Origin of the sequence: Streptomyces sp. NPDC005017, assembly GCF_042873115.1 — a bacterium.
GTDB lineage: Bacteria > Actinomycetota > Actinomycetes > Streptomycetales > Streptomycetaceae > Streptomyces.
Map to the genome: position 1 here is coordinate 56,779 of NZ_JBIALD010000019.1, position 55,177 is coordinate 111,955.

Here is a 55,177-nt window from a genome sequence, read left to right on the forward strand (position 1 = left end):
TCAGGTCGTCGAGGCAGGCGATCGGCGCGTGCGGCACGACCCTGCCGTCCGGCGTCTCGGTGAACACCTCGCTGGACAGCACGCGGCCGTCGACGCCGTTGACCTCGCGTACGGAGGTCACCATGCGCTGGAGCCGGCCGCCCGTCTGGAAGTCGTTGCGGCGCTGGATGAACACCACGAAGTTCACCGCGCCCGCGATCAGCATCTGGCTGGCCTCGATGGGCAGCCGTTCCGAGGCCTGGAGCGCGTAGGTCGAGATGCGGTTGAACACCTCGCTGGAGCTGTTGGCGTGGATCGTGGACAGCGAGCCGTCGTTGCCCTGGGACATCGCGTTCAGCATGGTGACGATCTCGTCGCCGAGCACCTCGCCGACGATGACCCGCGAGGGGTTCATCCGCAGGGAGCGGCGGACCAGTTCGGCCATGGTGATGGCGCCCTGGCCCTCGGAGTTGGGCAGCCGCTCCTCGAACGCCACGACGTTCGGGTGGAGTTCGGTGAACGTGTCGAGGCCGAGCTCCAGGGCTCGCTCGACGGTGATGAGGCGTTCGTGGGGCGGGATCTCGTTGGCGAGGGCCCTCAGCAGGGTCGTCTTGCCGGCGTTGGTGGCGCCCGCGATCATGATGTTCTTGCGGGCGCGCACCGCGCAGGCGAGGAAGTGGCCGATCTCCGGGGAGACCGTGCCGTTGCCGACGAGGTCGGAGATGAAGACCTTGCCCAGGCGCGCGCGGCGGATGGACAGCGCGGGCCGGCGGGCGACGTCCATGACGGCCGACAGCCGTGAGCCGTCGGGCAGCCGCAGGTCGAGCTGGGGGTTGGCGGAGTCGAAGGGCCGGGAGGACAGACCGCTGTAGGCGCCCAGCACCTGGATCAGCTCGACGAGTTCCTCGTCGGTCTCGGCGACCGGTTCGCCGCGCACCTCGCGGCCGTCGGCGTATCCGACGAAGACCTGGTCGCAGCCGTTGATGTCGATGTTCTCGACCTCGGGGTCGTCCAGCAGCGGCTGGAGCCGGCCGACGCCGAACAGCGCGGCGTGCACGGCGGCCGCGTACTGCTCCTCGGTCTCGGCGTCCAGCGGCGTACGCCCGGCGTTGATCTCCTGGCGGGCGTACTCCTCCAGTATCTGGGCTATGACCGCGCGGGCGTAGTGCCGTTCGTCCTCGCCGGACATCGGGGTGACACTGCTGACCTGGTCCTGTCGCCGCTGCTCGGCGATACGGTCACCGGCGTCCTGGCGGAACCGCTTGACCAGCTGGTGGTCGACAGCGGTCATCGGCCGGCTCCCTGCGGGGCCTGTCCGGGCATCGTCCAGGCGGCGCCGTACTGCTGGTAGAGGTCCGCGGTGACCTTGCGCGCCGAGCGGATGAGCAGCGACTTGTCGAGACGGCCGCGACGGCGCCCGGCGAGCTGGTCGGCGCCCGCCGCGTCGTCGGCGATGGTGCCGACCACCCGGGCGCCGGTCTGCGCGTGCACGAGCATGTCGTTGACCTGGCCCGCGATCTTGGCCGCGCTGCCCGGGTCGGCGATCAGCACCACGCCGATCATGGGCATCCCGAGGCTCGCGGCGCCGCGCGCACCGCCGTGCAGCTTCGCGGACAGCGCGGCGGCCCGGTCGCGCACCCGGGCGATGGCCTCGGGTTCGGTACGGGAGACCAGCAGCACCAGCGCGGCGTGCGGGAACAGTTCCACGGCGGGGGTGTCGCCGCTGATGCGCCCGCAGTCGGCGATGACGTCGGCGGGCGCGTCGGGCGAGTCACCGAGCGAGGCGAAGGCGCGGCCCAGGGTCGGCCACAGTCCGGTGAGACCGGCGGCCTGCTCGGCGATACCGAGTCCGACGAGCACGTCGAGACCACCGCTCAACGGCTGTACGTGGTCCCAGAGCTGGTCCGGCACCAGGCCGCGCCGCGCGGTGGCGGCGATGGACAGCATGCCGGTGTTCGGGTTGAGCGGCCCGCCGTGCGCGGCGGCCGACCGGTACACCAGGTCACCGCCCGCCGGGTCGGTCTCGGCGAGCAGGACGCGACGCGGCCAGACCGCCGCGAGGGCGACGGCCGCGGTGGTGACGCCGGGCGAACCCTTGTCGGCGGCGAGAGCGATGAGCGCCATGGCTTGCGGTGCCCTGCCTTCTAGTTGCCGGGGACGTGCACGACGGCGACGGCGCCGGCGGACGCGGCCCGCGTGACGGCGGCGGCGTCGGCCTCATCCACGAGCAGCGTCAGGGAGAGGCTGCCGGTCGTCACGGTGGAGTCGCTCTTGGTCGCCGTGGTGGCGATCTTCGCGTCGTCGGTCAGAAGCCCACCGGACGACGTCGGACCGGAGGAGGCGCCGGCGCCGGACGAACCGCCCTCGGCGGCGTCCACGTTGTAGACGGCCACGGTGTCACCGGCGTTGATGTCCCCCGGGTACTGGCCCTCCTTCAGGGCCACGCCCACGGCGGCCTTGCCCGCCGGCAGGCTCTCGCCCTCGGTGAACATCTGCCCCATCACGACCGTGCCCTCGTAGATGGTGGACTTGGCCTTCAGCTTCTTGAGGCTGTCGAGCTGTTCCCAGCGGATGTAGTTGATGCCGTCGTCGGCGGCGACCATCACGGACGACACGTCGGAGTCGGAGACGGACTCACCGGCCTGGATGTCGGCGGTGACCTTCACGACCTCGATCCGGTCGCCCGCGCGCAGCACCAGCATCGTCGCGCCGAGCGCGCCGACCAGGATCAGCAGCACGGCGAGTGCGGCCAGTGCGGGTTTGCGCTCGCGAGGCGGAGTGGGAAGCCGGTCACCGACCGACGGCTGAGCCGGAACGGCGGTACGACCGGCGCCCGCCCCCGCACGCTCTTGGATCTTCACGCGACTGCTCCCCGTACACCCAAGACACTGACTGCCAAATACTCTGCGTTTCCGGACACTTCACCAGCGACCGCCTGGAGTCACCCTCACCGGATGAGCCGGACGTACTGCGCGACCTGGCCGAATAGCCAGCGCTGGGGTGAGTGTCAAGCCATGGCACCGTATCAGCCGCCCATACGCCCCTCAAGGCGCGTCCGGGACCTAGGGGTTCACCCGGCCCACCCTTATCCCTCTGCAATTCCGCCGCGCCCGCCCCCTTTCGCACGGGGCCTTCCGGCACTCCTCGTGCTGTGCGTCAGCGAAGCTGTTGCCGTATCCGCACCGTCCTCGCACAGGGCTGTGACGGAGCGGACGCGGGGTTCGTCACGGCGCGACCATCAGGCCTGCACGAATCGCTCACGAAGGGATGGACGCCGGCAGAGGGGGATTCACCGCTTTCAGCGACGCGGTACGGCAGGGCACTTGGACAACCCGCCTCACGGGGGACGTCGTTTCGCACAAGGGAAAGGCGTGAGTAGAGCGCCCGCGTGCGGTCGGGGCGCGGAACGCGGTTCGGATTGGGCGGAGTTGAGCGCATGTCGCCCGGTCGGGATCGCTGTCCGAGGCGCGATCGACGGGCATCTCTCGGGCAGGCTCGCGCTCCTGTTCGCAACAGCTACCGGTGTCGCTGACGTGGCTGTGACTGTGGCTGCAGCAGTGGCAGTGGGCCGTGACTGTGGCTGTAGCTGCGGCTGTAGCTGCACCTGTGACTGTGGCCGTACGCACAAGCTCGCCCCCACCCGAAGGAGCCCCCATGAAGCGCGTCGCCCTGACCGCAGCCTCCGTGCTGTCCCTCACGGCCGTACTGACCGCCTGCGGCGGGAGCGACTCGGACGCGAAGCCCGAGAGGCTGAGCGCCGCCGATGAGGTCAGCCGACGTACTCCCGGTTCCACCGGCTCTGCCGCACGCCGCCCCAGGTGCCCATCGCCACGGCGGCCAGAAAGAGACCGGCGATCAGCCCTCCGTACGAGGTGGCGTCGGCATCCCCGGTGGGGCCTGCGACGCCCTCGGGGTCGTAGCGCACCCGCAGCCTGTCCCCCTTCGCGATCGGGTCGTCGCAGCCGTCGCCCTCGGAGAGGGAGGGCGAGACCTCCCGCCCGTCGGCCGTACGCAGGTCGCAGTGATCGGTCCCGGCCTTCTCCACCCGCACGACCTCGACGTCGGCCCACCTGCCCCGTGCCTCCAGGGCGACCTGGTCACCGGCTTCCTTACCGACCACACCCAGCGCCACCCCCGCGACGACCGGCACGACAAGCTGCCATGCCACCTTCCGCCGCCCGCGCGGAACCCTCCGCAGCAGCAGAAGCGGCACCAGCACGGACGCCAGTGGCAGCACGACCCAGGCCACGAGTACGGCGACCGCACGCAGCGGGCCGGGCAGCGGGACCACCGGTGCGAGCCAGGCCAATCCCAGCGAACCGCAGGCGCACACGAGACTGAACAGCAGCCACCGAGTCACCTCCCGACGCAGCCAGGCCTCGTCACCCCGGCCGGTGCGCGCAGTGGCCTCCGCAGCGGCGCTACCGGTCATTCGTCTCCCCACCCGTGAAGCGAACGGAACAGTGCTTTCCGGATGCACAGGCTAGAGCGGATGCGGCTGGCGCACACGTGGCGGAGTACTGTCGCACGCCTGAACGCGGCTCGGAGACAAGCGCCACTCGGGGGACCCGAACGCCCGGAATTGCCCCTGCTTTCAGAATAGTTCGCGCTGGCGAAACCGGGAAGCGCACCGATACCGTCTGTGCTCTTGACTGAACTTCTGTCTCACGGGGAGCTCACTGTGAAGCGCCGCACTTTGCCCGTTGCTGTCGCGCTCGCCACCGCCTCGGCCCTGCTGCTGACCGCATGCGGCGGCGAGGACGACAAGGCCGGCGACAACGACAAGATCGCCGGAGCCGACCAGGAATCCGGGAAGCCCACCAAGTCCCCGGAGCCGTCCGACGCTCCGGCGGGGGGCAAGTCCGACGGGGTGGACGTGTCCCTGCCTGCGGACATGAAGCTGGTGTTCGACTGGGACGCGCCGAAGAACGCCGACGAGGCGGCCGCGACGGAAGACGCCGCGAACTTCCTCCGCGCCATCTATCGGGGCGTCGACAAGCGCACGACCAAGGACGCGGCCCTGACCGCCTACTCCACCGGCGAGGCGCTCCACTACGGAGAGGTGCAGATCAACGAGTGGCTGAAGGGCGGCTGGACCGGTACCGGCACTCGACGTCACTACGACCTCACCACGAGGTCCGGGCCGAACGGCACATCCGTCGAGGTCGCCTTCTGCGCCGACACCGGCAAGTTCTACGGCAAGGACGTCAAGACCGGGAAGGTCCTCAAGTCCGACCCCAGCCCCAACGACTTCGGCCACTACAAGATCGTGATGGTCAAGTTCCCTACCAGTGACACGCTGTGGCAGGCGACCAAGGTGTTCGTCGAGACGGAGGCGGCGCAGTGCCAGTGAACCGATCTCGGCGTATGAGCCCTGGCTCCCGCACCGCGGCTGCCCTGACCCTGGCCCTGAGCGCCCTCGTCCTGACAGCGAACACCGCCGCGGCGGATCCGGTGGACTACGGCAAGGGCGGAAGCACCGAACAGACCGGCGGCGGCGACGGCAACGGCATCTACGCCGCCGCCCGCATCCAGTACTCCGGAGCCGTGAACAAGGGCGGCGGCAGCGGGAACGTGACGTCCGCCGACGTCAACTGGACGCCCCCGCCCTGCTGGTACGCCCCCTTCCTCGGCGCCAAGGACTTCAAGAAGCTGATGTCCAAGGACATCGAGAGCCAGATGAACACCCCGGGCATCGGCGGCACCGCCGGCGCGGCGCTCAGTGAGCTGAAGCGCCACTACGAGAACAACTACGGCTGGACCGACACCCCCGGCTACAAGGACTACAACGTCGAGAACGACGGCAAGGGGATGTTCTGGGCCGCCGTCGAGAACCCCGACGAGCCCGACATCCTCAAGCGCAGCTCGTGCAACGACCTGCCCTTCTGGGTCGAGAACGGTGAGGCTCCGCCGCCGCAGCACGAGGAGGCGATCACCCCGGAGATCCTCGCGGCCCTCGCCTACCAGCACATGCAGCTGCCCGACACGAAGGTCACCCTCGCCCCCGAGGGCACGACCAAGGTGAACCTGCCGACGTGGGCATGGCTCGACAAGGCGGTCTTCGACGAGGTCCAGGCGACGGCGGCGCTCAACGTCCCCGGCTTCAACATCCAGGCGACGACGACCGCCAAGCCGGTCGCCCTGAAGCTGGAGCCCGGCACGAAGGACGCCGACACCTACCCGGCCTCCGGCGAGTGCGCCATCAACGCCGACGATTCCATCGGCGAGCCCTACGCCAAGGGCAAGGCCGACGAGACCCCGCCCTGTGGCCTCCGCTACCTCCGCTCCTCCGGCAACGGCACCTACAAGCTCCGGGCCACCATCACCTGGGAGATCGCCTGGACCGGCACCGGCGGCGCGGGCGGTGACCTGCCCAACGGCACCTTCGGCGCCGAGCAGGACGTCGTGGTGCAGGAGATCCAGTCGGTGAACCGCTGATCAGGAAGTTGCACCATGTCGGATTTGACTGTCGATTTTGACCTGCTGAAGGAGTCAGCGCGACAGCTCGGTGAAATCCAAAAAGAGTTCAAGGATCTGGAGGATTGGAGGGACGACATCACATCCGTGGTGGGCGCACCCCAGATCAAGGACGCCATGAAGGATTTCACCGACAACTGGGACAAAAACCGCAAGCGCCTGCTCGAGTCGCTCGAAACCGTCGGAAAGATGGTGGAGGGAACCCGAGAAGCCTTCAAAGGCCTGGACGACGACCTTGCGCAGGCCAACAAGAAGAAGTAGCCACACCGAGAATGGCTCGTTCGCCGAGCCACGGGGGATCCCATGGCACGACCCAAGGACTGGCAGCCGCTATGTGAGAGCGACCCTGTACCGGGCGATCCCGAGGGGATTCGCGATCAGGTCGATCACATGAAGCTGATCGCCCACTACCTGCGTACACAGGCGGCAGCGCTCAACGCCATGGCCGATGCCGACAATCTCAAGGGCAAGTACGCCGAGAAGCTCGGCGAGGATGCCCGCGGCCTGGGCCGCAAGCTCGACGAGGCCGAGGACCGGTACCGCGAGGTCAAGGGCCACTTGTCCAGTTGGGCCGGCGAACTCGAGGAATTCCAGAGGAAGGCGGACAAGGCTCTTCAGGACGCCAAAGAGGCTCAGCGAACCATCGACAGCCACGAGGGCAAGCCGGAAGAGAAGTCGAGCGACGGCAAGAAGAAGGACGGGGACGACAGCACGTCCCCCGAAGAGGACCCCGCCCTCAAACAGGCCAAGGAGGATCTGGAGGACGCTCGCAGGCGCCTCGGCACCACAACCGGTGACTATCAGGAACGCGCTGACCACTTCGCGGGCAAGATTCGGGCGTCCATCGACGACGATATGAAGGACAGCTTCTGGAACGACATCAAAGCCTGGGTCGCTGACGCGGACTGGCTCGGCGATCTGGCTGAAGCCCTCAGCTGGGCTGCGACCATCGTGGGGATTGCGGCAATGTTCTTCCCCTTCCTCGGTTTTCTCGCGCTCGCCCTGACCGTTGCGGTGGCGGTGATCCACCTCGCCCAGGCACTCACCGGCAACGGATCCTGGTTCGATGTGATCATGGACATCGGCGCCTTGAAGATGGCGCGCAACGGAATCCGGGCAGCTAAGGCCGTCAAGGCCCTCCAACAGAGTTCCCGTAAGACCGCGGCCGGGCTGGCGAAGGACAAGGCCGCATCGCGAGCCGCCCAGGGAAATGCAAGTGCCCGCAAAACGGCAGCCCGGTCCGAAAGACAGCGGGGCGGCACGTCCAGCAAGAACCGGCAGAAGGCCCGTGGGCGTCGGCTGCGAATGGAGGCCGAGAACCGTGCGATGGGCAAGCAGGCGTCCAACGAGGTCCGCGATTCCGCACTGCCTCAGATCACGGCGCGGGACACGAGGGATGCGCTGGGCGATAAGGCGCTCGCCCGGCAGATGAAGGACATCAAGAAGTGGCGAGACGAGTACCCTGACAACCCCACACTCGCCAGCAATGCCGCTCAGGCGGAGCACCACAAGGGTGTCGTCCGGGGGTCCTGGACTGTCGCTACCGGGCTGGATACGGCCGACAAGGGCGGGGACGCCCTCAGCGGCGGCGAGTACAGCCGGATGAAGGACCGTATGACGGCACCCGTAGGATCACAATGGTGAAGGATCGCTCACTCATGCCCTCTGCCGACGAGTCCGGGGAAGCCGCCCGGACCGCTGTTCGAGAACACCGGCTGCTATACGGAGTGGCAGCCATCAAGGTGATCTTCGTGCTGGCCTTGCTTCGCATGCTGGCAGGTCCGTTCACCAAGGACTTCTTCGACGAAGAACTGCTTCCCATGCCGACCTGGGAATGGTCGTTGGCTTCCCTCACCCCTCTTGCTCTGATCTACGCGGCGCGGCGCCCACGGGACTGGGCGTTCCTGGCACCTGAGCGTGCGTACTTCAAAACTTTCCTTGTCTTCTACTTTCTTTGGGCCCTCGCCTTCGCCGTCGTACAGGGCGAATGGGTTCTTTGGATCGCCGTAGCCGCAGGGCTGACTGGATTCGCCGGCATGCATCGACTGAATAGCAGGGAGTCGGCCGATGCCCACTGAGCAGACCGACCGGACTCGGGCGACCGGCTACCGCATGCTTCTCCCCGAAGAATGGGCACAGGTTCCCCTGCGACAGGGCACTGAGGCGGCGGTCTCGGCCATCCTGGACGATGCCTACAGTCGGATTCCCAAGGACGCCCCGGCGGACAAGATCGGTCCCTACAAACGCGAACTCGCCCGCCGTTTCCACGGGGCTGTGGCGGCAGCCCAGGAAACCCAGGCTCTGGACATGTACCTGCCGGTCAAGCCTATGGGGGACGGCAACTTCAACCTGGGTGCGTCCATCATGGTGACGGAAACGCTCCTGCCCGGTCACGGACGAGGGGCAGCGGCAGAGCCGGCCGAGGTCGCCGTGCGGCTTCTGGCCAAGGACGGCGTCGAGGGAGCCGACCTCAGTTCCGGTGAGATCGACGGTGCGCTGGCCGTACGTCGAGAGCATGTGGCCGGCGCCGATCAGAGCCGTGGAGTCGAACTCGGCTCCCGACGTGTCGAGTACGTCATGTCTGTACCCGGCGACCCCGACCGCTGGTTCGTGGCCGCCTTCTCCACGATCGGTGCCGGTGGCCCTCGGGACGATCTGGCCGAGGCCCTGGTCGAATGGTTCGACGCGGTGATGGCGAACTTCCGTTGGAGGTACGAGTGACCGAAGAGTTCTGGCCCATCATCGACATCGAGTACGTCGATGCCTACCCATGGGTCATCATCCCGCCGCAGTCAGGCCCCTCCGCCCCCTTCGAGGCGTGGGATGACATCCGCACCTGGTGTCGCGAGTGCGCCGAGGACATGTGGGCCGACCGTGAGCTCGACCCAGGCCCGAACGGAGTGGACTTCGTCGGCGAAACGCTGGCTCGTTGCGCTGAGGCATTCAGCCCTCCGGGCTCGGACCATTGGCTCTTCCTGCATCTCGATCACCCCACCGACCTCCCGCTGCCGGTCTGTGCGGCGATCGGCCCGGCGAACGGGCCTCGCGAAGAGACACTTCGCGCGCTCACCATGGCGGAGGACTCGGACGCCGTGGAACCTCCGGTCGTCAAGGCTTTCCACTCCAAGTGGCTCGGCGAAGGCATGACGACGTTCCGCTACGTCACGCAGGAGACATCCCCGCACGTGCTCGCATGTGTCCGCTACGCATGGCGGGTCGAGGAACACGGGGCGGACGTAGTGATCTGGACCGCCACCGAGGACATCGCCCGAATCATGGCCGCTGCCGACGATCTGGAAGGGCTCGCGAAGTCGTTGGCCGTCTTCGTGCCGTGATAGCTCCCGCGAACAGCAGCCCCACAGGCCGTCGGGCAGTGACCGATCGGGGCCGAGTCGGACGTCCGAGTGACTGGCCCGGCCAGCCTCGGCCCAACCTCGCCCAGCGGACGCATTGTTACCGATTTTCGGCAATACATTCACAATTACGGTCGCCCTGCGGCCAGTTCAATCTGGCCAAGCCACCGACCCCACCGATACCGTCGGTCCCCTGACTGAACTGATGTCTCACGGGGAGTCCATTGTGAAGCGCCGCACTTTGCCCGTTGCTGTCGCGTTCGCGGTGTCGGCTGCGCTGCTGCTGACCGCGTGCGGTGAGGGCGACGAGGCCAAGGGGAACGAGGAGATCGCGGGGGCGGGGAAGGGCGCCGGGGCGTCGGCGTCGCCCAGTGCGAGTGCCTCCGGGCCGGCCGATCGGCCGAAGATCACCTTTCCCGATGGCGTGGAGAACCGATTCGAGGGCTGGAAGACCGGCGACCCCGCCCAGGACGCCGTGCTGTCCGACGTGACCCAGACGGTGAACGCCGTCGACGACGCGATCCTCCGCGGCGACGCGGACTCCGCGGCCGTGGCGTACTACCGACAGGGCAACGCCCTTGTCAGCGCCCAGAAGTGGATCCAGGCCTGGCTCGACGAGGACCTCACCTTCACCGGCGTCACGCGCTACTTCAAGCCGAACGTGAAGGTGGCCGACGAGGACACCGCGGCCGTCGTCTACTGCGCGGACGAGAGCAAGGCGTACAACAAGGACCGCAAGACCGGAGTGGTGGACAAGGCGCCCTCCGACGAGAGCCCCTATGTCACCTACAGCACGCAGCTGAAGAGGAACGACAAGGGGGTCTGGCAGACCACTGAGGTCGTGTCGAAGCGGGGGGACAAGACATGCGCGGCCTGAACCACGGAGTCTCCCTCGCGGGTGCGCTCGTCCTGGCACTCGGCGCGCTGGCGGGTACCGCCGAGGCCAAGGGCCCGGGCAAGTCCGAGTCCGAGATAGAGACCAGTGGCAACAGGTCGGGAACCACTCTGGTCTCCAAGATCTCGTACTCGGGCTCTGCCCGAAGCACCGGCGGAGGCACGAACCGGGTCACCCCCGTCGGCGACTGGACCCCGCCCGCGTGCTGGTACGAGCCGCGCTCGGCGGCGGAGTTCTCGAAGTACGTCGAGGACATGTACACGGAGACGATCAGCGTTCCCGGCCAGCACAGTTACGCGAAGGCCGCCGTCGGCATGTTCCGCGACACGTACAAGAACGGCGAGTACAAGAACTACAACCTCGACATGAAGGACGAGGGCAACTGGTGGGTCGCCGTCCGTGACGAGGACCGGTGGGCCGAGCCCGAGGCCCAGCTCTGCGACGAGCTGCCTTTCTGGGTGGAGAACGGCGACGCGCCTCCGGTGCAGAACTCCGTGACTCCCGAGGTCCTCGCAGAGCTCGCCTACAACCGCGTCCAACTGCCCGCCGCAGAAGTCACCCTCGCCCCCACCCAATCCACCAAGGTCAACCTCCCCACCTGGGCCTGGCTCGACAAGGCGCGGTTCAGGGACGTCTCCGTCACGGCCTCGCTGGACGTCGGCGGGCTGAACATCCAGGCGACCACGACCGCGAGGCCCGTCGCGTTGCGGCTGGAGCCGGGGACGGCGGACGCGGAGACGTATCCGGGGTCCGGGGAGTGCGCGATCGCCGAGGACGGGTCGATCGGGGAGCCGTACGCGAAGGGGAAGGCGGAACGGACACCGCCCTGTGGCATCAAGTACCTGCGCTCCTCGGGCGGCGGCGGCTTCCGGATGCGGGCCACCGTGACGTGGGAGATCACGTGGACGGGGACGGGCGGGGCCGGTGGGGGGCTGCCCGACGGAACCTTCGGGAACGACCAGGTCGTCGTCGTACAGGAGATCCAGTCGGTCAACCGATGACCGCCGCCCGCCCGAGAGTCCCTCGGGATCCGCGAGACCCACGAGACCCACGAGAAGGAGCGCCGGCATGACAGATCTCGGGGTGGACTACGACTACCTCTACACGATCAAGAGGGATCTGAAGACCGTACGGAACGAGTTCAAGGGGTGCTCGGCCCATCAGGAAGGGATGAAGGACGAGTACGGCTCGTTCCTGGTGGGCGGTGCGATGGAGGCGTTCACCGACAACTGGGACGACCATCGCAAGGAACTCCTGGAGAACATCGAGAAGGTGGGAAGTCTGGTGGAGCAGTCCATTCAGGCCTTCGAGACGCTCGACAAGGAACTCGCCGAGTCCACCAAGAAAAAGAAGAAGTAGAGGAATCCGGCTGTGGCTGTGCGCCCTACCGACTGGTCTCCGATAGCCGAGACCGACCCCGTACCCGGCGACCCGGAGGCCGTCCGCGACGAGGCCACCAGGCTCAAGACGATCGCCGAGACCCTGGAGCGGCAGGTCGAGAAGCTGCGCCGACTCGGCAAGGACGACAACATCAAGGGCAAGTACGCCGAGACCCTGCGCGAGGAGGCCGACAAACTGGCCGGGCGCTTCGAGAAGACGAAGGGGCGCTACAAGAAGGTCTCGGGCCATCTGAGCACGTGGGCCGACGAGTTGGAGTACGCGCAGGACGAGTCGAAGCGGGCGCTCGACAAGGCGAAGGCCGACGAGAAGAACGAGGACGTCGTCGACGACGCCAAGAAGCAGCTCATCAAGGCGATCAACCACCGCAACACTCATGGTCAGTTGGCCAACCGGCGTATTCGTGACGCCATCGACGACGACGTCGAGGACAGCCTGTGGGACGACACGATCGGCTGGGTGAAGGACCACGCGGAGGGCTTCAAACTCTTCCTGGACGTGCTGAGCTGGATCGGCACGATCGCCGCGATCGTGGCCATCTTCATACCGGGCCTGAACTTGCTTGTCCTGGGCCTCGGTCTGGCCGTCGTGCTGGGCCGGTTCCTGCTCGTGAAGGCCGGTAAATCCACCTGGATGGATCTCGCGTTCGACGCCTTCGGCCTGCTCACGATGGGCGCGGGCGGGCTCGCCCTCAAGGGCCTGCGGGGCGCCGCCACCGCCACCCGGACGGCCTCGACGGTGAACCGTACGGCGAAGCTCAAGAACGCCCTCGCGGCGACCAAGTCGATGCGCAACCAGCTCGCCAACCGGCTGGCGAGTGCGACGGACGACGCCGCGGCCGCGGCCGTCCGGGCGGAGATGACGGCCCTGCGCAAGGGCATCGCCGGCCGCGTGGGCAAGGTCTCCCAGGAGCTCACGCCGCCCAGCAAACTGTCCAAGGCCCTGCACCTCGGCGACGACGAACTCGCCGCGCTCGGGCAGAACATCCGCTCCAACGTCAGCCGGTTCGGCGACGGCGTGCCCGCCGCCACGAAGATCGGCGGCGGGGCCGCGTACGGTACGGCACTCGCCGCGACGTACGCCGGTGCCGCCGTGGACTGGGGCGACAAAATGCTCGGCGACAATGACACGTTGAATGCCGTCAGTGACGGCCTGGGTATTCCGCAGAAGCCAAGTGCCGATTGGTACAATGATTTCAAAAGCAGTCATGGAGTGACCCAGGCTTCATCCGCCTGGGATTGAGCGGGGATTCATCACCCGGCACGGGGAGAAATGACGGGGAATTTCGGAAGGATCGGACTGTGACGGCACAAACGGATATCGGCGCGGATGTCGCCCCGGGGTCAGGGAACTTGATCAGAGTCCTGCGGGCGGTCATCATCACCCCGCTCGTCGTCCTGGCCGTCGTCATCGTCGGCGCGGTCCTGATCTCCTCCGGCGCTCTGCCCGAAAGCCTCCGGCCGTTCCTGCGCGTGCCCGGCCAAGTCCTTCCGCTGCTGGCCGTACTGGCCCTCTCGGCCGGTGTCGTCATCGTCCGTCGGCGCGGTGCCTGGGGTCCCGGGATGACGTTCCACTTCGTCGTGGGCGGACTCGTCCAGCTGGCCCCGCTGCTGCTTCTGCTGCACTACCGCCCGGCGGTCCTGGCCGTACCGCTGCTGCCCGGTCTGATCGTCCTCGCCTACGCGGCCGCCGAACGGAGAGACCGAGCAGATGCCGCCGAATGAGACGGTCAGAACGACCGGTTACACGCTCATCCTGCCTCCCGGCTGGGCGAAGATCCCTCTTCGGGACGGAACGGCCCAAGCGGTCAAGGAGATCGTCGACGAAGCCGCCCGGCGGCTCTCGGCGGACGTACCGAAGGACAGGCTCGTCGAGGCCCGCATGGAGCTGCACCGGCAGCTGGGCGGCGTGGTCAAGGACGCCCAGAAGCGCGACGGTCTCGACCTCTACCTTCCGGTGGAGCCCCTGCACGGCCACATCACCTCGGCCTCGTTCGTCGTCGCCAAGCTGAACACGCCCCTGAGGGACGGTGTGACCAGCCAGGACGTCATGACGCGCCTGGTGGCCGACTTCGACTTCACCGAGCCGGTCGAGGTGCACGACACCGCGGGCGTACGCGGTGAGCGGGTGCTGCCCGCGAACCCGGACAAGGGCGTCGAGGTCGGGTCCCGGCACGTCGACTACGTCCTGCCCGTGCCGTCGGGCGACGCCCCCACGTCCTCCTGGATCGTCGTCGGCTTCAGCACGATCGGCGACGGGGAGCCCGCGGGGGATTTCGCCGACATCCTCGTCGAGCTGTTCGACGCCCTCATGACGACCTTCCGCTGGAGGACCGAGTGAACATCCAGTTCGCCCTCGACACGGACAGCGACCCCACCGTCTGGCTGGGCCTGCCGCTCCTGGACGGCCGCGGTGCCGGGCGGGAACGCCGTAAGTGGGCGCGGCGGGCGGCCGAGGTGGTGTGGGGCCTGGCGGAGGAGGGCCCGGCGGGCAAGGACGAGGTGAAGGTCCTCGCCCGTCAGCTGGAGGCCACGGCCGAACTGCTGCCGCAGACCCTGCCCGTGCACCAGGCCTTCGTCTATCTCCCCGACCCTCGGCGCGACTTCCTCACCTTCGTCGTCCACATCGACGTCAGCGAGGGCGAGACCGAGTCCACCCTCGCCCAGCTCGTCCAGAAGGACACCCCGGGCGCTCTCCAGGATCCGGAAGTCGTCGACTTCGACACGGAGTTGGGGCGCGGCATGCGTTCCGTGCGCTACTTCGTCTCCGCCAAGGCCGGCGAGATCTGCTGCTCGGTGAACTACGCCTGGCGCGTGGAGCCCCTGGGCATCGACGTCGTCCTGCGTTCCATCAGCGACAACGTCGGCTGGATCACCGCGAACGTCGAGGAGTTCGACGCCTTCGCGCACAGCCTGAGCGTGCTGGCGCCGGAGGCCTGACGCCGCCCTGGCGACAGTCCTCTCCAAGACGGACCATCCCCGCGAACCGGCAAGGAGTTTCGTGACGTGCCCCATCGAGACGGGCAGCGAGTGAAGCCGGACAGCCTCGGTGTACGCCCCGAAGCGGAGGCATGGTGCACGATCGGCACAGTGCCCCGGCCCCCTGAGGACGTGCTCCAGGCCGCCGGCAACCCCCGGCTCCGCCCGGCCCGCCCCCGCCTCCTGGAAATCCTGGGCATGGTGCTCGCCGCGCCCTTCCTGGCCGTCCTGTTCCTGCTGAAGCCTCTGCACGAAGCGGAGGAGGCGCTCAAGCGATTCCTCGACACCAAGGAGGAGAAGGAACGGCGGCGAGCCAGGCGGGACGAGGAATCACGCCGGGACGCCCTCCTCACCCGACGAGGTCTCGACCAGGTCTTCGACGGGAACTGGCAGGGCAACGCCGGGCGGTTGCTGCTGCTTTGGTTCGAGCAGTCCACGCACCCCGAACGGCTCGTCCTCGCGACACAGGACGGAATCGTCCTGGCGGCTCCACCGCGACGTGTCGCCGTCGGGCGGAGAAGGCGCATGCAGATCGTCTGCCGGATTCCCGCCGACATAGCCGCCCTGACCGACCCCCTGTCGGGCGAGTTCGCGACGACGTGCCTGCTCATCAGCTTCCGCGACGGATCATGGCTTCGTCTCGACACGGCGGAGCCACGCAGCGAGCTCCACATGCACCTGCTCCGTCAGCCACGGCTCGAGAGCTGACCGCCCCGCGCGAAGCAACCGCCGTGGCCCGCCGCGCCCAGGCGGGTACGGCCGGACTCGCTTGCCCATCAAGTCCAGTGAAGCGTGCCGGCCACCATCATGCAGCTCCACCCGGACTGAGTGGGACAACGCGAAAGGTCTGCGACGCCTCGTCGGCCAATGCTGTGATGCGCTCGCTCAGAGCCACCCTCTCCCAGGTCACCGTGACGACGATGAGGCTCTGCATGTCAGGCGGAAAGAAGACGTACCTGATGAACTCGGTCAGCTTCCGGCCGAAGCCGAACATGCGCTTGACCTCGAGCATCGCCTGCACCCGAACGGCCGGACCGGCGTCCAGTTCGAGGTGGGTGATCTCGGGATCGACGGTGACTTTGGCATTGGCCCATTCCAGGAGCAACGGGGTGACCTCCTCCCGGCCGGGACGGACTACGCCCTCGTCCCCGTACGAGTCGACCACGAGGTTGGCCAGTGCCTCGCCTGCCTCGGAGTAGTACGCCGCCGCCAGGGTGGGTACGTCCTCGTTGAGGTCGACCGCCCGCTCGGCCATGTCGTCGAGAACCGCACTCTTCTCGATCTCCAGAGCAAGCGGGTTGAGCCCGTTCACCACCTCCGTGGCCATTGCCCTGGCCTCGGCCTTCGTCCCTTCTCTCAGCGTCAGGTCGATCCAGCCGGGTTGGAAGTCGAAGGCGCATTCGAAGGTCTCGACCAAGGGGGCGGGGTCGTCAGGTGAAGGCATGCGCATTCCTTTCACGCGAGCGTGGTTGCCTCCACGCTCAGCGTCTCCGCGAGCGCCTGGGACTCTTCCTCCATGAGCGCCGAGATGCCGGGAGCGGTCCAGGAGACGAGCATCATGAGCGCGCTGCGGGTACCAGGCGGCAGGACGCCGTAGGTGAGCGTCTCCACGAGAATTCCGGGACTGCCGGGCGGTGGATGACCGGCGGCGAAGTTCTGGCGGACACGGACGGCCTCGCCGGCCGGAAGCTCGGTGTGGGTGATCTGTGGTGGGCCGAAGTCGTCGGCGCTGAAGGTCTTGGCCAGCCACTCGAGCGTGATGACGGGGGCCGCGTCATCAGGGTGGATCAAGTCCAGCTCCATGGTCGCCAGGGCGGTGTCGAAGCCGTCCGGGTAGAGCAGAAAGGCCTGGAGCGGATCACGCTGGCGACTGTCGTCCAGCCGGGCCCGCAAGTCCTTGCGAACTGATCGTTGGTCGACCTCGAATCCCACTGCCCTGCTGCCCTCGGCCAGCCGGGAGGCCGTGGCCTTGGCCCAGGACCGGTCGTCCTCCGGCACCCCGATCGGCAGGCGCACCCAGTGCGGTGAAGTGGCGACTCCGTAGGTCAGACCGGATGTCATGCGGTCACCGCCTCCACACCAGTGAACCGGCGACGGCGTCGAAGAGCCCGACCATGGCATCGGCGATATGCACCAGGGGCGTGGAGAAGGACAGCAGCAGATGTGCCTCGCGGCCCGGCACAGAGACCTGGTAGCTCAAGGTGACCGAGGGCAGGACACCCTCGTCGGTCTCCGGTTGCGAAACGGGATCGACTCCGTCGGGGTCGACCCGGACCCTCACTGCCGTGCCGGCCGCCAGGTCCACGACCGATGCGGTACGTCCGAGTTCGTCGGCGAGGGTCTCCGGGGAGGGAAGCGGCACCGGCACCAGGGTGATCAGCAGGGAGGCCGGAATCGTCAGGGCCCCGGCCTGCTGAAGGCTGATGTATAGCTCAATTCCTCCTTCGTCATAGGCCTTGGCCGCCTGGCGCCGGAGGCTCTCCTGGAGCCGGCGCCTCAGGTTCGGTGCGTCGTCCACCCCGGCGAACCGCCTGTTCACCAAGGCCTTCATGGACCGCTCACGGTTCTCGGGCTCAAGGCGGATCCGGAACCAGCCGTCGGGCAGGAGTAATTGATAGTCGTACGGGGGGATGTTCACGGTCGGGGCGTGTTCCGCGCTCATCGGAGCTCCTGCCCGGCAGGACGATCAAGTGTGAAGCGGCTGGCCAGTTGGTGGCCCAGCACGGGCGCCAGCTCGGCCACGATTGTCAGTGCCGCGAGAACCCCGGCCCACCGCGCCGGACTCTGATCCGAGCCAAGTCCCAGGAGCGGCATCAGTGCGAGGACGGGTACGACGATCGCCTCCCCGCCGCCGACGACACGGACCGACCAGTTGGTCCGCCGACGTGCCTCCTTGCCGGTCAGCGGGGCCATCAGCCGGGCGTCGGTCGACATCGTGTGAGTGTCGCGCCACTGGTCCGCCGACAAGCCGCGGAGCGACTCCTCCACGACCGGCACACCCAGAGCCGTGACAAGCCGGGACCAGTTCTCCGCGCCCTCGGGCCCGGCGAACCACCAGTGCCACGGAAGGTGAGCGCGTGCGGCGTCGGTGTCGTCCCGGAACTCCACGCCCAGGGTGGCGCCGGTGGAAGGGTCCACGATCCGCGTCAGACGGGTCGCCCCGTGTGCCTGGGAGCGCGGCAGTCGGCGCTCTTCCCCGGCCGTGCTCGTCAGTGAGACGTCCGAGGGCAGGACCCGCACAGCCGCCGTTCCGAGGAACCGGCGCGTTGCCCCGGCCCCTGGCTGGGGCGAGGGCCGGATGACCGTCTCGACATCACGCGGTGCGCTCCGGCGACGTCGCTTCCAGAGACCGAACCGGGCGGCGAGATCGCCTCCCGGCACGAGAAGCAGGGCGGCGGCGGACGCCAGGACGGTCCACCGGTTGCCGTGTCCGGTCATCGGGACGACGAGGAACAGCAGAAACCAGCCGAGCATTCCGACGCCCCGCACCCAGGCGTGCCACGCGGGCAACTCACGGAGCGCGACACGGTCGTATCGCCCGGAGTCCGCCGCCTGCGACGACACCGGGCCTTCGGCGAGCGGAATGCGCAGGTCGGCCAGGAGGGCGGGCAGACCCGTCCTCGTAAGGCACTGTCGCGGGCTGAGATCGGCCAGCCCGACCAGACCGGCTTCCGGGAGCCAGTCGGCAGGCGCGACCTGAAGAATCACTCGCCCCGAGGCGTCCTCCAGGTTGACGACACCCCAGCGTGCCGCGGACGCCTTCGGCCCGGATTCGGGTCCCGGAACGTACACGGCCCGGTGAATACCGCCCTGGCCCACCCGGTACCGCTTCTCCCGCAGCGCCCTGTCCCGGACAACGAGTTCCCGGTCTTCCGACACGGTACGGCCGTAGACGCGGGCGTGCCGGACGACGTCCACGGCGGCGGCGTGAGCGCCCCGCGGACGCAGGGCGGGTTCCGGCGCGATGGTGCCGACCGGGGCTTCGCTAGCCATTGCTCGTTGTCCAGGCATCCTTGATTCCCGTCGCTCCCCAGAGGCCGCCGTCCAGTGCGTCTGTGTCGAGCATGTCCCCTATGGGTGCGGTGATCTGCTGCTTGTCAGCGGCGTCGATGAAGGTGGCAGCGGCGGTAGTGCCCTGCCAGATCTGCGTCTGGGTCCTGAAAGTGTCCAGCGCCGACTTCACCTCGTCGACATTACGCACCGCGGGCGCGATGTCGTCGATCTTCTGCGCCAGATCACCCAGGCCGCTGTCACCGACCTTGAAGCTCGCACCCTGCCAGGTGTTGTTCCGGAAGAGATCCCGCACATTGCTGTAGTTGATCTCCTTGGCGCCTCTGAGGCCGTCGATGCCTTCTCTGAAGACGGCCTTGGGGTTGAATGCCTCGCCCAGTCGGGATGCTCCTGGGAACCATCCCTTGGGGGCGCTGGCCATCGCGTGTGCGCCGGCCTTGCCGCGCAGGGCTCCTGTGCTCAGCCGGTTGGCGACCTTCCATGCCTCGGCTTGGGCACGCTTGTAGGCCGCGCTGCCCGCCCTGGCCGTGACACTCCGCATGAACTGCCGGTACGCCGCCGAACGGGCGAGGGACCCGGCAGCCTCCATCGCACCCCTGGCACCGGCCAGCGCGCCACGGCCGATGCCCAGAGTCGCGAACCCGACGACGTCGAGTGCCACGTCGAACCAGCTTCCCTCCCCTGCGAGCGCGAGCAGGACATGGCCGACCAGCGACACCAGCGTGGCCAGCAGGGCGATGGAACCGAGGAGCCCGGCCAGGGCCTGCCCGATGACGGGGATCCAGCCCACCATCAGGGACAGGGTGCCGCAGATGGTGGCCACCCATCCTGCCGCGTCGACAATCCCCTGAATCCACCCGGAGTTGTCGTGCACCCAGTCCTTGAACCGGTCCCAGGTGCCGTCCTTCAGGCCGTCATGGTCGATGGCGTACCGGATCGCCTCACGCGCGCTGCGGGCGGCGGCATCCCGTACTTCCTTCGCCGCCTCGAGATCTCTCTTCGCCTGCTCCAGCGCCGACGTCGCGGCTTCCTGGCGGCTCTCCAGCTTCTTGCGGTCCGGATCGTCGTCCGGTGTGTTACTCGGGAGTCCGTCGATCGCTCCGCTGCTCGACCTGTGCTCGTCGTGCGCGTCCTGAGCCGCACGCAGGGCCTTGGCTGCCATGGTCTGCGCGCGATGCAGCTCTGACGCGTATTCCTTGGAGTGACCTGCGTCGACAACCTTTTCGCCGAGGGCGTCGGCAGCGGCGTCGTACCGCTTGAAGGCCTTGCGGAGCTTTCCCTCCGCTTTCTCGGCTTGCTCCCTGAACTCCTCGGCCGTCTTGCTCTTCCACTGATCGACCGAGGAGAGTGCCCTGATCTCGTCGGCCTGCTTCTGGATGGCGTCGGCGGTCTTCCGTAACTCGCGACCGAGTCGGGCGACTTCTTCCGGGTCTCCGGGGACGGGATCGGACCCTTCACCGATCACCGCCCACTCATCCGCCCGGGGGCGCGTCACTTCGCTCCGCCCTTGCGCCCGGGCTTCTTCCTGTCGGTGCCTCGCAAGGCCTCGGCCAGCGCGTGATCGAGGTCGTCGTAGGTCTTCGCGGCGGTCGTGAGGATCCCGGAGAGCTTCTTCAACTCGTCCGTCAGCCGCTTCCGATGAACCTTCCAGTTGTCACCGAAGTCGTCGAAGACATCGACCAGGCCCTGGTCGCCCAGGGTGGAAACCCCAAGCCCGTCGGCAGGGTTGGCGTTCTTGTCGAACTCCCGGTGGATCCTGGCGGCATAATCGGCGCTGTCCTTGATGCGTTCGAGATCCGCGGTCTGGTCGGACATCTCTCCCCCACTGCGACTGAGCCTGACGATGGGGCGAACGAGAAGCCCGCCCCATCGTCACGCGGTGCCCGGCCGCGGTCTACTTGCTCCGAGCCGCCTTAGCCAGCTCCTCATCGATCGACTCGAACTTGTCGGCGGCCGTGGTGAGGTAGTCGCCCATGCCGTCGAGGCCGTCGAGCGTGTCCTTCGTGCCGCGGACGAACTCGTCGAAGTTCTCGTCGAAGGCCTTGGAGGAGGACTTGGTGACGTAGCCGGACTGGACCAGGTTGTTGATGTACTTGCGCAGGCCCTCCAGCTTCTCCTGGAGCCGCTCCTTCTCCTTCACGACATGCTTGGCCGCGTCGCGCATGTCCTGGTATGTGATGTCAAGGTCCTTGGCCATGAAGCCGCTCCCTCTTCGCAACGCCGCAGGGCCAACCCCCGTGGCTCCCTGTTTGCGGACGTGTCGGTCTCGGCGCCTGGCCCGAGGGCCGGGTGGGGACCGGTCTTGTCGTCCGCCTTGAGGCAGCAGCTTACGGGTGGGGCTTGTGGTGTCACATCCCGACCATGTGAACAAGACGCGCGGGCGCGTGTGCGAGATGTGCGGCCCACCGGGCCTGCGGGCGAAGGGCGTTGCCATCGGGAAGGACGCCCGGTCCCCCGCTGCTCCCCTGTCACGGGGAGCGGCTATCGTCACGAGGACTCGCACTGGGGAGGACAAGCGTGCGCCTGACTCTGACCGTCGTCGACCCGTTCGGCGGGGGCTCCGCCGACGTCGTGCTCGACGCCGATCCCGAGTCCACCGTGGGGGACATCGCCCAGGAGCTGGCCAAGCAGGTCGGTGACATCGGGGCGCGGGTCATTCCCATCGGGCAGCAGACCCGGGCCGGCGGCGCGCCGCTCGTGTACGTCGACGGGTACGCCGTCGACCCGGCCGCCACCGTCGTCGGATCGCCCCTGCGCGACGGCGCGGTCGTGAGCCTCCAGGACCCCGCCGGGTGCCTGCCGGGCGAGCCGACCGGGCTGGTCGAACTCCGCGTGGCCGGCGGGCCGGCCGCCGGGTTCGTGCACCGGCTCGGCGTCGGGCGCTACGACATCGGCAGCGGACCCGCCTCGTACATCCGGCTCGACGACCCCGAGGTCGAGGCCCGCGCGCTCACCCTCTCCGTCGCCACCGACGGCACCTGCACCCTCGCCGTCCACGTCGAGGACAAGGAGACCGTCACGCTCGACGGCGAGCCGGTGGAGGACGGCTCCTGGCCGCTCGACGCGCAGGTCGCCGTCGGCAACACCCTTCTGCAGCTGACCCGTTACTCCCCGCCCGACGCCGCCCTGAAGTGGTCCGAGGACGGCGTCGGGCTCGACTACAACCGGCCGCCCCGGCTGCGCCCGGCCGACCGGCAGACCACCTTCCGGCTGCCCAGCTCACCGCGCGACTACGAGGCCCGGCCGCTGCCCTGGCTGATGGCGCTCACTCCGCTGGTCGGCGCGGTCGTGGCGGTGCTGATCTTCCAGCGCTACTACTACCTGATCATGGCGGCCCTCAGCCCGATCCTGCTGTTCGCCAACTACTTCAACGACAAGAAGCACGGCCGCAAGTCGCACGCCAAGCAGGTCAAGGAGTACAAGGAGCAGAAGGAGCGGATCGAGGCCGACGCCCAGGAGGCCCTGCGCACCGAGCGCGACGACCGCCGCAAGGCCGTGCCCGACCCGGCCACCGTGCTGTCCATGGGCACCGGCCCGCGCACCCGGCTGTGGGAGCGGAGGCGTACCGACGCCGACCATCTGCTCCTGCGGGTCGGCACCGGGAAGCTGCCCTCCGAGGTCGTCCTCGACGACCCCGAGCAGGACGACCACCGCCGCCAGGTCACCTGGGACATCGAGAACGCGCCCGTCGCCCTGAACCTGCGCACCCTGGGCGTCCTCGGCATGGCCGGCCCGGGTGACAGCGCACGCGCCCTGGGACGCTGGGCCGTCGCCCAGACCGCCGCACTGCACAGCCCCATGGACGTCCAGTTCTGCGTGCTGAGCGACAACTCCGCACGCGACAGCTGGGACTGGCTGCGCTGGCTGCCGCACGCCCGGCCCGCCTCGGGCATGGACGTGAACATTGTCATCGGCACGGACGCCGAGACCGTCGGCGCCCGCATCGGCGAACTGACGCAGGTCCTCGACGCCCGCAAGAAGGCCGCCGAGCAGAACCGCGGCCAGAACGCCACCTTCACCGACCCGGACATCGTCGTCGTCTGGGACGGATCACGTCGGCTGCGCTCGCTGCCCGGTGTCGTACGGCTGCTGCGCGAGGGCCCTTCGGTGTCGATGTTCGCGATCTGTCTGGACGCCGAGGAACGCTTCCTGCCCGGCGAGTGCCAAGCGTACGTCGTCGCCGAGCCGCAGGCCGAGGAGGAACGGCCCGCCGCGGACACCCCGCAGCCCGCCGCCGGAGGCTTCCCCTCCTTCCAGGCCTGGCACACCGCCGGCTCCCCGGAGCCGGGCCGCGCCGACGACCGCCCGCTCCGGATCCGGCTGCGGGTGGAGGAGGCCGGCGCCCAGCGGATCAAGGACGTACGGCCCGACTTCGTCTCGCCCGCCTGGTGTCTGCGGCTGGCCCGCTCGCTGGCGCCCCTGCGGGACATCAGCGGCGAGACCGAGGACTCGGCGCTGCCCGGCTCCTCCCGGCTGCTCGACGTCCTCCAGCTCGAACCGCCGACCGGCGACGCGATCGTGGCCCGCTGGCGGATGGGCGGGCAGTCGACGATGGCCGTGATCGGGGAGTCGTACGACGGCGCCTTCGGCATCGACATCCGCAAGGACGGTCCGCACGGACTCATCGCCGGTACGACCGGCTCCGGCAAGTCCGAGCTGCTCCAGACCATCGTGGCGGCCCTGGCCGTGGCGAACACGCCCGAGAACATGACGTTCGTGCTCGTCGACTACAAGGGCGGCGCGGCGTTCAAGGACTGTGTCCACCTCCCCCACACCGTCGGCATGGTCACCGACCTCGACGCCCATCTCGTGGAACGGGCCCTGGAGTCGCTCGGCGCCGAGCTGCACCGGCGCGAGCACATCCTCGCCGCCGCCGACGCCAAGGACATCGAGGACTACCAGGACCTGGTGCGCCGCGACCCCTCGCACAGGCCGGTCCCCCGACTCCTCATCGTCATCGACGAGTTCGCCTCGATGGTCCGTGATCTGCCCGACTTCGTCACGGGACTCGTCAACATCGCCCAGCGTGGCCGGTCCCTCGGTATCCATCTGCTGCTCGCCACCCAGCGTCCCTCCGGTGTCGTCTCCCCCGAGATCCGCGCCAACACCAACCTCCGTATCGCGCTGCGCGTGACCGACGGCGGCGAGTCCTCCGACGTCATCGACTCGCCCGAGGCCGGCCACATCTCCAAGAACACGCCCGGCCGCGCCTACGCCCGCCTCGGCCACGCGTCCCTGGTGCCCTTCCAGTCCGGACGCGTCGGCGGCCGCAGGCCCGGTGCCGCCGACCCGGCCGCGCTCGCGCCCTGGGTGGGCGCGCTGTCCTGGGAGGACCTCGGCCGCGCGGCGCTCGCCAAGCCGAAGTCCGAGGCCCGCGAGGACGACGAGATCACCGACCTGAAGGTGCTGGTCGACACCGTCCGCGAGGCCAACCGCACCCTCGGCATCCCCGCCCAGCACAGCCCCTGGCTGCCCGCGCTGGACGAGACGCTGCTGCTGGACGACATCCGGGTCCCGGCCTTCACCGGCGCCGCGGGCACGCTGCCGCCCGCGCCGTACGGCATCGAGGACCTGCCCGCGCAGCAGTCCCGCCGCCCGGTCGTGGTCGACTTCTCCGGCTTCGGCCATCTGATGATCGGCGGCGCCCCGCGCAGCGGCCGCTCCCAGGTGCTGCGCACCATCGCGGGCTCGCTGGCCCGTACGCACTCCGTCGCCGACGTCCATCTGTACGGCATCGACTGCGGCAACGGCGCCCTCAACGCCCTGACCCGGCTGCCGCACTGCGGCGCGGTGGTCAGCCGCAACCAGACCGAGCGCGTGATCCGGCTGGTCAACCGCCTCAAGGGCGAACTCTCGCGCCGCCAGGACCTGTTGGCGGACAAGGGCTTCGCGGACATCGGCGAGCAGCGGGCCGCCGTGGCCGAGGACGAGCGGCTGCCGCACATCGTGGTCCTGCTGGACCGCTGGGAGGGCTGGGTGCCCACGCTCGGCGAGGTGGACCACGGCTCGCTCACCGACGAGCTCCAGACGATCATGCGGGAGGGCGCCAGCGTCGGCGTCCACCTGGTGCTGACCGGTGACCGCACGCTGCTGGTCGGCCGGATCGCCACCCTCACCGAGGACAAGTACGGTCTGCGGCTCGCCGACCGCGCCGACTTCTCCGCGCTCGGCATCCCGGCCCGCAAGGTCCCCGAGGAGATCCCGCCGGGCCGCGGCTTCCGCAACGAGTCCGGTACGGAGACGCAGTTCGCGCTGCTCTCCGAGGACACCACCGGCCAGGGCCAGGCCGCCGCGCTCACCGCGATCGGCGAGGCGGCGGCGGCCCGGGACGCCGAAGTGCCGCGCTCCCGGCGGCCGTTCCGGGTGGACAGCCTGCCCAGCCGGATCTCCTTCGCCGACGCCTGGGAGATGCGCGACCCGGAGTCCTCACGTGCCAGGCTGTGGGCGCTGGCCGGTATCGGCGGCGACGAGATCGAGGGCCTCGGCCCCGACCTGTCCGACGGCGTCCCGGCGTTCGTCGTGGCGGGCCCCGCCAAGTCGGGCCGCTCCACGGTCCTGATGAACATCGCCCAGTCGTATCTGAAGCAGGGTGTACGGCTGGTCGTCGCGGCTCCCCGCCAGTCGCCGTTGCGCCGACTGGAGGGCACGGAAGGCGTGCTGAAGGTCTTCACGGGCGACGACATCGACGAGGACGAGTTCGAGGAGCTGATCGACGAGGCCGGGCCGTCGACGGACGAGCCGGTCGCCGTCCTGATCGACGACGCGGAGATCCTGGAGGACGCCGACGCGGCGAGCCAGTTCAAGAAGATCGTGTCCCGGGGCGCCGAGCGCGGCCTCGCCCTCGTCATCGCCGGTGACGAGGAGGACGTCTGCAGCGGCTTCTCCGGCTGGCAGGTCGACGCCAAGAAGGCACGGCGCGGCATCCTCCTCTCCCCCCAGGAGTCCTCCAGCGGCGATCTCATCGGCCTGCGCCTGTCCCGCAGCCTGGTCGGCGGCCAGATCGCCCCGGGCAAGGGCATGCTGCACCTCGGCGACGGGGAGCTGCGCACGGTCGTGGTGCCGGGGTAGGGGCGCGGCGATGGCCAGGGCTCGGCACGGCCGAAGCGCAGAAGGGCGGCACCCGCGAGCCTGCGCTACGACAACCGGCGGGGGCGGCTGCCCGGGGCGAAGGACGGGGACGGGTACCGGGTGCTCGGCTGCCTGGGCGTCCTCCTCGGCTTCCTGGCGCTCGTCGGGCCGGTGGCCGTCGGCACGACGGTCTGGGGCGAGAGGATCTGGGGTGAGACGGCGGCCGCCTGGCCCGGCGGCGGCTACGGACCGGCCGCCACGGTCGGCGCCGTGGTCCCGTTCGCCCTGGCGGCCTTCATCGCTCCGCTCACACGGATGAACTGGGGCGCGAGCAAGGTCCGTTCGCTCGCCTGGGCCGCCGCCGCCCTGCCCGGGCTGCTCGCCTGCCAGGCGCTCGGCACGGTGATCTCCGGCGTCATACGGCCCAAGCGCCGACGGGACCGGGACGCGGAGTGCTACGGCGAGGGCGGCCCCTGCTGGGTGCGTGTGCACTACCCGTGGGTCTGGCTGGTCGGCCTGCTCGTCACGCTCGCCGTGACCGCGCTCGCGGTCACGGCGCTCGTACGCTTCGGCCCCCGCCCCGGGGAACGGCCCGTCGCCGAGCCGGAGTCCGCTACCTGACCCTGGACATCCGCGCCTCGGGATTGCCCGACTCGGCGCTGTCCGACTGCCAGGTGAGGTCGTCACCGGTGGGGACGAGGCGGACGGTGGTGCGGGCCGGGTTGCAGCCGTCGTGGTTGCCCTTCGCGCCGACGGAGACGGCCACGAGCTGCTTCTCCGTCGCCTGCTTCAGGGTCAGTACGTCGGTGCAGGTGCGGCCCGCGAGGTCCGTCTGGACCAGTCGGCCGAGCTCCTCGCCCACGGCGGCCTGACGGACGGTGATCCGGAACTTCCCGATGGGCAGGACGCCGTCCAGGGCGGTGCCCTGGCCCTCCCAGGTCCCGAGGTAGCGCTTGGGCACACCGCCCGCCGCGGGTGCGGACGCCGACGCGCTGGGGGCCGAGGAGTAGGCGTCCTTGGCGCTGCCGTCCGCGGAGTCCCGGCGGTCGCCGGGCAGCAGGTCGAACACGAACACCGACCCGACCGTCACCGCTGCCAGCGCGCCCGCCACCGCGAGGACCAGGGAGCAGCTCAGCCGCCGCCCGCGCCCGTCCGTGCCCGGTGCCGCGTCGGCGGCCACGCTGACGGAGAACCGGCCGGGGCGGCCGACGGCCGGTGCCCCGGTCCCGGGCCGTCCGTCCGTGGGCCATTCGTCCGTCGGCCGTCCGTCCGTGGGCTGCCCGTCGGCCACCGGCTGCCCGGAAGGCATCACCGGCGGCGGCCCGAACGCCCCGGCCGCCCCCTGCGAAGGCGCCCCGGACCCGGTGCCGGAACCGTACGAAGGCGCCCCGGACCCGGTGCCGGAGCCCTGCGGGGGCATCCCGAATCCCATGCCGGAACCGGCCGAAGGGGTCCCGAACCCGCCGCCGCCCGTGCCGGAACCGGCCGAAGGCGTCCCAAGTCCAGTGCCGGAACCGGCCGAGGGCGCCCCGAACCCGCCGCCGCCCGTGCCGCCCGGCGCGGTCGTCCCCGGCCCCGCGTCGACCGCACCGCCCGTCGGGGCCACCCCCAGCCGCACATCCCCCGACGCGCCCTGCGAGGGCACCCCGAAGCCCACCGGTCCGGACGGCGGGGTGTCCGGCTCGCCCGCGTCCAGGTTCAGCAGCTTCACGGCGCTGCGGCTGACCCGTTCCACCAGGGCCCCCGGCAGCCAGCCGCCGGAGACCAGTCGGGCCGCGCCCTCGGGGGCCAGACGGCGGGCCACGTCGCCGGGGGCCGGCCGCGCGCCCGGCTCCTTGGCCAGGCAGTCGGCGACCAGCTCACGCAACCCGCCCTCCAGGCCGCCCAGTTCCGGCTCCTCGTGGACGACCTTGTAGAGCAGGGCGGCGGAGGAGTCGCCGGGGAAGGGCGGTTCGCCGGTCGCGGCGTAGGCGAGGACCGCGCCGAGGGAGAAGACGTCGGCGGCGCCGGTGACGCCCTTGCCGAGGATCTGCTCGGGCGACATGTAGCCGGGCGAGCCGACGGAGACGCCGGTCGACGTCAGGGACGCCGTGCCGTCGGTGGCGCGGGCGATGCCGAAGTCGATCAGGAGCGGCCCGTCGAGGGTGAGCAGCACGTTGGAGGGCTTCACGTCGCGGTGGACCAGGTCCAGGCCGTGCACCACGGTCAGCGCCTCGGCGAGCCCCGCCCCCAGCGCCCGTACGGTGGGCTCGGGCAGCGGGCCGCCGCCCGCGACCGCCGCGGTCAGGGACGGCCCGGCGGCGTACGCGGTGGCCACCCACGGCACCGGGGCGTCGGGGTCGGCCTCCAGCACCGGCGCGGTCCACGCGCCGCCGACCCGCCGGGCCGCCGTCACCTCGCGGCGGAAGCGGGCCCGGAACTCCTCGTCCAGCGCGAAGTGCGGATGCACCACCTTCACGGCGACCGTACGGCCGCCCGCGCTGCGTCCCAGATAGACCCGGCCCATGCCGCCGGAGCCCAGCCGGCCGAGCAGCCGGTAGGGCCCCACGGCCGTGGGCTCGTCCATGCCGAGCGGCTGGATGGCGTCCACTCGTCCTCCCCCGTACGCCTGACTGGTCAGCAGCGTAGTGCCGCGCTCAGGGCTGGAGGAGGTCCACCTTCACGTCCGCGGGGAAGCCGGTCGTCGGGCCGACCCTGCGGGCGAACTCGGTGACGGCCGCGAGCTGGTGCTCGCCGAAGCGGAAGTCGAGGGTGGTGAAGTACCGTTCCAGCACCTGTTCGTCGAAGGCTTCCCAGCGGGCGGCCTGTTCGGCGACCTTGGCGACCTCTTCGAGGGAGAGGTTGCGGGAGGCGAGGAAGGCCTCGTGGACCTGTCGGGTGATGACGGGTTCGCGCTCCAGGTAGTCGCGGCGGGCCGCCCAGACGGCGAAGACGAAGGGCAGGCCGGTCCACTCCTTCCACAGCGCGCCGAGGTCGTGGACCGTCAGGCCGTAGCGGGGGCCGTCGAGGAGGTTGGCGCGCAGGGCGGCGTCGCCGATCAGGACGGCCGCGTCGGCCTCCTGCATCATCAGGCTGAGGTCGGGCGGGCAGGTGTAGTAGTCGGGCGTGACGCCGTAGCGCTCGGCCAGCAGGAGCTGGGCGAGGCGGACCGAGGTGCGCGAGGTGGAGCCGAGGGCGACCCGGGCGCCGTCCAGGCGCTCCAGCGGTACCTGGGAGACGATCACGCAGGACATGACCGGGCCGTCGCAGCCGACCGCGATGTCGGGGAAGGCGACCAGGTCGTCGGCGTTGCGGAGGAACTCGACGAGGGTGATCGGACCGATGTCGAGGTCGCCGCGGACCAGCCGCTCGCTGAGCTTCTCGGGGGTGTCCTTGGTCAGCTCGAAGTCGAGGAGCGTGCCGGTTCTCGCGAGCCCCCAGTACAGGGGCAGGCAGTTCAGGAACTGGATGTGGCCGACACGCGGCCGGGTGCGAGAATTGTCCACATCGTGAGGCTAGACCCTGTCGGTGCGTGACCCGCGTCCGGCCCCCGCGGGCCACGTCGAAGCCACCTCGGCGCCACCTTCCGCGCCGCCCCGGCGTCAGCGGCGCGACAAACCCGTCAAACGTCCGGGTGACGTGATCTTGCCCTCTATTGCTTTCGGCTGCCCGCGTGCTAGGCTCGCCGCAAGTTGCAGTTTGGTTTCCCTTGCAGTACAGAGCCTGCGGAGCATGTGACCGCGGGCTCTCGTCGTTTTCAGACATATGCAGTTGTGCAGAATCTCGTCTTCACGGTTGCTGGTTCTGGAGCAGGGCAACCCTTTTGAGCCCAAGGAGGGCTTATGGCTACCGGAACCGTGAAGTGGTTCAACGCCGAAAAGGGCTTTGGCTTCATCGCCCAGGAAGGCGGCGGCCCCGACGTCTTCGTCCACTACTCCGCGATCAACGCGAGCGGCTTCCGCTCGCTCGAGGAGAACCAGCAGGTGTCCTTCGACGTCACGCAGGGCCCGAAGGGCCCGCAGGCGGAGAACGTCACCCCGGTCTGATCGTCCGGAACCTTCCGATCCGGCTGACCGGATCGGTTCGATCCGACTTCTGATCGAAACCGAGTGCAGCACCCAAGGAGCCCCGTAGCCGTTCACGGCAGCGGGGCTCCTGCCTTTGCGATCACCAACCCGTGGTGAATTCTTCGCGAATACCTCAGACGTGCTGCATGACCAGTACGAAGCGACTGCCGGGTTCCAGTGCCTCGTAAGCGTGCGGCACATCTCCGCGATAGGACATGTAGTCGCCGGGACCCAGTTCCGCGCTCTCTCCGTGCGGACCGGCTTTGACTTTCCCCGTACTGACGACGAGGTGCTCCACCGTTCCCGGAATGTGCGGTTCCGAATCCCGTACGGTGCCCGGTTCCAACAGGATGTCGTAGATGTCCCTGCGTACCCCGGGCGGGCTCGCGGACAGCAGGGTCGCGACGTAGTCGGCCTGATCGGAGCGGACGGCGGGGCCCTGCCCCGAGCGGATCACCCGGACGGACGGCACCGGCGGCTCCACCAGCGCGCTGAACGGCACGCCGAGCGCCACCGCCAGCGCCCAGATGGTCTCCATGCTCGGATTGCCGCTCGCCGCCTCCAACTGGGACAGCGTGGACTTGGCGATCCCGGCGCGCTTGGCCAGTTCCGACAGGGAGAGCCCGACGCGGGTGCGCTCGCGCCGCAGTGCGGCGGCGATCCAGTCGAGGGGGAGGCGGGGCGGCACGGAACCCGTCATCGTCGTTCGCTCCATCGGTACGGTGCGTTCGCCTTGACGAACACTGGGGTTGCTGTTCATTGTAGAAGACATGCGTTCGGCACAGCGAACACCACGCTTCGGTTCCGTCGACCCCGGTCTCCTGCGGGATGTCGCCCTCGTCTGTCTCGCGGGCGGGATCGTCGGTGTCTCCTTCGGCGCGATCGCCGTCGCGGGCGGCCTGCCGGTGTGGGTGCCGGTGGTGATGTCCCTGGTGGTCTACGCGGGATCGGCCCAGTTCAGCGCGGTCGGCGTGCTCCTCGCCGGGGGCGGCCCCATCGCCGCGGCGGCCACCGGACTGCTCCTCAACACCCGTACGGCCGCCTTCGGTCTCGCCGTCGCCCCGGTGATCGGACCCGGGCGGCTCGCCCGGCTGGCCGGCGCGCACCTGGTCACCGACGAGACGGTCGCCTTCGCCCTCGCCCAGCAGGACCCGGCCCGCCGCCGCGCCGCCTTCTGGCTCAGCGGCATCGCCCTGTTCGCCGTCTGGAACGCCGGCGTCGCCGTCGGCGCCCTGGCCGGAAGCGCCCTCGGCGACACCGCCCGCTACGGTCTCGACGCCGCCTTCCCCGCCGTCCTCGTCGCCCTGGTGCTGCCGGCCCTGCGAGGGGACGCGGGGCTGCGCCGGGCCGCGCTGCCGGGCGCCGCCCTGGCCCTCGCGGCGACGCCGTTCGTCCCCGCCGGGGTCCCGGTACTGCTCGCCCTCGCGGGCCTGGCGCTGTACGGCGGCCCGCACGCGAAGGGGCGTACGGCGTGAACGCCACCGTCGGCATGATCGTCGCGCTGGCCCTGGGCACCTACGCCTTCCGGCTGGTGGGCCCCGCCCTGCACGGCCGGGTGGAGATCCCGCCCCGCGTGCGCGAACTGCTGGCCGCCGGTGCCGTGGTGCTGCTGACCGCGCTGCTCGCCACCGGGGCGCTGACCGAGGCCGCCGGTCCCGCGGGCTGGGCCCGGCCCGCCGGGGTCCTGGTGGCCGGGGTGCTGGCCTGGCGCCGGGCGCCCTTCGCGGTCGTGGTGCTGGGCGCGGCGGCGGTGACCGCCGTGCTGCGGGCGGCCGGCGTGGCGTAGCGGGCGGTGCCCGGAGCGCGGCCGGCTGTCAGTGGGGGCCGCTAGGGTCCGCCGCCATGACCGACTCCGACTTCCTCACCGCCACCCGCGTCTTCTACGACGCCATCGCCGAGGACTACGCCGACCGCTTCCTCGGCAAGGACGCCGCCCACCCACTGGACCGCGCCCTGCTCGCGGCCTACGCCGAGCTGGTGACCGGCCCCGGGCAGGTGGCCGATCTCGGCTGCGGGCCCGGCCGGCTGACCGCGCACCTCGCCGGACTGGGCCTGGACGTCTACGGGCTGGACCTGTCGGCGTCCATGCTGGCGGTGGCCCGCCGCGAGAACCCCGGCCTGCGCTTCGAGCAGGGCTCGATGCTGGACCTGGACGTGCCCGAGGGGCGGCTCGCCGGGATCGTCAGCTGGTACTCCTCCATCCACACCCCTGCGGAGCGGCTGCCCGCCCTGTTCGCCGGGTTCCGCCGCGCCCTCGCCCCCGGCGCCCCGCTGCTGATGGCCTTCCAGGCCGGTGAGGTCCCGCGCCGTCTGGAGCGGCCGTTCGGGCACCCGGTGACCCTCGACTTCCTGCGCAGGCGGCCCGAGGCGATGGCCGCGCTGCTGGCGGAGGCGGGGTTCACCCCGCTCTCGCGGACGCTGCGGGAGCGGGACGAGTCGCTGGGCGAGTCCACCCCGCAGGCCTTCCTGATCGCCGTCAGGTCCGACTGACCCGTTCCCAGGACTAGTTGACTCCTAGAAGGTGTGGGCTCCTAGGGGGTGAGGGCTCCTACGGCGTGTCGGCGATGTCCCGCGCGGCGACGTAGCCGAAGGTCATCGCCGGGCCGATCGTCGAGCCCGCGCCCGCGTACGAGCGCCCCATGACGGCCGCGCTCGCGTTCCCGGCCGCGTACAGCCCCGGGATCGCCGAGCCGTCGGGGCGCAGCACGCGGGCGCGGGCGTCCGTCACCAGCCCGCCCTTGGTGCCCAGGTCCCCGGGCACGATCCGGAAGGCGTAGTAGGGCGGCAGCCACAGCGGCGCGAGACAGGAGTTCGGCAGTACGGCGGGGTCGGTGTAGTAGTGGTCGTAGGCGCTGTCGCCGCGGCGGAAGTCGGTGTCCCGGCCCTGCCGCGCGAGGGAGTTGAAGCGGTTCACCGTCGCCCGCAGCGCGGCGCCCGGCACCCCGGTCGCCGCGGCCAGCGCGTCCAGGGTCCAGGCCTTGTGCGCGGCGCCGGAGGCGTACCAGTCGGCGGGGAGCGGCAGGGTCGGGGCGACGTCCTTGAACAGGTACCGGTTGCGGTAGTGCTGGTCGGTGATCAGCCAGGCCGGGATGGCCGGGTGGGCCGGGTCGCGGTCGTACATGGTGTGCACCACGTCGCCGTAGGGCGCGGCCTCGTTGACGAAACGGGCGCCCGAGGCGTCGACCATGAGGGAGCCCGGCAGGGTCCGTTCGGCGAGGCAGAAGTACGGGTCGCCCGGTACGTCGACGGCGGGGCCCCACCAGGCCTCGTCCATCAACGCCAGTGCGCCGCCCGCGTGCTGACCGGCGCGGATGCCGTCGCCGGTGTTCTCCTTCGCCCCGGCCGTCCACTCGGTGCCGATCGGCTGGCGCTGGTACGCGGCCCGCATGGCGGCGTTGTGCTCGAAGCCGCCCGAGCCGACGATCACTCCCCGCCGGGCGCGATAGAGGCCCGTGGCGCCCTCGCGGGTGACCACGGCTCCCCGGACGGCGCCCTGCTCGACGAACAGTTCCGTCAGCGCGGTCCCGTACAGGAGCGGCACGCCGGCCGAGGCGAGCCCCGCGCGCAGGCCGGCCGCCAGCGACTGGCCCATGGTGAGCGGCTTCTGGCCGAGCAGCGCGGCCTTCGTCCCGCGGGCCAGGCACTCCGCCGCGACGGCCGCGCCCTTCACGCTCACCGCCGCCAGCGCGAGCCACTTGTAGTCGGCGCTGAAGACCACCGTCCCGGCCGGGGTGGCCAGGTACGGCGGGTTCAGACGAGCGAGTTCGGCGCCGAGGACGTTGCCGTCGAGCTGGTCGGGCTCGATCGAACGGCCGCCGGGCAGACCGCCGGGCAGCTCCGGGTAGTAGTCGCTGTAGCCCTCCATCCAGCGGAACCGCAGCGGGCTGCGGGCCATGACCAGGGACAGCATGGCCGGACCGTGGGCCAGGAACGCCTCCTGCCGGTCGGCGGCGGCCTCCGGGCCCACGACCGCCGCGAGGTAGGCGGCCGCCTTCGCGGGGCTGTCAGGGACACCGGCCGCGCGCAGCACCGGGTTGTCCGGGATCCAGATGCCCGCCCCGGACCGGGCCGTCGAGCCGCCGAAGGTCGCCGCCTTCTCCAGCACCACGCAGCTGAGCCCGTGCGCGGCTGCCGTGAGCGCGGCCGTCATCCCGGCGGCGCCGGACCCGATGACGACGACGTCGTACGTCCCGAGGAGCGGGAGGTCCGCCGCGTTCGCGCCCTGGGAGACGCCCGCCGCGACGGCGAGCGAGGCCCCGGCGCCGAGGGCGAGGACACGTCTGCGTGAGGGCCGTTGTTCCACGGGCATACCGCCTCCGCCAGGTGAGAAACGGGGAGAAGCGGTCGGACTGTCGCGCGGGGGTCTTGTGAAGTCAATAGCGGCTCGGGGGCGGGCGCGGAAACCCCGCCGGACACGCGGGCGGAGTGGGGCCGGCCGCGGTGCCGTGCGGGGCGGTTCGTGGGGCGTGACGGATGCGCGGGTCAGAGTCGTCCGGTCGTGCTCCGGTCGTCGAGTACGGCGACGCAGTCCTTCCAGGCCGCCTCGCTCAGCAGTGGCCTCAACCGGCCGAACAGGTCGAGCAGTTCGGTGCCCCACAGTGCGCGGAAGCCCTCGTCGCGGCCGGCGAGGTCGAGCTCGTTGGCGGCGGTCAGCTCGGCGAAGTCGCGGCGCAGGCGCGGGGTGGGGACGACGGGGCGGCCGGTGAAGCGGTCGTGCAGGGGCGCGCCGGGGTCGGCCAGGACCGCGTAGGTGGCCTGCCGGTCGCAGCTGCCGTACGTGTAGACGATCTCCTCGGCCTCCGGGCCGATCAGGGCGGCGAGTTCGGCGCGGCGGTCCAGCGGGAGGAGGGTGGTGGGGAAGCCGTCGGTGCCGTAACAGGCGTGGCAGAGACCGGCCAGCTGGAGGGCGGGGCGGGCGTCCCAGGCGGCGAGGCGGCGGCGGACCCGGTCGAGGTGGGCGAGCAGGGTGCCGCCGGGGTGGGCGATGGCTTCGGCGCCCGACCGGCGGAGGAATTCCAGGACCTGGCTCGGCATGAGGGGAGTCCCTTCACTGTGGGGCCCCGGCTGGGTCGGCACCCGCCCCCCGGATCCTCGCGCTGGTCCGGACCTCGGCGGGACGGGGAGCGGGTTGCCGCCCTGGGCCCATGGAGATCGTCGCGCAGCGGGCGAAGCCCAGTCAATCCTAAGGATTCCTCCCCAACTCCAAGTAGAGGCTTGGGTATTGTCGCCACATGACCCTCGACGACCTTCGCGTGTTCGTGGCGGTGTGCCGGGCCGGCAGCCTCAGTGCGGTGGCCCGGGAGCTCGGCTGTACGCAGTCGGCGGTGAGCCAGCATGTGAAGCGGCTGGAGCGGGAGACGGGCGTGAGCCTGCTGGAGCGGCTGCCGCGCGGGGTGGCGCCGACGGGGGCGGGGCGGATGCTGGAGGCGGCCGCGGCGGAGGGCATCGCCGGGCTGGATCTGGCGGTGCGGCGGCTGCGGGACCTCGCGGACGGGGAGAGCGGTTCGGTACGGGTGGCGACGGGGGCGACGACCGTGCGGCACTTCATGGCGGACGCGATCGTCGCCTTCCGGCGGCTGCATCCGAAGGTCAACCTGGAGTTCCGTACGGAGAGTTCGAGCCGTGCCTGCTACACGGCGCTGGCCGACAGTGCGCTGGATCTGGCCTGGATCACGCTCGGGGCGCCCGTGCGGGGGATCGAGCAGCGGGTGGTGGCGGAGCTGCCGTGGGTGCTGGCCGTACGGCCCGAGGACCCGCTGGCGGGGCGGGAGCGGCTGGGCGTCCGGGAGCTCGCCGCGCTGCCCGAGCCGCGGCTGATCCGGCTGCCGCCGAACTCTGCGTCGGCGGCTCATCTTGACGCGGCCTGCGCGGAGTTGGGGGTGCGGTTCGCCTTCGACACGGGGGTGGCCGACTGGGACACCGCGTTGCTGCTGGCGGAGCTGGGGCTCGGGCGGGCGCTGGTGCCGGGGCGGCCGGGGCTGCCGGCGTCGGGGGCGGCCGGGGGTGGGCGTCTGCGGCTGTTGCCGCTGCCTGAGATACGTCCGCTGCGGGTGGGGTGGGCGGTGCGGCGGTGGGAGGCGTTGACGCCTGCGGCCCGGGCGTTCGCGGACGTCGTCGCCACGGCCCGCGCGGCGGCCCCCGTCCCCCCGCCCTCCCCTCACGCGTAGCCGCCCCGCGACAGCCTTCGCGCGGTTCCCCGCGCCCCCTAACCTGCGGCGCCACCGTGGCTGATCGCGCAGTTCCCCCGCCCCTGAGAAGGGCGCGCACCCCTGACGCACCTCAGGCAGCAACCCCCTCAGGGGCGCGGGGAACTGCGCGAGCGACCACAACGCACCCGCGGTCCGAAACAAACAGCAACCTGCCCAACCGGCCGCGCAGTTCGCCACGCCTTCAAAAGCAGACGCCAACCCCCCAAGGGGCGCGGGGAACTGCGCGAGCGACCACCACGCACCCGCAGCCCGAAACGAACAGCAACCTGCCCAACTGTCGCGCAGTTCCCCGCGCCCCCAAGAAGGGCGTGCACGGCTGGCCGCACCACCGCTCAAGGGCGGTACAGGGACTCCACCGTGGAGGCGAAGTCGTTCAGGATCGACTGGCGGCGGAGTTTCATGGAGGGGGTCAGATGGCCGGTCGACTCGGTGAAGTCGGTGGGGAGGACGGTGAAGCGGCGGATCGACTCGGGGCGGGAGACCAGCCGGTTCGCGTCGTCGACGGCCCGCTGCAGGACCTGCAGCAACTCGGCTTCGTCCACCAGGAGTTCCGCAGGAACCGTGTGCTTGCCGCGCATACGGCGCCAGTGCCCGACCCCCTCCATGTCGAGGGTGATGAGCGCGGCGACGAAGGGGCGGCCCTCGCCGACGAGGAGGCACTGGGAGATCAGCGGATGGGAGCGCAGCCAGTTCTCCAGCGGAGCCGGGGCGACGTTCTTGCCGCCCGCGGTGATGATGATCTCCTTCTTGCGGCCGGTGATGACGAGGTAGCCCTCGTCGTCGAGGCGGCCGAGGTCACCGGTCGGGAACCACCCGTCCGGCGTCGCCGGGACCACTCCCCCGGCGGCCGGGTCCCAGTAGCCGCGGAAGACCTGGTTGCCGGAGAGCAGGATCTCGCCGTCGGCGGCGATCCGCACCCGCGTGCCGGGCAGCGGCCAGCCGACCGTACCGAGGCGGGGCCGCAGCGGCGGGGTCACCGTGGCCGCGCCGGTCGTCTCGGTCAGGCCGTAGCCCTCGTACACGGTGATCCCCGCGCCCGCGTAGAACGCGGCGAGGTCACGGCCCAGCGGTGAGCCCCCGCAGATGACGTGCCGGAGCCGGCCGCCGAGCGCGCCGCGCACCCGGCGGTAGACCAGCGGGTCGTACAGCGCACGGGCCGCCTTCAGGGCCGTGCCCGGACCGGAGCCGCCGTGCCGGGCGGCCTCCAGCGCCTCGCCGTAGCGGCGCGCCGTACCCGCCGCGCGGGCGAACGCGGCACCCCTGCCGGAGCGTTCGGCGTTGGCGCGGGCGTTGTTGAAGACCTTCTCCAGCATGTACGGGATGGCCAGCAGGAAGGTCGGCTTGAACGCTGCCAGGTCGGCCAGCAGATCCTCGGCCTTGAGGCTGGGCGCGTGGCCGAGCCGGACCCGGGCGCGCACGCACGCCACGGCCACCATCCGCCCGAACACGTGCGACAGCGGCAGGAACAGCAGCGTGGCGGGCTCACCGCCGATCTTCTCCCTGAAGACCGGGTAGAGCAGTTCGACGGCGTTGTCGACCTCGGCGAGGAAGTTGCCGTGGGTGAGGGCGCAGCCCTTGGGGCGGCCGGTGGTGCCGGAGGTGTAGACGAGCGTGGCGAGGGTGTCCGGGCCCAGCACCCCGCGCCGTACGGCGACCTCCTGGTCCTGGACCTGTGCGCCGAGCTCCGCCAGCCGGTCCACGTGGCCCTTGTCGATGGTCCACAGATGCCGCAGGTCGGGCAGTTGTCCGAGTTCGGGGCCGAGCGCGGCGGCCTGTCCCGCGTCCTCGGTGATCAGCGCGACGGCGCCGGAGTCCTGGAGGATCCAGCGGGTCTGGAAGGCGGAGGAGGTCGGGTAGACGGGCACGGTCACCAGTCCGGCGGCCCACGCGGCGAAGTCCAGCAGCGTCCACTCGTAGCGGGTGCGGGCCATCACGGCGAGCCGGTCGCCGGGCGCGAGCCCCTCGGCGATCAGCCCCTTGGCCACGGCCAGCACCTCCGCGGCGAACTCGGCCGCGCCGACGTCCCGCCAACTCCCGTCCGCCATACGGCGGCTGAGGACCGCCAGGTCCGGGTCGGCGGACGCGTTCTCGAAGGGCAGGTCGGCGAGCGAGCCGTGCGACACGGGCGGCACGAGCGGCGGTACGGCCGCCTCGCGCACCTCGCCGTCCAGCCTGCGCAGCTCGGGCTCCACCAGCACCGGGCCGCCGTCCGGGTCGTACTCCAGGGTCGACTCGACGGACGGTTCGGGCATGGACGGGGACGAGTACGAGATCGGCATGTCGGCTCCTGAGACCTGTAGCTGCGTCCGGGGTCTGGCTGCAAGGAAGTACGCGGGGCCCGTGCCGCGGCGTTCACGGTCCGGTGCCGGCGGGCACGGCGACGCACGGGATCACCGGCGGTCAGGTGCGTGATCGTACGGGCCCCTCATGGGGGCTTCGTGCGGGTTCCGGGGTGGTCCGGAGACGGTCCGGAGCCGGGCCTGTGCAGCTCTCACCCCTTGCGGTTCCTGGATTTACCTACGGTAACCTTACTTCTGAGTAAGAAGATAGAGCCGTGCCGCGCATCACCGGATCGCCGCACCGGCCCGCCGAACGCGCTGGGAGCCGCCCCATGCCCGAGGTCACCCTCACCGGCCCGCCCGCCCTCGCCCCGCTGCTGGCCCGCGGCGCGCTGCGCTCGGCGTTCAAGCGGCCCGGCGCCGACGCGGTGTTCCCGCGCGACCGGCTCGTCCTGCCCGGGGTGCGGGTCGATCCGGCTCGCCTCGCCCGCTACGAGCGGGTGTGCGGCTTCCCCACCGGGGAGGACTCACTGCCCGTCACCTATCCGCATGTGCTGGCCTTTCCGCTGGCCATGCGGCTGATGAGCGACCGGGACTTCCCGCTGCCGCTGCTCGGCCTGGTGCACACCTCGATCGTCGTCATCCGGCACCGGGCGCTGCCGGCCGCCGCGGAGTACGAGCTCGCCGTCCGTGTCGACGGGCTCAGCCCGCACCGGCGGGGCACCGAGGCGACCGTGGTGACCGAGGCGCGGCTCGGCGGGACGCTCGTCTGGGAGTCGAGCAGCACGTATCTGGCCCGGCACGGCACCGGCTACGGGGCCGCCCCGGAGCGGACCGTCCCCGAGCCGCTGCCGGTGCGGGCCGAGTGGCAGCTCGGCGCGGACGTGGGGCGGCACTACGCCTCGGTCTCCGGCGACCGCAACCCGCTGCATCTGCACGCCCTCGCCGCCCGCCTCTTCGGCTTCCGCCGTACCGTGGCGCACGGCATGTGGACGGCGGCGCGCTGCCTCGCCGCGTACGGCGTGCCTCAACGGGCGCTGGTGGAGGTGGAGTTCCGCGCGCCGGTACTGCTGCCGGGCGTCGTGGAGTACGGGGCCCGGGACGGGCGGTTCGAGCTGCGCGGCGGGGAGCGGGTGCATCTGACCGGGCGGCTGCGGGGGTGGTGAGCGCCTCCACCCGGTCGCCGGTCGCCTGCCGCCCGCCGCGGTCAGGTGCGGGCCGACCAGCCCTGGTCCGACATCAGGTTGCCCAGGCCGGCCCACGCGAAGTTCATCAGCGTCACCGCGGTCTGCCGGGCGGTCACACCCTCGGTGGCGTTCGCCCAGGTCGCCAGGGACTCGGCGGACCCGACCAGGGCCTCGCCGAGACCGGCCACCTCGTGGTCGGCGAGGTCGGGGTCCTGATGGGCCTCGCGCGCCGCGACCGCGATCAGCCGGGTGACGAACGTGACCATCTCCGCGCGCAGCTCCGCCACCTCGCCCGCGAAGCGCTCGCCGCGCGTACGGGCCTGGAGGTGCAGCACGGACCAGGCGTCGGGGTTGCGCGAGGTGTGCGTGAAGAAGGCCAGCAGGCCGTCCCAGAGGCGCTGGTCGACGGGCCGGGCCGGGTCGACGGCGTCCCGGACCGCCTGGATGAGGGCGGCGGCCTCACGGCGGATGACGGCGGTGAAGAGGTCGTCCTTGGAGTTCAGATAGAGGTACACCAACGGCTTGGAGACACCCGCGAGTTCCGCGATGTCGTCCATCGACGCGGCCGTGTAGCCCCGCTGGCCGAAGATCCGTACCGCGGCGTCCAGCATCTGCTGCTCACGGACTGCACGCGGCATCCGCTTGGTCTTCACAGCTCCCATGGGAGCAAGGGTAGTTACGAAGTCTGCTGGGTACGGGCCGCCTCGTCGACCACGGCGTCCTCTTGGCCGGCTTCGGCCTCGAACCTGGCCTTCATCCGCTCGACCTTGGGCACGATCCTCATCGACGCCCGGTCCCGCTCGCCGCGCAGCACGACGAAGCTGATGGGCGCGGAGATCACGAGGGCGAGCAGCACGACCCACATGCCGTTCGAGTCGCCGAGGCCGCGCGGGACGATGCCGGAGTAGACGAGGCCCCAGACGACCACGAGGCAGCCCACGAAGATCCCGAGGCGCATCAGTGTGTAGCGGAGCATCTCGATTCCACTCTTCCGGTTCTTACGGTTCTTACAGGACGGCAGTCCAGTGAACCACGCCGGATCGCCGATCTTGCAGGGGGGCCTCAGGCCAGCGGGAGCAGCATGATCACGTCGTCCCGGTCGTCGCCGGGGGCCACGCGGATGGCGTCCGGGACGCGGCCGACCTCCTTGTAGCCGCAGGAGGCGTAGAAGCGTTCCAGACCGAGGCCGCCGCGGCAGGTGAGGCGGACGGCCTCGACGCCGTCCATCGTGCGGACGGCGTTCTCGGCGGCGGCGAGCAGGTCGCGGCCGTGGCCGCGGCCCTGGTGGCGGGGGTGCACCATGACGGTGTACAGCCACACCCAGTGCTTCATCAGGGGGTGGCTGTTGTACGTCACGAAGGCGGTGGCGGCGACCCTGCCGTCCTCGTCGTGGCCGACCAGGAGACGGCTGGTGCCGTCGGCCATCGCGGTGAGGTGCCTGAGCAGGGCGGGGCGGATGTCCTCCGGGGTCACCGGGGGTACGAAGCCGACGGCTCCGCCGGAGTTGGAGACGTCTGCCCAGAGTGCGAGGAGGCCGTCTCGGAGGCGGGGAGTGATGGCGGGGTCGAGGGTAAAGGTAAGTGCCACGAAGGTAGCGTAGCTATTACGCCGAGTTCCGGACCGTGCCTCTCAGATGCTGGACGGGCCGATCGCACTCCCCTCGCGCAGTTCCCCGCGCCCCTGAATGCCGGGCACAGCAGGCCGGGGCGCACAGGGACGTGCGGGTCCGTGCGGGGCTGGTCGCGCAGTTCCCCGCGCCCCTAGAAGAAGGGCGATACGCCCCTGAGGCGCTTCAAGGGCACGCCCTAAGGGGCGCGGGGAACTGCACGGGCGGCCACAACGCACCCGCGGCCGGAACCAAGCAGCAACGTGACCAACTGGTCGCCCCTGAGGCGCTTCAAGGGCACGCCCTAAGGGGCGCGGGGAACTGCACGGGCGGCCACGACGCACCCGCGGCCGGAATCCAAGCAGCAACGTGACCAACTGGTCGCGCAGTTCCCCGCGCCCCTGAAAACAGGGCGCCACGCCCCTAAGGGGCGCGGGGAACCGCACGGGCGGCCACGACGCACCCGCGGCCGAACCGGACAGCAGCGCGCAGCGGGTCAGAGACGCATCGGCTGGGGGGATTCGCGGCGGGTGGGGTCGGGAGCCTCGTGCTCACGGATGATCTCGTAGCGCGTGTTCCGCTCCACCGGCCGGAACCCGGCGTCCCGGATGAGGTCCAGAAGATCGTCACGCGTCAGCTTGTTCGGCGTGCCGTAGTTGTCCGCGTCATGAGTGATCTTGTACTCCACGACCGAACCGTCCATGTCGTCCGCCCCGTGCTGAAGGGCGAGCTGCGCGGTCTGGACGCCGTGCATCACCCAGAAGACCTTCACATGCCGGATGTTGTCGAACAGCAGCCGCGAGACCGCGAAGGTCTTCAGCGCCTCGGCCGGCGTCGCCATGGTCGTACGGGCCTGGAGGGTGTTGCGGACCTTGCCGTCCTGCATGTCGACGAAGTCGTGCTGGTAGCGCAGCGGGATGAAGACCTGGAAACCGCCGGTCTCGTCCTGGAGCTCACGCAGCCGCAGCACGTGGTCGACCCGGTGGCGGGGCTCCTCGATGTGCCCGTACAGCATGGTGCACGGGGTCTTCAGACCCTTCTCGTGCGCCAGGCGGTGGATACGGGACCAGTCCTCCCAGTGGGTGCGGTGGTCCACGATGTGCTGCCGGACCTCCCAGTCGAAGATCTCGGCGCCACCGCCGGTCAGCGACTCCAGGCCCGCGTCGATCAGCTCGTCGAGGATCTCGGAGGCGGACAGCCCGGAGATCGTCTCGAAGTGGTGGATCTCCGTGGCCGTGAACGCCTTCAGCGAGACGTCCGGCAGCGCCGCCTTCAGCTCCCGCAGCGAGCGCGGGTAGTAGCGCCACGGCAGGTTCGGGTGCAGGCCGTTGACGATGTGCAGCTCGGTGAGGTTCTCCGACTCCATCGCCTTGGCGAGCTTCACCGCCTCCTCGATGCGCATCGTGTACGCGTCCTTCTCGCCCGGCTTGCGCTGGAACGAGCAGTACGCGCACGACGCCGTGCACACGTTGGTCATGTTGAGGTGGCGGTTGACGTTGAAGTGGACGACGTCGCCGTTCTTCCGCGTCCGCACCTCGTGCGCCAGGCCGCCGAGCCAGGCCAGGTCGTCCGACTCGTACAGCGCGATGCCGTCCTCGCGAGTCAGCCGCTCACCGGAGCGGACCTTCTCCTCCAGCTCGCGCTTGAGCCCGACGTCCATGCGTATGCCCTTTCTACGACAGCCCGGTCCACGTTACTCCCCCGCCTCCCGGGCGCGGGGACCCCACCAGGGGCTCAGCTACTGGACCTCGTCGGGGAGTTCGCCGACGCGGTTCTCCCACTTCGTGGAGAGCACGATGGTGGTGCGGGTCCGCGAGACGCCCTTCGTCCCGCTGAGCCGGCGGATGATCTTCTCCAGCCCGTCCACGTCGCTCGCCCGCACCTTGAGCATGAACGAGTCGTCGCCGGCGATGAACCAGCAGTCCTCGATCTCGGTGAGGTCCTTCAGCCGGCGGGCCACGTCCTCGTGGTCGGCGGCGTCGGACAGGGAGATACCGATGAGGGCGATGACGCCGAGGCCGAGGGAGGCGGAGTCGACCGTGGCCCGGTAGCCCGTGATCACCCCGGCCGCCTCCAGCCGGTTGATGCGGTCGGTGACGCTGGGGCCCGACAGGCCGACGAGGCGTCCCAGCTCCGCGTAGGAGGCACGGCCGTTCTCTCTCAGGGCCTGGATGAGCTGCCTGTCCACCGCGTCCATGCGATCGAGCCTTCCGAGATAAAAAGTGATGGGGTTGTGGTACGAGTGCCGGTCAGGAGGGGCGGGCCCCGCCGAGGTCGCCCTCCCACCGGCGGTAGAGCCGGTGTGTGACACCCGCCGCGTCCAGTACGCGTCCGGCCACGAAGTCCACCAGGTCCTGGATGTGCGTGGCCCCCGCGTAGAAGGCGGGTGAGGCGGGTACGACGGCGGCGCCCGCGTCGTCGAGTGCGACGAGGTGGCGCAGGGTCTGGCCGTTCAGCGGGGTCTCCCGTACGGCGACGACCAAGGCGCGGCGTTCTTTGAGGGTGACGCTCGCCGCGCGCTGGAGCAGGTCCTTGGACAGGCCGAGGGCGACACCCGCGACACAGGCCGTGGAGGCGGGCACGATCAGCATGCCCTTCGTGGCGTACGAGCCGGAGGACGGTCCGGCCGCGAGGTCACCGGCGTTCCAGTACCTCACGCCGGACAGGTCGACGTCGAAGCTGTCCGGCTTTCCGTCGGCCCCTCTGGCCAGCCATTCCCGCAGGTCGTCGCGCCAGTGGGCGTCCCGGAAGGAGATCCCGGTCTCGTCCAGCAGCGTGAGCCGCGAGGCTCGGCTGACGACGAGATCGACGGTCTCGCCGGCGGCCAGCAGGGCCCGCAGCACCGCCGCCGCGTAGGGCGTCCCTGACGCCCCGGACACCCCCACGATCCAAGGCTTGCGCTGCGATTCTCCTGCGTTCACATATTGAGCGTACCGGTGGGACGACCGTCGCTCAGGCCGGGGCGCCCTTGCCTCCCCCACCGCGCCCCCGACTCCCCACGCCCCTCGAACGCGCGGGCCCGCCGTTGCCGTTCGCGCAGTTCCCCGCGCCCCTAGAACCTGCGGGTCCGTCGTGGCCGATCGCGCAGTTCCCCGCGCCCCTTGAGTTGAAGGCGCGGGTCCGCCGTCGTTGATCGCGCAGTTCCCCGCGCCCCTTAAGGGCGTGCCCTTGAGGCGCCTCAGGGGCGTGACGCGCTGCTTTTAGGGGCGCGGGGAACTGCGCGAACGGCCACATGCGGGCCGCACCCGGAAGCGGGGTTCGCCAGGCGCCCTGGACACCTGACTCGGGCGGGTGGGTGGGGTGTTCTTGGGGCGCGGGGAACTGCGCGAACGGCCACACGCGGCCCGGGCGTCCGAGGGGCCCGGGGGACCGGGTCAGACCGTCAGGCCTCGGGTCAGCAGGTCCAGCAGCGCGCACACGAACAGGGCGATCCCGATGAAGCCGTTCACGGAGAAGAACGCCCGGTTCAGGCGGGACAGGTCGTGGGGGCGGACGATGGTGTGCTCGTAGACGAACGCCCCCGCCACGACCACCAGCCCCAGCCAGAAGAACGCACCGGCACCCGTCGCCAGGGCGTACCAGCCGAGCAGAACCGTCGTCACGGCATGACACACCCGCGCACCCCAGATCGCCGCCGGGACACCGAACCGCGCCGGGACCGACATGACGCCGGTCTCGCGGTCGGTCTCCACGTCCTGGCAGGCGTAGATGAGGTCGAAGCCGCCGATCCAGACGCCGACCGCCAGGCCCAGCAGGACCGCGTCCCAGGACCACTCCCCGGAGACCGCCAGCCAGCCGCCCACCGGGCCCATCGCCTGGGCGAGCCCGAGGATGGCCTGCGGGAAGTTCGTGAAGCGTTTGCCGTAGGGGTAGACCACCATCGGGATGACCGCCACCGGAGCCAGGGCCAGGCACAGGGGGTTGAGAAGGGCCGCCGCGCCCAGGAAGACCACCAGGGCGATCAGGGCGCCCGTCCAGGCGTGCCGTACCGACATCGCGCCCGTCACCAGCTCGCGCTGGGCCGTACGCGGGTTCCGGGCGTCGATCTCCCGGTCGATGATCCGGTTCACCGCCATGGCGAAGGTCCGCAGCCCGACCATGCAGATCGTGACCAGCAGCAGCGTGCCCCAGTGGATGTTCTTGTCCCACTCGTACATCGCCGTGAGGGAGGCGATGTAGGCGAAAGGCAGCGCGAACACCGAGTGTTCGATCATGACGAGCCGGAGGAAGGCCTTGGTGCGCCCCGGTCGGGGGATCGCGGCGGATGCCGAGGTCACAGCCCGTACTCCTTCCAGCGGCGGTCGACCTTCGCGGCCGTGTCCGGGTCGGACTCGACCATGTCCGGCCAGCCCCCGTCCCGCGTGTACCCCTCCTCGGGCCACTTCTTCGTCGCGTCGATGCCCGCCTTGCCGCCCCAGAACTGCTGGTAGGAGGCGTGGTCGAGATGGTCGACCGGACCCTCGACGACGTTCAGGTCGCGGGCGTAGTCCGTGTTGCCCAGGGCCCGCCAGGCGACCTCGTGCAGGTCGTGGACGTCGCAGTCGGAGTCGACGACCACGATCAGCTTGGTCAGGGACATCATGTGGGCGCCCCAGATCGCGGACATGACCTTCTGCGCGTGCTTGGGGTACTTCTTGTCGATCGAGACGATCGCGCAGTTGTGGAAGCCGCCCGCCTCGGGCAGGTGGTAGTCCACGATGTCCGGGACGATGATCTTGAGGAGGGGGAGGAAGAAGCGCTCGGTGGCGCGGCCCAGCGGGCCGTCCTCGGTCGGCGGGCGGCCGACCACGATCGACTGGAGCAGCGGGCGCTTGCGCATCGTCACGCAGTCGATGGTGAGCGCGGGGAACGGCTCCTGCGGCGTGTAGAAGCCGGTGTGGTCGCCGAAGGGGCCCTCCGGGAGCATCTCCCCCGGCTCCAGCCAGCCCTCCAGGACCACCTCCGCCTGGGCGGGCACCTGGAGCGGGACGGTCTTGCAGTCGACCATCTCGATCCGCTTGCCGGAGACGAACCCGGCGAAGAGGTACTCGTCGATGTCGCCGGGGAGGGGGGCGGTGGAGGCGTAGGTGACGGCGGGCGGGCAGCCGAAGGCGATGGCGACCGGGAGGCGCTCACCGCGGCGGGCGGCGACCTGGTAGTGGTTGCGGCTGTCCTTGTGGATCTGCCAGTGCATGCCGATCGTGCGCTTGTCGTGGCGCTGGAGCCGGTAGAGCCCGAGGTTGCGGATGCCCGTCTCCGGGTCCTTGGTGTGGGTCAGGCCCAGGTTGAAGAAGGAGCCGCCGTCCCGCGGCCAGGTGAACAGCGCCGGCAGCAGGTCCAGGTCGACGTCGTCGCCGCGCAGCACGACCTCCTGCACCGGGGCGTTGTCGGCCTTGACCTTCTTCGGCGGCACATGGGTCATCGAGCCGAGCTTGCCGAACGCCTCGCGCACCCCGACGAACCCGTGCGGCAGCTCCGGCTTCAGCAGCCCGCCGATCTTCCCGCTGATCTCGTCGTACGACTTCAGACCCAGGGCCTTCAGCAGCCTGCGGTCGGTGCCGAAGACGTTCATCGCGAGGGGCATCGAGGAGCCCTTCACGTTCTCGAAGAGCAGCGCCGGGCCGCCCGCCTTGTTGACCCGGTCGACGATCTCCCCGACCTCCAGGTACGGGTCGACCTCCACCTTGATGCGCTTCAGGTCCCCGTCGCGCTCCAGTGCCCTGAGCAGGGAGCGAAGATCGTCGTAAGCCATGCGGCCAAGTATCCCCGAGCGGCTAACCTGAGCCCGTCACCGGGGCCGGACACGGGGCCCCGCCGACTGGACGAGGGGCTGTACGACATGCTCAGGGTGCTGATGTTTCTCGTGCCGCTGGCACTGAGCATCTACGCGTTCATCGACTGCATCAGCACGGACGAGAAGGACGTCCGTCACATGCCCAAGCCGCTGTGGGCGATCCTCGTGCTGCTGTTCCCGCTCGTCGGCTCGCTGTCGTGGATCCTCGCGGGCAAGCGGCGCAGCCCGGCCGCCGAGGGCTGGTCGGGCGTGTCGGCAGGCCGCGCGCGCTGGGTCGCGCCGGACGACAACCCGGAGTTCCTGAAGTCCCTGGGCGAGGCGAAGGAGCCGGGGAAGGACGAGGGGCCGCGCGAGGACGAGAAGCCGCGGAAGGACGACGAGCCGAAGGGCGAGTGATGGAGCTGCGGCTGCTGGTCACCTTCGAGAAGGTCGCCACCGTGCTGAGTTTCACGCGCGCGGCGTCCGAGCTCGGGTACGCGCAGTCCAGCGTGACCTCCCACGTCCGGTCGCTGGAGTCGTCGCTCGGCACGGAACTGTTCGACCGGCTCGGCGGGCACATCCGGCTCACCGAGGCGGGCGAACGGCTGCTGCCCTACGCCCGGCAGATCATCGAGCTGGCCGAGGAGGCCCGGGCGGCCGTGACCGGCGCGGAGGAGCCCTCGGGCACGCTCGTCGTCGGCACGATGGAGTCGCTGACCAACCACCGGCTGCCGCCCCTCCTGGAGTACTTCCACCACCGCCATCCCAAGGTGCGGCTGTCCCTGCGCACCACGATCGGAGACGAGACCCGGCAGGCGCTGCGGCAGGGCACGTACGACCTCGGGTTCCTCATGGAGGAGGAGACCGGGCACCCGGGCCTGGAGAGCGTCGCCCTCGCGGTGGAGCCGCTGGCGCTGGTGGCGGCTCCGGGGCATCCGCTCGCGGGCGGTCCGGTGGCCCTGGCGGATCTCGCGGCCGGTCCGCTGCTGGCGACGGAACCGGGCTGCGCCTACCGGGACCTGTTCGAGCGGGAGCTGAACTCCCTCGGCGCCCCGGTCGCGTTCATGGAGTTCGGCACGATCGAGGCCACCAAACGCGCGGCGGCGGCCGGCCTCGGGATCTCGCTGCTTCCCGAGGTGACGGTCGCCGCCGAACTCGCGGAGGGCACCCTCGTACGCCTGGACTGGCAGCCGCCCTTCACGCTTCGTACGCAGCTGGCGTGGCGGTCCGGGAAGCGGCTCCCGGCGCATGCGCGGCTGTTCGTGGAGCAGGCGCGGCGGCTCGTGGCCGAGCAAGGGTGACCTTGAGGCTCGCGGTCACGATCAGCGGGACGCCGAGCGCCTGGACGAGGCCGATGTGGTGGCCGTACACCGCCCAGTCGGCGACCATCGCGACGGCCGGGTAGACGAAGGCCAGTACGGCGATCTTCGCGGTCGGCAGCTGGGCGTACGCGGCGTACATCAGCACGTACATCAGCCCGGTGTGGATGACGCCGAGGCCCACCAGCCAGCCCCAGCCGGCGCCGGTGCCGGACATCGCGCCGAGGTCGGCGAAGGGAAGCAGCAGCGGGATGCCGACGACGACCTGCACCAGGGCGACGAGGTGCGGCCGGACCCCGGTGATCCTCTTGGTGACCAGGGTGGACAGGCCGTAGAGCAGGGCCGCGAGGAGGGCCTGGCCGACGCCGAGGAGGTAGCCGCCGCCGCTGGTGAGGTCGCCGGGTGTGACCCCTGAGACGAGGATCAGCCCCGCGAAGGCCAGGCCGATCCAGCCGACCTTGGCGGCGGTGAGGCGCTCGCGGAACAGCAGCGCGCCCAGCAGGACCACGTAGAACGGCTGGGTGTGGTAGACGACCGTGGCCACGGAGATCGAGGTGTTCTCGTACGACTGGAAGAGGAGCACCCAGTTGAGGACGATGAACACCCCGCCGAGCACGGCGAGGCCGAGGGTGCGGCGGGTGAGGCCGTGGTCGCGCAGCCAGCCGCGGACGGCGACGTAGCCGCCGAGCGCGAGCGCGCCGAACAGCACCCGGAAGAACACGACGTTCAGCGGCGAGGCCCCCGACTCCACCACGAACACACCGAGGGTGCCGGAGAGCACCATCGCGGCGGTCAGCTGGGCCGTGCCCTTGTTCTGCGATGTCATGACAGGGACGCTACGAGCGGGCGTAGTCCCTGGTCCACGCGCTGCCGGGGCGTTCTGCCGATGGGGTCATCGGGCCCGCCGATGGGGCCTGGTCAGTCGAGTCCGGCCGGCTCCGCGCGCTCGACCCGGATGTGCTCGGCGCCGAACTCGCGCTCTATCAGCGGCCGGGCCGTGCCGGGGTCGTCGACACCGATCCTGACGTATCCGCGTTCGTCGACGCCGACCTCGCGCATCTGGAAGGTGCCGTCCCAGCGGCCCATGTCCTCGCCGATCCGCTCGGCGAGGGCGTCGAGGTCGCGGCGATTCGTGTCGCTGTCGTGGAAGCGGACGTGGACGCCCTGCTCGGCCGCCTCGCAGACGGCCTCCTCGAAGGCGGTGGACGGGATGCGCCAGACGTCGGCGGCGTTGCCGTCCTCGTCGACGGAGAGTCCGGTGAACACGCCGGAGTGCCGTCCGGCGGCCAGTTCCCCGATCCGGTCGAGCGTGCGGTACAGCGGGCTGTCCTCGCCCGCGCCCTCCGGTCCTGTGGAACCGGGCCTGCCGCCGACACACCCCTGCGTCGCCTTCCGCGACTCGACCGGTGCCCCGCCGTCGCCGCCGACTGTCCCGTCCGCGTCCACCCACACCGCGAGCGCGACCACCGTCGCGGCCGAGACGGCTCCCGCCGCCAGGCTGCCGTACTTCATGGGCCCCTCCCTCCGTCACCGGCCTCTCGGGACTGTGACGCGGGACGGGGGCGAAACGTTGTGCGGGTTTCGGGGTGGGAGTCCTGGACTCGGCACGTCGATGACTTTGGGTGTGGTAGTCGTGACTCAGGGGAATGGGCTGGGGCTTTTACGGAGGGGATCGGCCTGTGATCAGCAACGCCGCGCTGTTCGGGGAACTCCTGCGGCATTACCGCGAGTCGGCGCTGTACACGCAGGAGGCGCTGGCCCGGGAGATCCCGTGCGACCGGTCGTTCGTGACGCGCGTCGAGGCGGCGACGCGAGTGCCACAGGACACGTTCGCGAAGAAGTGCGACGAAGTGCTCGGCACGGGCGGGGCGCTGGCCCGGGTGTGGAGCAAGATCGACTGGTACGAGCAGGTGGAGCATCCGGACTGGTTCGAGCGCAGGGCCCAGATGGACGCCCAGGCGGTGGCGGTGCGGGCGTATCAGACGCAGGTGATGCCGGGCTTGCTGCAAACCCCGGACTACGCGGCGGCACTGTTCTCCCGGCGCCTCGCGAATGCGGTCGAGGTGGAGGAGCGCGTGCGGGCTCGGCTGAGCCGACAGCAGCGGTTCCTCTCCGAGGACGGACCCCTCTACCTCCTGGTGCTGGACGAGAGTTGCCTGCGCCATGTGGTCGGCGGACCGGACGTCATGCAGGATCAGTGCGCGCACCTGCTGGCCGTGGGGCGGCTGCCCAACATCCGTGTACAGGTCTTCCCGTCAGGCCACTCGGCCGCCGACCGGCCGGACACCTCGATGTCTCTGATCGCGCTGCCCGAAGGGGAGCGGTGGGTGTACTCGGAGTCACTGGAGCGGGGCCATCTGATCAACGATCCGGCCGTCTACGAGCGCCACGCACGGACCTATGATGTGCTCAGGGCGGACGTGCTGTCGGCTCCTCAATCCGCCGCTCTGATCGGCGACTTGATGGAAGGGTACGGCCGCGATGGACAAGGAATTGCTGACCGTGGCGACTTGGGTCAAGAGCAGCCACAGCGGAGCGAACGGCGGCGACTGCCTAGAATTCGCCCCCGAGTTCGGCTCCGTCGTCCCCGTCCGGGACAGCAAGAACCCTGACGGACCGGTCCTGACGATCGGCCCCACCGCATGGGCGGCCTTCACGTCGAGCTGGAAGAAGAGCAGCTACAGCGACGCGAACGGCGGCAACTGCCTCGAAGTCGCCCCCGAGTTCGGCTCGGTCGTCCCCGTCCGGGACAGCAAGAACCCTGACGGACCGGTCCTGACGATCGGCCCCACCGCATGGGCCGCGTTCACTTCCGCTCTGCGCTGACCGATCTCCAGAGGCGTTCCGGCAAGGTCCGCGCCCCCTCGTCCAGGTCCACGTCGTCCAGGCCGGACGGCCGGCGGCGGCCCGTGGCGACAGTCGGGCCGAGGACCAGGGACTCCACTGGTCGGTCCCATACTGGTGCCGCCGCTGCGGGAGGACATGGCATGAGGATGCTGGACGCGGAGACGGCCCGGACGTGGCTCGGGACGGCGCTGGACGAGGCGCGCACCGGGCTGGCCGAGGGCGGCCTGCCCATCGGGGCCGCGCTCTACGGACCCGACGGGGAACTGCTCGGGCGGGGGCACAACCGGCGGGTGCAGGACGGCGACCCGTCGCTGCACGCGGAGACGGCGGCGTTCCGCGCGGCCGGGCGGCAGCGGTCGTACCGCGGGACGACGATGGTGACGACCCTGTCGCCCTGCTGGTACTGCTCGGGGCTGGTGCGGCAGTTCGGGATCTCGCGGGTGGTGATCGGCGAGGCCGAGACGTTCCACGGCGGTCACGACTGGCTGGCCGGGCTCGGCGTGGAGATCGTGCTGCTGGACGACCCCGGGTGCGCCGCGCTGATGCGGGACTTCGTCGACAGGCACCCGGAGCTGTGGCGGGAGGACATCGGGGAGTCACCCGCGTGAACCAGGGCCGGCCCCGCGTCACCCCAGGGTGTCGAGCAGACGTTCGAAACGGGTGCGCCAGCGCTGTTCCGTCTCACCCTCGCCCTGGAACTCGTGCGTGAAGCGCAGCACGCTGGCGTCCTCGCCCTCGCGCTCCAGATGGAAGCGGACGCGGCCGCCGTCCTCGACGGTGTACTCGGCGATCCGGTCCACGTCCCAGGCGGTGACCCGGCCGGGGCCCAGCCCGCTGAGTACGACCTCACCGCCGAGCCGCGGCTCCAGGACCTCGGCCGGGGCCAGCCAGCCGGACAGCCCCTCCGCCGTGGCCAGCGCGGGCCAGACGGTCTCCATGGGCCCGGGAAGGCGTACCAGGAAGTGCAGGATGTGGGTGTTCCCGTGGGTCTGGCTGGTGCCCGCCTCGATGGAACCGGTCATGAGACCAGACTGACCCCGCCGGACGTGATGCGCACGCCCTGCGGGGCCGGTACCGGGAGGGGCCGGGCTCAGAAGCCCACGGCCCCCAGGGCGCTCAGGCCCACGTCGGCGTAGGAGTGCTTGCCGGAGACGAAGATGTTGACGCCGTAGTAGTTGAACAGCCAGCAGCCGAAGGCGATCAGGGCCAGCCAGGCCGCCTTGCGGCCCTTCCAGCCTGCCGTGGCGCGGGCGTGCAGATAGCCGGCGTAGGCGACCCAGGTGATGAAGGACCAGGTCTCCTTGGGGTCCCAGCCCCAGTAGCGGCCCCAGGCGTCACCGGCCCAGATGGCGCCCGCGATGATCGTGAAGGTCCACAGCGGGAAGACGGCCGCGTTGACGCGGTAGGAGAACTTGTCCAGGGAGGCGGCGGCGGGCAGCCGGTCCAGGACGGAGCTCGCGAAACGGCCGGGCCTGCCGCCGGTCGCCAGCTTGTTCTCGAAGGAGTCCTTGAACAGGTACAGGATCGTGGAGACCGCGCCGAGGTAGAACACCGCGCCGCAGAAGATCGCCGTCGAGACGTGGATGTACAGCCAGTACGAGTGCAGGGCGGGAACCAGCTGGTCGCTCTCGGTGTACAGGACCGTGACGGCGAGCCCGAGGTCGAGCAGGACCGAGGTGATCAGGAAGAGACCGATCCAGCGCACGTTCTTCTTCAGCGCCAGCAGCAGGACGTAGACGCCCACCGCCACCGTGGAGAAGGTGATGTTGAACTCGTACATGTTGCCCCACGGCGCCCGCTCCACCGAGAAGGCCCGGGTGAGCACACCGCCGAACTCCACGAGGAACGCGAGCACGGTGAGGGAGACGGCGATCCGCCCGTAGAGGTCGCCCTGCTCGTCACCGCCGTGGGCGCCCGGACCGTCGGGCACGTCACGGGTGCCGGCCGCGGCGCGGACGGTCACCTTGGGGCGCTCCAGCACCGTGGTGCCGCCGCCCGCCTTGTTCACGGTGACCGCCGGGGCGTTCGCCCTCGACGCGGTCTGCGCGGTGAGCGCGGCGGCCGTACGGCCGACCTTGCTGCGGCTGCCGAAGAGCCATTCGGCGATGTACGCGAAGAAGGCCAGGGTGTAGACGGCCATCGAGGAGTAGATCAGCGTGTTGCTGATGTTCGCGAGGTTCTCGTTGGTCGCGGCGGCCAGATCGCTCGCGGCGGCGAAGTTCACGGCTTGTCAGCCCCTTCGGCAGATACGGCGTGCGGGTCGGGGGTGGACGAGGGGTCGTCCTCGGGGTCGGCTGCGGACTCGGGCGCGCCCGGCGCCCGCTCGTACAGGGCCGCCGCGAGGTCGCCGAGCTCCTCGGGCAGCTTCGCCGACTCGCTGCGGCCGAGGCCGGCCATCTCGACGACCGTGACGCCGTCGTCGCCGGTGGTGGCCCGCACCCAGACGCGGCGGCGCTGGATGAACAGGGACCCGGCGAGGCCCGCGATCGCGGCGACGGAGCCGGCCAGCGCCCAGCCGCCGCCCGGCTCCTGCACGATCTGGAACCCGGCCCATTCCCGGGTCTCCTTCTCGTAGGTGATCGTGCCGGCGCCGTTCGGGAGCTCGAGGGTGTCGCCGGGGCGCAGCTGCTTCTTCAGCAGCTTGCCCTTGGCGTCCTTGAACTCCTTCATGTGCGTCTTGTCCAGCTGGTACACGTTCTTCGGGATGCCGGAGTTCACGCCGAGGTCGCCGTGGTAGGCGTTCACGGCCATCATCGGGCTGATCAGCGCGGGGAACTGGGAGACCATCGAGCCCTTGGCGTAGGTCGGCAGGAACCAGAGCTGGAAGCCGAGCTGTTCGCTCCGGCCCCGGGCGTCCTTGTAGCCGTCCATGACCCGGACGACGCCGGAGGAGGTGACGTTGCCGTCCTGCGGGAGCAGGGGCACGGCGTCCTGGAAGACGATCTCGCCCTTGCCGTCGCGCACCGTCATGACGGGGGCGTAGCCGTGGCTGACCAGGTAGGCCTTGGCGTCGCCGATCTGCAGCGGCTCGTTGACCTCGACGGTGGTCCTGCGCTCCTTGCCGTCGGCGCCCTCGCTGTAGGTGAGGTCGGCCTCGTAGGTGCGGGGGGTGCCGCGGTTGGGGCCGGAGGGCTCGTAGGTGCCGGTGAAGCGGTTCAGGGTGAAGCTGAAGGGCTCCAGGTCGTCGTTCTCGAAGAGGTTGCCGGACTTGAAGTCGTCGTACTGCGAGAGCGTGTTGGCGAAGCCGGCGCCCTCGACGATCAGCTTGTTGCCCTCGGACTTGAACAGCTGGCCCCAGGCGAAGGCGACCAGCATCACGATCAGGGCGACGTGGAAGGCGAGGTTGCCGGCCTCACGCAGATAGCCCTTCTCGGCGGCCACGGCGTCTCCCACGGTGTGGGAGCGGAAGCGGCGGCGCCCGAGCAGGGCGAGCGCGGCCTCGCGGACCTCGTCGGGCGTGGCCGTGGTGCGCCAGGTGGTGTGCGCGGGCAGCCGGGTCAGCCGGCGGGGCGCGCCCGGCGGGCGGCCGCGGAGCTGGCCGACGAACTGCCAGGTGCGCGGGACGATGCAGCCGATGAGGGAGACGAACAGCAGGATGTAGATCGCGGAGAACCACACCGAGCTGTAGACGTTGAAGAGGCCGAGCTTGTCGTAGACCGGCGCGAGGCCGGTGTGCCGCCGGCGGAAGTCCTCGACCTGGGTGATGTCGACACCGGTCTGGGGGATGAGCGAGCCGGGGATCGCGGCGAGCGAGAGCAGCAGCAGGAGCAGCA

Annotated in this window: 58 protein-coding genes (2 of these 58 running past the window's edge); 28 read left to right on the forward strand and 30 right to left on the reverse strand. The window is 70.4% G+C overall.

Features of this window, described 5'->3' with window-relative positions; genetic code table 11:
* The 4 genes from ACFYR0_RS26150 to ACFYR0_RS26165 form a co-directional block, all read right to left on the reverse strand.
* A protein-coding gene (locus ACFYR0_RS26150) for a CpaF family protein (RefSeq protein ID WP_389332765.1) crosses the window boundary here: on the reverse strand, positions 1–1,270 show its 5' portion. 38 nt of this gene lie to the left of the window's left edge; 1,270 of the gene's 1,308 nt are visible here — the first part of the coding sequence; the start codon lies at positions 1,268–1,270; the stop codon falls past the left edge of the window.
* The gene (locus ACFYR0_RS26155) at positions 1,267–2,103 is read right to left on the reverse strand and encodes a hypothetical protein (protein WP_389332768.1); all 837 of its coding nucleotides are present in this window, start codon (positions 2,101–2,103) and stop codon (positions 1,267–1,269) included. Before ACFYR0_RS26155 ends, ACFYR0_RS26150 begins: the two co-directional genes overlap by 4 nt.
* Positions 2,104–2,123: 20 nt before the next feature.
* Complete coding sequence (locus ACFYR0_RS26160; RefSeq protein WP_389332771.1) at positions 2,124–2,840, reverse strand: hypothetical protein; 717 nt, start codon at positions 2,838–2,840, stop codon at positions 2,124–2,126.
* Positions 2,841–3,748: 908 nt separating this feature from the next.
* Complete coding sequence (locus tag ACFYR0_RS26165; RefSeq protein ID WP_389332774.1) at positions 3,749–4,411, reverse strand: hypothetical protein; 663 nt, start codon at positions 4,409–4,411, stop codon at positions 3,749–3,751.
* 249 nt (positions 4,412–4,660) lie between these two features.
* On the opposite strand from ACFYR0_RS26165, the gene ACFYR0_RS26170 reads away from it, so the two are divergent.
* The 15 genes from ACFYR0_RS26170 to ACFYR0_RS26240 all read left to right on the forward strand — a co-directional run bounded on the left by ACFYR0_RS26170 (position 4,661) and on the right by ACFYR0_RS26240 (position 15,788).
* On the forward strand, positions 4,661–5,332 hold the full coding sequence (locus ACFYR0_RS26170) for a hypothetical protein (RefSeq protein ID WP_389332777.1): 672 nt from the start codon (positions 4,661–4,663) through the stop codon (positions 5,330–5,332).
* Between the two features lie 14 nt (positions 5,333–5,346).
* Entirely contained in the window at positions 5,347–6,417 is a 1,071-nt protein-coding gene (locus ACFYR0_RS26175) for a hypothetical protein (protein WP_389332780.1), read from the forward strand.
* Positions 6,418–6,432: 15 nt separating this feature from the next.
* Positions 6,433–6,717 (forward strand): hypothetical protein, encoded by a 285-nt coding sequence (locus tag ACFYR0_RS26180; RefSeq protein ID WP_389332783.1) that lies wholly within the window; start codon positions 6,433–6,435, stop codon positions 6,715–6,717.
* Positions 6,718–6,759: 42 nt separating this feature from the next.
* The gene (locus ACFYR0_RS26185) at positions 6,760–8,100 is read left to right on the forward strand and encodes a hypothetical protein (RefSeq protein ID WP_389332786.1); all 1,341 of its coding nucleotides are present in this window, start codon (positions 6,760–6,762) and stop codon (positions 8,098–8,100) included.
* 14 nt (positions 8,101–8,114) lie between these two features.
* Positions 8,115–8,534, forward strand: coding sequence for a hypothetical protein (locus tag ACFYR0_RS26190; protein ID WP_389332789.1), 420 nt, complete (start codon positions 8,115–8,117; stop codon positions 8,532–8,534).
* A complete protein-coding gene (locus ACFYR0_RS26195; RefSeq protein WP_389332792.1) occupies positions 8,524–9,177 on the forward strand; it encodes a hypothetical protein in 654 nt (217 codons plus the stop codon). The genes ACFYR0_RS26190 and ACFYR0_RS26195 overlap by 11 nt, the downstream gene beginning before the upstream one ends.
* Positions 9,174–9,791, forward strand: a complete 618-nt coding sequence (locus ACFYR0_RS26200) for a hypothetical protein (RefSeq protein WP_389332795.1) — start codon at positions 9,174–9,176, stop codon at positions 9,789–9,791. Before ACFYR0_RS26195 ends, ACFYR0_RS26200 begins: the two co-directional genes overlap by 4 nt.
* Before the next feature lie 259 nt (positions 9,792–10,050).
* Positions 10,051–10,686 carry a hypothetical protein gene (locus ACFYR0_RS26205; RefSeq protein WP_389332797.1) on the forward strand — a complete coding sequence of 212 codons (636 nt, stop codon included), beginning with the start codon at positions 10,051–10,053 and terminating at the stop codon, positions 10,684–10,686.
* Positions 10,674–11,705, forward strand: a complete 1,032-nt coding sequence (locus tag ACFYR0_RS26210) for a hypothetical protein (protein WP_389332800.1) — start codon at positions 10,674–10,676, stop codon at positions 11,703–11,705. The genes ACFYR0_RS26205 and ACFYR0_RS26210 overlap by 13 nt, the downstream gene beginning before the upstream one ends.
* Positions 11,706–11,772: 67 nt before the next feature.
* Complete coding sequence (locus tag ACFYR0_RS26215) at positions 11,773–12,063, forward strand: hypothetical protein (protein WP_389332803.1); 291 nt, start codon at positions 11,773–11,775, stop codon at positions 12,061–12,063.
* Positions 12,064–12,075: 12 nt separating this feature from the next.
* A complete protein-coding gene (locus ACFYR0_RS26220; protein ID WP_389332806.1) occupies positions 12,076–13,344 on the forward strand; it encodes a putative T7SS-secreted protein in 1,269 nt (422 codons plus the stop codon).
* Positions 13,345–13,454: 110 nt separating this feature from the next.
* Positions 13,455–13,826 (forward strand): hypothetical protein, encoded by a 372-nt coding sequence (locus tag ACFYR0_RS26225; RefSeq protein WP_389332809.1) that lies wholly within the window; start codon positions 13,455–13,457, stop codon positions 13,824–13,826.
* The gene (locus tag ACFYR0_RS26230) at positions 13,813–14,442 is read left to right on the forward strand and encodes a hypothetical protein (RefSeq protein WP_389332812.1); all 630 of its coding nucleotides are present in this window, start codon (positions 13,813–13,815) and stop codon (positions 14,440–14,442) included. The genes ACFYR0_RS26225 and ACFYR0_RS26230 overlap by 14 nt, the downstream gene beginning before the upstream one ends.
* Positions 14,439–15,041 carry a hypothetical protein gene (locus ACFYR0_RS26235; RefSeq protein WP_389332815.1) on the forward strand — a complete coding sequence of 201 codons (603 nt, stop codon included), beginning with the start codon at positions 14,439–14,441 and terminating at the stop codon, positions 15,039–15,041. The genes ACFYR0_RS26230 and ACFYR0_RS26235 overlap by 4 nt, the downstream gene beginning before the upstream one ends.
* Positions 15,042–15,191: 150 nt before the next feature.
* Positions 15,192–15,788, forward strand: a complete 597-nt coding sequence (locus ACFYR0_RS26240) for a hypothetical protein (protein ID WP_389332818.1) — start codon at positions 15,192–15,194, stop codon at positions 15,786–15,788.
* Between the two features lie 97 nt (positions 15,789–15,885).
* Here ACFYR0_RS26240 and ACFYR0_RS26245 read toward each other — a convergent pair whose 3' ends face one another.
* From ACFYR0_RS26245 to ACFYR0_RS26275, 7 genes are all read right to left on the reverse strand, one after another.
* Complete coding sequence (locus ACFYR0_RS26245) at positions 15,886–16,524, reverse strand: hypothetical protein (protein ID WP_389332821.1); 639 nt, start codon at positions 16,522–16,524, stop codon at positions 15,886–15,888.
* Between the two features lie 11 nt (positions 16,525–16,535).
* Positions 16,536–17,141: a hypothetical protein gene (locus tag ACFYR0_RS26250; RefSeq protein WP_389332824.1), complete on the reverse strand. Its 606-nt coding sequence runs from the start codon at positions 17,139–17,141 to the stop codon at positions 16,536–16,538.
* A gap of 4 nt (positions 17,142–17,145) precedes the next feature.
* Positions 17,146–17,742 (reverse strand): hypothetical protein, encoded by a 597-nt coding sequence (locus ACFYR0_RS26255; RefSeq protein WP_389332827.1) that lies wholly within the window; start codon positions 17,740–17,742, stop codon positions 17,146–17,148.
* The gene (locus ACFYR0_RS26260) at positions 17,739–19,073 is read right to left on the reverse strand and encodes a hypothetical protein (protein ID WP_389332829.1); all 1,335 of its coding nucleotides are present in this window, start codon (positions 19,071–19,073) and stop codon (positions 17,739–17,741) included. Before ACFYR0_RS26260 ends, ACFYR0_RS26255 begins: the two co-directional genes overlap by 4 nt.
* Complete coding sequence (locus ACFYR0_RS26265; protein ID WP_389332832.1) at positions 19,066–20,556, reverse strand: putative T7SS-secreted protein; 1,491 nt, start codon at positions 20,554–20,556, stop codon at positions 19,066–19,068. The genes ACFYR0_RS26260 and ACFYR0_RS26265 overlap by 8 nt, the downstream gene beginning before the upstream one ends.
* 26 nt (positions 20,557–20,582) lie before the next feature.
* Positions 20,583–20,906 (reverse strand): hypothetical protein, encoded by a 324-nt coding sequence (locus tag ACFYR0_RS26270; protein WP_389332835.1) that lies wholly within the window; start codon positions 20,904–20,906, stop codon positions 20,583–20,585.
* A 79-nt stretch (positions 20,907–20,985) separates the two neighbouring features.
* Entirely contained in the window at positions 20,986–21,288 is a 303-nt protein-coding gene (locus ACFYR0_RS26275; protein WP_386380551.1) for a WXG100 family type VII secretion target, read from the reverse strand.
* Positions 21,289–21,608: 320 nt separating this feature from the next.
* Here ACFYR0_RS26275 and ACFYR0_RS26280 point away from each other — a divergent pair, with 320 nt between their 5' ends.
* Together ACFYR0_RS26280 and ACFYR0_RS26285 are read left to right on the forward strand one after the other, a co-directional pair.
* Positions 21,609–26,159 carry an FtsK/SpoIIIE domain-containing protein gene (locus ACFYR0_RS26280; RefSeq protein WP_389332838.1) on the forward strand — a complete coding sequence of 1,517 codons (4,551 nt, stop codon included), beginning with the start codon at positions 21,609–21,611 and terminating at the stop codon, positions 26,157–26,159.
* A gap of 120 nt (positions 26,160–26,279) precedes the next feature.
* The gene (locus tag ACFYR0_RS26285) at positions 26,280–26,780 is read left to right on the forward strand and encodes a hypothetical protein (RefSeq protein ID WP_389332842.1); all 501 of its coding nucleotides are present in this window, start codon (positions 26,280–26,282) and stop codon (positions 26,778–26,780) included.
* Here ACFYR0_RS26285 and ACFYR0_RS26290 read toward each other — a convergent pair.
* Positions 26,773–28,740: a protein kinase gene (locus ACFYR0_RS26290; RefSeq protein WP_389333057.1), complete on the reverse strand. Its 1,968-nt coding sequence runs from the start codon at positions 28,738–28,740 to the stop codon at positions 26,773–26,775. The two genes, ACFYR0_RS26285 and ACFYR0_RS26290, sit on opposite strands and share 8 nt — an antisense overlap.
* A gap of 55 nt (positions 28,741–28,795) precedes the next feature.
* Positions 28,796–29,644: a menaquinone biosynthetic enzyme MqnA/MqnD family protein gene (locus ACFYR0_RS26295; protein ID WP_389332845.1), complete on the reverse strand. Its 849-nt coding sequence runs from the start codon at positions 29,642–29,644 to the stop codon at positions 28,796–28,798.
* 336 nt (positions 29,645–29,980) lie between these two features.
* Here ACFYR0_RS26295 and ACFYR0_RS26300 point away from each other — a divergent pair, with 336 nt between their 5' ends.
* Positions 29,981–30,184 (forward strand): cold-shock protein, encoded by a 204-nt coding sequence (locus ACFYR0_RS26300; RefSeq protein WP_003992177.1) that lies wholly within the window; start codon positions 29,981–29,983, stop codon positions 30,182–30,184.
* Between the two features lie 154 nt (positions 30,185–30,338).
* On the opposite strand, the gene ACFYR0_RS26305 is transcribed toward ACFYR0_RS26300, so the two are convergent.
* Entirely contained in the window at positions 30,339–30,905 is a 567-nt protein-coding gene (locus ACFYR0_RS26305) for a helix-turn-helix domain-containing protein (RefSeq protein ID WP_389332848.1), read from the reverse strand.
* Positions 30,906–30,975: 70 nt separating this feature from the next.
* Between ACFYR0_RS26305 and ACFYR0_RS26310 the strand changes: the two genes are divergently transcribed.
* From ACFYR0_RS26310 to ACFYR0_RS26320, 3 genes are read left to right on the forward strand one after another with little or no spacing between them, the layout of a single operon-like run.
* Positions 30,976–31,680, forward strand: coding sequence for an AzlC family ABC transporter permease (locus ACFYR0_RS26310; RefSeq protein WP_389332851.1), 705 nt, complete (start codon positions 30,976–30,978; stop codon positions 31,678–31,680).
* A gap of 14 nt (positions 31,681–31,694) precedes the next feature.
* Positions 31,695–31,991: an AzlD domain-containing protein gene (locus ACFYR0_RS26315; protein ID WP_389333059.1), complete on the forward strand. Its 297-nt coding sequence runs from the start codon at positions 31,695–31,697 to the stop codon at positions 31,989–31,991.
* 56 nt (positions 31,992–32,047) lie between these two features.
* Entirely contained in the window at positions 32,048–32,695 is a 648-nt protein-coding gene (locus ACFYR0_RS26320) for a class I SAM-dependent methyltransferase (protein ID WP_389332854.1), read from the forward strand.
* A 58-nt stretch (positions 32,696–32,753) separates the two neighbouring features.
* Here ACFYR0_RS26320 and kstD read toward each other — a convergent pair whose 3' ends face one another.
* A complete protein-coding gene (gene kstD, locus ACFYR0_RS26325; protein ID WP_389332857.1) occupies positions 32,754–34,514 on the reverse strand; it encodes a 3-oxosteroid 1-dehydrogenase in 1,761 nt (586 codons plus the stop codon).
* 173 nt (positions 34,515–34,687) lie between these two features.
* Positions 34,688–35,239, reverse strand: a complete 552-nt coding sequence (locus ACFYR0_RS26330) for a DUF6817 domain-containing protein (protein ID WP_389332860.1) — start codon at positions 35,237–35,239, stop codon at positions 34,688–34,690.
* A gap of 197 nt (positions 35,240–35,436) precedes the next feature.
* Here ACFYR0_RS26330 and ACFYR0_RS26335 point away from each other — a divergent pair, with 197 nt between their 5' ends.
* Entirely contained in the window at positions 35,437–36,372 is a 936-nt protein-coding gene (locus tag ACFYR0_RS26335; RefSeq protein ID WP_389332863.1) for a LysR family transcriptional regulator, read from the forward strand.
* Between the two features lie 374 nt (positions 36,373–36,746).
* Here the strand turns inward: ACFYR0_RS26335 and ACFYR0_RS26340 are convergent, their stop codons facing one another.
* The gene (locus ACFYR0_RS26340) at positions 36,747–38,693 is read right to left on the reverse strand and encodes an AMP-dependent synthetase/ligase (protein WP_389332866.1); all 1,947 of its coding nucleotides are present in this window, start codon (positions 38,691–38,693) and stop codon (positions 36,747–36,749) included.
* A gap of 332 nt (positions 38,694–39,025) precedes the next feature.
* Here ACFYR0_RS26340 and ACFYR0_RS26345 point away from each other — a divergent pair, with 332 nt between their 5' ends.
* Positions 39,026–39,859 (forward strand): MaoC family dehydratase, encoded by an 834-nt coding sequence (locus ACFYR0_RS26345; RefSeq protein WP_389332869.1) that lies wholly within the window; start codon positions 39,026–39,028, stop codon positions 39,857–39,859.
* A 41-nt stretch (positions 39,860–39,900) separates the two neighbouring features.
* Here the strand turns inward: ACFYR0_RS26345 and ACFYR0_RS26350 are convergent, their stop codons facing one another.
* From ACFYR0_RS26350 to ACFYR0_RS26385, 8 genes are all read right to left on the reverse strand, one after another.
* Complete coding sequence (locus tag ACFYR0_RS26350; RefSeq protein ID WP_389332872.1) at positions 39,901–40,542, reverse strand: TetR/AcrR family transcriptional regulator; 642 nt, start codon at positions 40,540–40,542, stop codon at positions 39,901–39,903.
* 14 nt (positions 40,543–40,556) lie between these two features.
* Positions 40,557–40,856: a DUF4229 domain-containing protein gene (locus ACFYR0_RS26355; RefSeq protein ID WP_389332875.1), complete on the reverse strand. Its 300-nt coding sequence runs from the start codon at positions 40,854–40,856 to the stop codon at positions 40,557–40,559.
* An 86-nt stretch (positions 40,857–40,942) separates the two neighbouring features.
* Entirely contained in the window at positions 40,943–41,467 is a 525-nt protein-coding gene (locus ACFYR0_RS26360; protein WP_389332878.1) for a GNAT family N-acetyltransferase, read from the reverse strand.
* A gap of 515 nt (positions 41,468–41,982) precedes the next feature.
* Positions 41,983–43,146: an aminofutalosine synthase MqnE gene (mqnE, locus tag ACFYR0_RS26365; RefSeq protein ID WP_389332881.1), complete on the reverse strand. Its 1,164-nt coding sequence runs from the start codon at positions 43,144–43,146 to the stop codon at positions 41,983–41,985.
* Positions 43,147–43,224: 78 nt separating this feature from the next.
* Entirely contained in the window at positions 43,225–43,683 is a 459-nt protein-coding gene (locus ACFYR0_RS26370; protein ID WP_386380536.1) for an Lrp/AsnC family transcriptional regulator, read from the reverse strand.
* Between the two features lie 52 nt (positions 43,684–43,735).
* Positions 43,736–44,407 carry a UbiX family flavin prenyltransferase gene (locus ACFYR0_RS26375; RefSeq protein ID WP_386380535.1) on the reverse strand — a complete coding sequence of 224 codons (672 nt, stop codon included), beginning with the start codon at positions 44,405–44,407 and terminating at the stop codon, positions 43,736–43,738.
* A gap of 453 nt (positions 44,408–44,860) precedes the next feature.
* A complete protein-coding gene (gene mqnP, locus ACFYR0_RS26380; protein WP_389332885.1) occupies positions 44,861–45,763 on the reverse strand; it encodes a menaquinone biosynthesis prenyltransferase MqnP in 903 nt (300 codons plus the stop codon).
* The gene (locus ACFYR0_RS26385) at positions 45,760–47,217 is read right to left on the reverse strand and encodes a menaquinone biosynthesis decarboxylase (RefSeq protein WP_389332888.1); all 1,458 of its coding nucleotides are present in this window, start codon (positions 47,215–47,217) and stop codon (positions 45,760–45,762) included. The genes mqnP and ACFYR0_RS26385 overlap by 4 nt, the downstream gene beginning before the upstream one ends.
* A gap of 87 nt (positions 47,218–47,304) precedes the next feature.
* Between ACFYR0_RS26385 and ACFYR0_RS26390 the strand changes: the two genes are divergently transcribed.
* Positions 47,305–47,655 carry a PLD nuclease N-terminal domain-containing protein gene (locus tag ACFYR0_RS26390; RefSeq protein ID WP_389332891.1) on the forward strand — a complete coding sequence of 117 codons (351 nt, stop codon included), beginning with the start codon at positions 47,305–47,307 and terminating at the stop codon, positions 47,653–47,655.
* The gene (locus ACFYR0_RS26395; RefSeq protein WP_389332894.1) at positions 47,655–48,539 is read left to right on the forward strand and encodes a LysR family transcriptional regulator; all 885 of its coding nucleotides are present in this window, start codon (positions 47,655–47,657) and stop codon (positions 48,537–48,539) included. The genes ACFYR0_RS26390 and ACFYR0_RS26395 overlap by 1 nt, the downstream gene beginning before the upstream one ends.
* Here the strand turns inward: ACFYR0_RS26395 and ACFYR0_RS26400 are convergent.
* Positions 48,436–49,383 (reverse strand): DMT family transporter, encoded by a 948-nt coding sequence (locus tag ACFYR0_RS26400; RefSeq protein WP_389332897.1) that lies wholly within the window; start codon positions 49,381–49,383, stop codon positions 48,436–48,438. The two genes, ACFYR0_RS26395 and ACFYR0_RS26400, sit on opposite strands and share 104 nt — an antisense overlap.
* Positions 49,384–49,475: 92 nt before the next feature.
* Complete coding sequence (locus ACFYR0_RS26405; RefSeq protein WP_389332900.1) at positions 49,476–50,069, reverse strand: hypothetical protein; 594 nt, start codon at positions 50,067–50,069, stop codon at positions 49,476–49,478.
* Between the two features lie 167 nt (positions 50,070–50,236).
* On the opposite strand from ACFYR0_RS26405, the gene ACFYR0_RS26410 reads away from it, so the two are divergent.
* The 3 genes from ACFYR0_RS26410 (at position 50,237) to ACFYR0_RS26420 (ending at position 52,012) form a co-directional block, all read left to right on the forward strand.
* Complete coding sequence (locus ACFYR0_RS26410; protein ID WP_389332903.1) at positions 50,237–51,169, forward strand: Scr1 family TA system antitoxin-like transcriptional regulator; 933 nt, start codon at positions 50,237–50,239, stop codon at positions 51,167–51,169.
* A complete protein-coding gene (locus ACFYR0_RS26415) occupies positions 51,060–51,383 on the forward strand; it encodes a DUF397 domain-containing protein (protein WP_389332906.1) in 324 nt (107 codons plus the stop codon). Before ACFYR0_RS26410 ends, ACFYR0_RS26415 begins: the two co-directional genes overlap by 110 nt.
* Before the next feature lie 161 nt (positions 51,384–51,544).
* Positions 51,545–52,012 carry a nucleoside deaminase gene (locus ACFYR0_RS26420; protein WP_389332909.1) on the forward strand — a complete coding sequence of 156 codons (468 nt, stop codon included), beginning with the start codon at positions 51,545–51,547 and terminating at the stop codon, positions 52,010–52,012.
* An 18-nt stretch (positions 52,013–52,030) separates the two neighbouring features.
* Here the strand turns inward: ACFYR0_RS26420 and ACFYR0_RS26425 are convergent, their stop codons facing one another.
* The 3 genes from ACFYR0_RS26425 to ACFYR0_RS26435 all read right to left on the reverse strand — a co-directional run.
* Entirely contained in the window at positions 52,031–52,426 is a 396-nt protein-coding gene (locus ACFYR0_RS26425; RefSeq protein ID WP_389332912.1) for a hypothetical protein, read from the reverse strand.
* Positions 52,427–52,494: 68 nt separating this feature from the next.
* On the reverse strand, positions 52,495–53,544 hold the full coding sequence (ccsB, locus tag ACFYR0_RS26430; RefSeq protein WP_389333061.1) for a c-type cytochrome biogenesis protein CcsB: 1,050 nt from the start codon (positions 53,542–53,544) through the stop codon (positions 52,495–52,497).
* Between the two features lie 80 nt (positions 53,545–53,624).
* Positions 53,625–55,177, reverse strand: the 3' portion of a protein-coding gene (locus tag ACFYR0_RS26435; protein WP_389332915.1) for a cytochrome c biogenesis protein ResB. Its footprint extends 163 nt past the window's final position; only the last 1,553 of its 1,716 coding nucleotides appear in the window; its start codon lies off the right edge, out of view — the gene reads right to left on this strand; its stop codon occupies positions 53,625–53,627.

Coding starts and splice junctions, on each gene's coding strand:
- ACFYR0_RS26245 (WP_389332821.1), bottom strand. CDS start 16,524: ATGCCTTCACCTGACGACCCCGCCCCCTTGGTCGAGACCTTCGAATGC.
- ACFYR0_RS26255 (WP_389332827.1), bottom strand. CDS start 17,742: ATGAGCGCGGAACACGCCCCGACCGTGAACATCCCCCCGTACGACTAT.
- ACFYR0_RS26180 (WP_389332783.1), top strand. CDS start 6,433: ATGTCGGATTTGACTGTCGATTTTGACCTGCTGAAGGAGTCAGCGCGA.
- ACFYR0_RS26230 (WP_389332812.1), top strand. CDS start 13,813: ATGCCGCCGAATGAGACGGTCAGAACGACCGGTTACACGCTCATCCTG.
- ACFYR0_RS26335 (WP_389332863.1), top strand. CDS start 35,437: ATGACCCTCGACGACCTTCGCGTGTTCGTGGCGGTGTGCCGGGCCGGC.
- ACFYR0_RS26190 (WP_389332789.1), top strand. CDS start 8,115: ATGCCCTCTGCCGACGAGTCCGGGGAAGCCGCCCGGACCGCTGTTCGA.
- ACFYR0_RS26345 (WP_389332869.1), top strand. CDS start 39,026: ATGCCCGAGGTCACCCTCACCGGCCCGCCCGCCCTCGCCCCGCTGCTG.
- ACFYR0_RS26305 (WP_389332848.1), bottom strand. CDS start 30,905: ATGACGGGTTCCGTGCCGCCCCGCCTCCCCCTCGACTGGATCGCCGCC.
- ACFYR0_RS26210 (WP_389332800.1), top strand. CDS start 10,674: ATGCGCGGCCTGAACCACGGAGTCTCCCTCGCGGGTGCGCTCGTCCTG.
- ACFYR0_RS26370 (WP_386380536.1), bottom strand. CDS start 43,683: ATGGACGCGGTGGACAGGCAGCTCATCCAGGCCCTGAGAGAGAACGGC.
- ACFYR0_RS26390 (WP_389332891.1), top strand. CDS start 47,305: ATGCTCAGGGTGCTGATGTTTCTCGTGCCGCTGGCACTGAGCATCTAC.
- ACFYR0_RS26270 (WP_389332835.1), bottom strand. CDS start 20,906: ATGTCCGACCAGACCGCGGATCTCGAACGCATCAAGGACAGCGCCGAT.
- ACFYR0_RS26355 (WP_389332875.1), bottom strand. CDS start 40,856: ATGCTCCGCTACACACTGATGCGCCTCGGGATCTTCGTGGGCTGCCTC.
- ACFYR0_RS26405 (WP_389332900.1), bottom strand. CDS start 50,069: ATGAAGTACGGCAGCCTGGCGGCGGGAGCCGTCTCGGCCGCGACGGTG.
- ACFYR0_RS26330 (WP_389332860.1), bottom strand. CDS start 35,239: ATGCCGAGCCAGGTCCTGGAATTCCTCCGCCGGTCGGGCGCCGAAGCC.
- ACFYR0_RS26185 (WP_389332786.1), top strand. CDS start 6,760: ATGGCACGACCCAAGGACTGGCAGCCGCTATGTGAGAGCGACCCTGTA.
- ccsB (WP_389333061.1), bottom strand. CDS start 53,544: ATGGCCGTCTACACCCTGGCCTTCTTCGCGTACATCGCCGAATGGCTC.
- ACFYR0_RS26155 (WP_389332768.1), bottom strand. CDS start 2,103: ATGGCGCTCATCGCTCTCGCCGCCGACAAGGGTTCGCCCGGCGTCACC.
- ACFYR0_RS26310 (WP_389332851.1), top strand. CDS start 30,976: ATGCGTTCGGCACAGCGAACACCACGCTTCGGTTCCGTCGACCCCGGT.
- ACFYR0_RS26420 (WP_389332909.1), top strand. CDS start 51,545: ATGAGGATGCTGGACGCGGAGACGGCCCGGACGTGGCTCGGGACGGCG.
- ACFYR0_RS26400 (WP_389332897.1), bottom strand. CDS start 49,383: ATGACATCGCAGAACAAGGGCACGGCCCAGCTGACCGCCGCGATGGTG.
- ACFYR0_RS26195 (WP_389332792.1), top strand. CDS start 8,524: ATGCCCACTGAGCAGACCGACCGGACTCGGGCGACCGGCTACCGCATG.
- ACFYR0_RS26425 (WP_389332912.1), bottom strand. CDS start 52,426: ATGACCGGTTCCATCGAGGCGGGCACCAGCCAGACCCACGGGAACACC.
- ACFYR0_RS26300 (WP_003992177.1), top strand. CDS start 29,981: ATGGCTACCGGAACCGTGAAGTGGTTCAACGCCGAAAAGGGCTTTGGC.
- mqnE (WP_389332881.1), bottom strand. CDS start 43,146: ATGGACGTCGGGCTCAAGCGCGAGCTGGAGGAGAAGGTCCGCTCCGGT.
- ACFYR0_RS26320 (WP_389332854.1), top strand. CDS start 32,048: ATGACCGACTCCGACTTCCTCACCGCCACCCGCGTCTTCTACGACGCC.
- kstD (WP_389332857.1), bottom strand. CDS start 34,514: ATGCCCGTGGAACAACGGCCCTCACGCAGACGTGTCCTCGCCCTCGGC.
- ACFYR0_RS26260 (WP_389332829.1), bottom strand. CDS start 19,073: ATGGCTAGCGAAGCCCCGGTCGGCACCATCGCGCCGGAACCCGCCCTG.
- ACFYR0_RS26315 (WP_389333059.1), top strand. CDS start 31,695: ATGATCGTCGCGCTGGCCCTGGGCACCTACGCCTTCCGGCTGGTGGGC.
- ACFYR0_RS26165 (WP_389332774.1), bottom strand. CDS start 4,411: ATGACCGGTAGCGCCGCTGCGGAGGCCACTGCGCGCACCGGCCGGGGT.
- ACFYR0_RS26340 (WP_389332866.1), bottom strand. CDS start 38,693: ATGCCGATCTCGTACTCGTCCCCGTCCATGCCCGAACCGTCCGTCGAG.
- ACFYR0_RS26385 (WP_389332888.1), bottom strand. CDS start 47,217: ATGGCTTACGACGATCTTCGCTCCCTGCTCAGGGCACTGGAGCGCGAC.
- ACFYR0_RS26350 (WP_389332872.1), bottom strand. CDS start 40,542: ATGGGAGCTGTGAAGACCAAGCGGATGCCGCGTGCAGTCCGTGAGCAG.
- ACFYR0_RS26175 (WP_389332780.1), top strand. CDS start 5,347: ATGAGCCCTGGCTCCCGCACCGCGGCTGCCCTGACCCTGGCCCTGAGC.
- ACFYR0_RS26215 (WP_389332803.1), top strand. CDS start 11,773: ATGACAGATCTCGGGGTGGACTACGACTACCTCTACACGATCAAGAGG.
- ACFYR0_RS26275 (WP_386380551.1), bottom strand. CDS start 21,288: ATGGCCAAGGACCTTGACATCACATACCAGGACATGCGCGACGCGGCC.
- ACFYR0_RS26395 (WP_389332894.1), top strand. CDS start 47,655: ATGGAGCTGCGGCTGCTGGTCACCTTCGAGAAGGTCGCCACCGTGCTG.
- ACFYR0_RS26250 (WP_389332824.1), bottom strand. CDS start 17,141: ATGACATCCGGTCTGACCTACGGAGTCGCCACTTCACCGCACTGGGTG.